At 35.2% G+C, this 57,671-nt stretch carries 55 protein-coding genes (2 of these 55 cut by a window edge); 22 read left to right on the top strand and 33 right to left on the bottom strand.

The window, feature by feature from the left end; all coding sequences use genetic code 11:
* The 6 genes from ACP7AQ_RS02030 to ACP7AQ_RS02005 all read right to left on the bottom strand — a co-directional run.
* On the bottom strand, window positions 1-134 hold the start of the coding sequence (locus tag ACP7AQ_RS02030; protein WP_426062512.1) for an RNA polymerase sigma factor. 409 nt of this gene lie to the left of the window's left edge; the window shows 134 of its 543 coding nt (coding positions 1-134); the start codon lies at window positions 132-134; its stop codon lies off the left edge, out of view.
* Between the two features lie 17 nt (window positions 135-151).
* Window positions 152-565: a lipoprotein gene (locus ACP7AQ_RS02025; protein ID WP_426094188.1), complete on the bottom strand. Its 414-nt coding sequence runs from the start codon at window positions 563-565 to the stop codon at window positions 152-154.
* Window positions 566-694: 129 nt separating this feature from the next.
* Window positions 695-1,702, bottom strand: a complete 1,008-nt coding sequence (recA, locus tag ACP7AQ_RS02020; RefSeq protein ID WP_091203513.1) for a recombinase RecA — start codon at window positions 1,700-1,702, stop codon at window positions 695-697.
* Between the two features lie 203 nt (window positions 1,703-1,905).
* Window positions 1,906-2,415: an acyl-CoA thioesterase gene (locus ACP7AQ_RS02015; RefSeq protein ID WP_091203303.1), complete on the bottom strand. Its 510-nt coding sequence runs from the start codon at window positions 2,413-2,415 to the stop codon at window positions 1,906-1,908.
* A gap of 48 nt (window positions 2,416-2,463) precedes the next feature.
* Window positions 2,464-2,847, bottom strand: a complete 384-nt coding sequence (locus tag ACP7AQ_RS02010; protein ID WP_091203302.1) for a DoxX family membrane protein — start codon at window positions 2,845-2,847, stop codon at window positions 2,464-2,466.
* A 4-nt stretch (window positions 2,848-2,851) separates the two neighbouring features.
* Complete coding sequence (locus tag ACP7AQ_RS02005; protein ID WP_426094187.1) at window positions 2,852-4,000, bottom strand: ATP-binding protein; 1,149 nt, start codon at window positions 3,998-4,000, stop codon at window positions 2,852-2,854.
* Between the two features lie 284 nt (window positions 4,001-4,284).
* Between ACP7AQ_RS02005 and ACP7AQ_RS02000 the strand changes: the two genes are divergently transcribed.
* From ACP7AQ_RS02000 to ACP7AQ_RS01985, 4 genes are all read left to right on the top strand, one after another.
* Window positions 4,285-5,472, top strand: coding sequence for a phosphoglycerate kinase (locus ACP7AQ_RS02000; protein ID WP_426094186.1), 1,188 nt, complete (start codon window positions 4,285-4,287; stop codon window positions 5,470-5,472).
* 297 nt (window positions 5,473-5,769) lie between these two features.
* On the top strand, window positions 5,770-7,809 hold the full coding sequence (locus ACP7AQ_RS01995; protein ID WP_426094185.1) for a LysM peptidoglycan-binding domain-containing protein: 2,040 nt from the start codon (window positions 5,770-5,772) through the stop codon (window positions 7,807-7,809).
* 48 nt (window positions 7,810-7,857) lie between these two features.
* Window positions 7,858-8,841 (top strand): DUF4837 family protein, encoded by a 984-nt coding sequence (locus ACP7AQ_RS01990; protein ID WP_426090534.1) that lies wholly within the window; start codon window positions 7,858-7,860, stop codon window positions 8,839-8,841.
* A gap of 37 nt (window positions 8,842-8,878) precedes the next feature.
* The gene (locus ACP7AQ_RS01985; RefSeq protein ID WP_426094184.1) at window positions 8,879-9,364 is read left to right on the top strand and encodes a GNAT family N-acetyltransferase; all 486 of its coding nucleotides are present in this window, start codon (window positions 8,879-8,881) and stop codon (window positions 9,362-9,364) included.
* Here ACP7AQ_RS01985 and ACP7AQ_RS01980 read toward each other — a convergent pair.
* The 3 genes from ACP7AQ_RS01980 to rnpA all read right to left on the bottom strand — a co-directional run bounded on the left by ACP7AQ_RS01980 (window position 9,326) and on the right by rnpA (window position 12,285).
* On the bottom strand, window positions 9,326-10,132 hold the full coding sequence (locus tag ACP7AQ_RS01980; RefSeq protein ID WP_426094183.1) for an OmpA family protein: 807 nt from the start codon (window positions 10,130-10,132) through the stop codon (window positions 9,326-9,328). The genes ACP7AQ_RS01985 and ACP7AQ_RS01980 overlap by 39 nt on opposite strands.
* Window positions 10,132-11,766, bottom strand: a complete 1,635-nt coding sequence (locus ACP7AQ_RS01975; RefSeq protein WP_426094182.1) for a S41 family peptidase — start codon at window positions 11,764-11,766, stop codon at window positions 10,132-10,134. Before ACP7AQ_RS01975 ends, ACP7AQ_RS01980 begins: the two co-directional genes overlap by 1 nt.
* 108 nt (window positions 11,767-11,874) lie before the next feature.
* Entirely contained in the window at window positions 11,875-12,285 is a 411-nt protein-coding gene (rnpA, locus tag ACP7AQ_RS01970; protein ID WP_426094181.1) for a ribonuclease P protein component, read from the bottom strand.
* A 125-nt stretch (window positions 12,286-12,410) separates the two neighbouring features.
* On the opposite strand from rnpA, the gene ACP7AQ_RS01965 reads away from it, so the two are divergent.
* The 3 genes from ACP7AQ_RS01965 to ACP7AQ_RS01955 all read left to right on the top strand — a co-directional run bounded on the left by ACP7AQ_RS01965 (window position 12,411) and on the right by ACP7AQ_RS01955 (window position 14,888).
* A complete protein-coding gene (locus tag ACP7AQ_RS01965) occupies window positions 12,411-13,145 on the top strand; it encodes a lysophospholipid acyltransferase family protein (RefSeq protein ID WP_426094180.1) in 735 nt (244 codons plus the stop codon).
* 10 nt (window positions 13,146-13,155) lie between these two features.
* Window positions 13,156-14,145, top strand: a complete 990-nt coding sequence (locus tag ACP7AQ_RS01960; protein ID WP_426062523.1) for an acyl-ACP desaturase — start codon at window positions 13,156-13,158, stop codon at window positions 14,143-14,145.
* Between the two features lie 89 nt (window positions 14,146-14,234).
* Entirely contained in the window at window positions 14,235-14,888 is a 654-nt protein-coding gene (locus ACP7AQ_RS01955; protein WP_426094179.1) for an HD domain-containing protein, read from the top strand.
* 204 nt (window positions 14,889-15,092) lie between these two features.
* On the opposite strand, the gene ACP7AQ_RS01950 is transcribed toward ACP7AQ_RS01955, so the two are convergent.
* From ACP7AQ_RS01950 to ACP7AQ_RS01915, 8 genes are all read right to left on the bottom strand, one after another.
* Window positions 15,093-15,497 (bottom strand): hypothetical protein, encoded by a 405-nt coding sequence (locus ACP7AQ_RS01950; protein ID WP_426094178.1) that lies wholly within the window; start codon window positions 15,495-15,497, stop codon window positions 15,093-15,095.
* 84 nt (window positions 15,498-15,581) lie between these two features.
* Entirely contained in the window at window positions 15,582-17,240 is a 1,659-nt protein-coding gene (locus ACP7AQ_RS01945; protein WP_426094177.1) for a hypothetical protein, read from the bottom strand.
* A 9-nt stretch (window positions 17,241-17,249) separates the two neighbouring features.
* Window positions 17,250-18,032: an enoyl-CoA hydratase/isomerase family protein gene (locus ACP7AQ_RS01940; protein ID WP_426094176.1), complete on the bottom strand. Its 783-nt coding sequence runs from the start codon at window positions 18,030-18,032 to the stop codon at window positions 17,250-17,252.
* Window positions 18,033-18,042: 10 nt separating this feature from the next.
* Window positions 18,043-19,458: a sensor histidine kinase gene (locus tag ACP7AQ_RS01935; protein WP_426094298.1), complete on the bottom strand. Its 1,416-nt coding sequence runs from the start codon at window positions 19,456-19,458 to the stop codon at window positions 18,043-18,045.
* A gap of 59 nt (window positions 19,459-19,517) precedes the next feature.
* Window positions 19,518-20,072, bottom strand: coding sequence for a CopD family protein (locus ACP7AQ_RS01930; RefSeq protein ID WP_426094175.1), 555 nt, complete (start codon window positions 20,070-20,072; stop codon window positions 19,518-19,520).
* The gene (locus ACP7AQ_RS01925; protein WP_426094174.1) at window positions 20,059-21,414 is read right to left on the bottom strand and encodes an MATE family efflux transporter; all 1,356 of its coding nucleotides are present in this window, start codon (window positions 21,412-21,414) and stop codon (window positions 20,059-20,061) included. The genes ACP7AQ_RS01930 and ACP7AQ_RS01925 overlap by 14 nt, the downstream gene beginning before the upstream one ends.
* On the bottom strand, window positions 21,415-22,470 hold the full coding sequence (gene hemH, locus ACP7AQ_RS01920; protein WP_426090524.1) for a ferrochelatase: 1,056 nt from the start codon (window positions 22,468-22,470) through the stop codon (window positions 21,415-21,417).
* Between the two features lie 102 nt (window positions 22,471-22,572).
* Window positions 22,573-23,445 carry a helix-turn-helix domain-containing protein gene (locus ACP7AQ_RS01915; RefSeq protein ID WP_426062531.1) on the bottom strand — a complete coding sequence of 291 codons (873 nt, stop codon included), beginning with the start codon at window positions 23,443-23,445 and terminating at the stop codon, window positions 22,573-22,575.
* A 228-nt stretch (window positions 23,446-23,673) separates the two neighbouring features.
* Between ACP7AQ_RS01915 and hemA the strand changes: the two genes are divergently transcribed.
* From hemA to ACP7AQ_RS01860, 11 genes are all read left to right on the top strand, one after another.
* Window positions 23,674-24,930, top strand: a complete 1,257-nt coding sequence (gene hemA / locus ACP7AQ_RS01910) for a glutamyl-tRNA reductase (protein WP_426094173.1) — start codon at window positions 23,674-23,676, stop codon at window positions 24,928-24,930.
* On the top strand, window positions 24,927-25,847 hold the full coding sequence (hemC, locus tag ACP7AQ_RS01905) for a hydroxymethylbilane synthase (protein WP_426094297.1): 921 nt from the start codon (window positions 24,927-24,929) through the stop codon (window positions 25,845-25,847). Before hemA ends, hemC begins: the two co-directional genes overlap by 4 nt.
* Window positions 25,847-26,530 carry a uroporphyrinogen-III synthase gene (locus ACP7AQ_RS01900; RefSeq protein ID WP_426090521.1) on the top strand — a complete coding sequence of 228 codons (684 nt, stop codon included), beginning with the start codon at window positions 25,847-25,849 and terminating at the stop codon, window positions 26,528-26,530. Before hemC ends, ACP7AQ_RS01900 begins: the two co-directional genes overlap by 1 nt.
* A gap of 22 nt (window positions 26,531-26,552) precedes the next feature.
* A complete protein-coding gene (gene hemE, locus ACP7AQ_RS01895) occupies window positions 26,553-27,578 on the top strand; it encodes a uroporphyrinogen decarboxylase (protein ID WP_426094172.1) in 1,026 nt (341 codons plus the stop codon).
* A 53-nt stretch (window positions 27,579-27,631) separates the two neighbouring features.
* The gene (locus ACP7AQ_RS01890) at window positions 27,632-29,293 is read left to right on the top strand and encodes an ATP-binding protein (protein ID WP_426090519.1); all 1,662 of its coding nucleotides are present in this window, start codon (window positions 27,632-27,634) and stop codon (window positions 29,291-29,293) included.
* Between the two features lie 82 nt (window positions 29,294-29,375).
* On the top strand, window positions 29,376-30,278 hold the full coding sequence (gene hemF / locus ACP7AQ_RS01885) for an oxygen-dependent coproporphyrinogen oxidase (RefSeq protein ID WP_426094171.1): 903 nt from the start codon (window positions 29,376-29,378) through the stop codon (window positions 30,276-30,278).
* Between the two features lie 110 nt (window positions 30,279-30,388).
* Complete coding sequence (hemB, locus tag ACP7AQ_RS01880) at window positions 30,389-31,381, top strand: porphobilinogen synthase (protein WP_426094170.1); 993 nt, start codon at window positions 30,389-30,391, stop codon at window positions 31,379-31,381.
* 2 nt (window positions 31,382-31,383) lie between these two features.
* Window positions 31,384-31,818, top strand: a complete 435-nt coding sequence (locus ACP7AQ_RS01875) for a c-type cytochrome (protein WP_426094169.1) — start codon at window positions 31,384-31,386, stop codon at window positions 31,816-31,818.
* A gap of 215 nt (window positions 31,819-32,033) precedes the next feature.
* A complete protein-coding gene (locus ACP7AQ_RS01870) occupies window positions 32,034-32,504 on the top strand; it encodes a methylated-DNA--[protein]-cysteine S-methyltransferase (RefSeq protein WP_426094168.1) in 471 nt (156 codons plus the stop codon).
* 81 nt (window positions 32,505-32,585) lie between these two features.
* On the top strand, window positions 32,586-33,299 hold the full coding sequence (locus ACP7AQ_RS01865) for a 3'-5' exonuclease (protein ID WP_426090513.1): 714 nt from the start codon (window positions 32,586-32,588) through the stop codon (window positions 33,297-33,299).
* A gap of 131 nt (window positions 33,300-33,430) precedes the next feature.
* Entirely contained in the window at window positions 33,431-34,870 is a 1,440-nt protein-coding gene (locus ACP7AQ_RS01860) for a nucleoside recognition domain-containing protein (protein WP_426094167.1), read from the top strand.
* A 117-nt stretch (window positions 34,871-34,987) separates the two neighbouring features.
* Here the strand turns inward: ACP7AQ_RS01860 and ACP7AQ_RS01855 are convergent, their stop codons facing one another.
* The 11 genes from ACP7AQ_RS01855 to ACP7AQ_RS01805 form a co-directional block, all read right to left on the bottom strand.
* A complete protein-coding gene (locus tag ACP7AQ_RS01855) occupies window positions 34,988-35,647 on the bottom strand; it encodes a CoA transferase subunit B (RefSeq protein ID WP_426090511.1) in 660 nt (219 codons plus the stop codon).
* A 2-nt stretch (window positions 35,648-35,649) separates the two neighbouring features.
* Window positions 35,650-36,351, bottom strand: coding sequence for a CoA transferase subunit A (locus ACP7AQ_RS01850; protein ID WP_426094166.1), 702 nt, complete (start codon window positions 36,349-36,351; stop codon window positions 35,650-35,652).
* Window positions 36,352-36,572: 221 nt separating this feature from the next.
* Complete coding sequence (locus ACP7AQ_RS01845; protein WP_426062545.1) at window positions 36,573-38,882, bottom strand: penicillin-binding protein 1A; 2,310 nt, start codon at window positions 38,880-38,882, stop codon at window positions 36,573-36,575.
* Between the two features lie 9 nt (window positions 38,883-38,891).
* Window positions 38,892-39,371: a gliding motility lipoprotein GldH gene (locus tag ACP7AQ_RS01840; protein WP_426062546.1), complete on the bottom strand. Its 480-nt coding sequence runs from the start codon at window positions 39,369-39,371 to the stop codon at window positions 38,892-38,894.
* Window positions 39,355-40,629 carry a PSP1 domain-containing protein gene (locus ACP7AQ_RS01835; RefSeq protein WP_426062547.1) on the bottom strand — a complete coding sequence of 425 codons (1,275 nt, stop codon included), beginning with the start codon at window positions 40,627-40,629 and terminating at the stop codon, window positions 39,355-39,357. The genes ACP7AQ_RS01840 and ACP7AQ_RS01835 overlap by 17 nt, the downstream gene beginning before the upstream one ends.
* Before the next feature lie 186 nt (window positions 40,630-40,815).
* Window positions 40,816-42,183 (bottom strand): rhodanese-related sulfurtransferase, encoded by a 1,368-nt coding sequence (locus ACP7AQ_RS01830; RefSeq protein ID WP_426094165.1) that lies wholly within the window; start codon window positions 42,181-42,183, stop codon window positions 40,816-40,818.
* Between the two features lie 330 nt (window positions 42,184-42,513).
* Entirely contained in the window at window positions 42,514-43,452 is a 939-nt protein-coding gene (locus ACP7AQ_RS01825; RefSeq protein ID WP_426094164.1) for a serine hydrolase domain-containing protein, read from the bottom strand.
* Between the two features lie 379 nt (window positions 43,453-43,831).
* The gene (locus ACP7AQ_RS01820; protein ID WP_426094163.1) at window positions 43,832-44,242 is read right to left on the bottom strand and encodes a BrxA/BrxB family bacilliredoxin; all 411 of its coding nucleotides are present in this window, start codon (window positions 44,240-44,242) and stop codon (window positions 43,832-43,834) included.
* A 101-nt stretch (window positions 44,243-44,343) separates the two neighbouring features.
* The gene (locus ACP7AQ_RS01815; RefSeq protein ID WP_426094162.1) at window positions 44,344-45,495 is read right to left on the bottom strand and encodes a lycopene cyclase family protein; all 1,152 of its coding nucleotides are present in this window, start codon (window positions 45,493-45,495) and stop codon (window positions 44,344-44,346) included.
* A 35-nt stretch (window positions 45,496-45,530) separates the two neighbouring features.
* Window positions 45,531-45,998, bottom strand: coding sequence for a thioredoxin family protein (locus tag ACP7AQ_RS01810; protein WP_426094161.1), 468 nt, complete (start codon window positions 45,996-45,998; stop codon window positions 45,531-45,533).
* On the bottom strand, window positions 45,998-48,241 hold the full coding sequence (locus tag ACP7AQ_RS01805; protein ID WP_426094296.1) for a TonB-dependent receptor: 2,244 nt from the start codon (window positions 48,239-48,241) through the stop codon (window positions 45,998-46,000). The genes ACP7AQ_RS01810 and ACP7AQ_RS01805 overlap by 1 nt, the downstream gene beginning before the upstream one ends.
* Window positions 48,242-48,361: 120 nt before the next feature.
* On the opposite strand from ACP7AQ_RS01805, the gene ACP7AQ_RS01800 reads away from it, so the two are divergent.
* The 4 genes from ACP7AQ_RS01800 (at window position 48,362) to ACP7AQ_RS01785 (ending at window position 52,345) form a co-directional block, all read left to right on the top strand.
* Window positions 48,362-50,233, top strand: a complete 1,872-nt coding sequence (locus ACP7AQ_RS01800) for an Nramp family divalent metal transporter (RefSeq protein ID WP_426094160.1) — start codon at window positions 48,362-48,364, stop codon at window positions 50,231-50,233.
* A gap of 178 nt (window positions 50,234-50,411) precedes the next feature.
* Window positions 50,412-51,059, top strand: coding sequence for a metal-dependent transcriptional regulator (locus tag ACP7AQ_RS01795; RefSeq protein ID WP_426094159.1), 648 nt, complete (start codon window positions 50,412-50,414; stop codon window positions 51,057-51,059).
* A gap of 2 nt (window positions 51,060-51,061) precedes the next feature.
* Entirely contained in the window at window positions 51,062-51,880 is an 819-nt protein-coding gene (locus ACP7AQ_RS01790; protein WP_426094158.1) for a ZIP family metal transporter, read from the top strand.
* A gap of 48 nt (window positions 51,881-51,928) precedes the next feature.
* Complete coding sequence (locus ACP7AQ_RS01785; protein ID WP_426094157.1) at window positions 51,929-52,345, top strand: hypothetical protein; 417 nt, start codon at window positions 51,929-51,931, stop codon at window positions 52,343-52,345.
* A gap of 2 nt (window positions 52,346-52,347) precedes the next feature.
* Here the strand turns inward: ACP7AQ_RS01785 and ACP7AQ_RS01780 are convergent, their stop codons facing one another.
* From ACP7AQ_RS01780 to ACP7AQ_RS01760, 5 genes are all read right to left on the bottom strand, one after another.
* Window positions 52,348-52,476, bottom strand: a complete 129-nt coding sequence (locus ACP7AQ_RS01780) for a FeoB-associated Cys-rich membrane protein (protein WP_121363983.1) — start codon at window positions 52,474-52,476, stop codon at window positions 52,348-52,350.
* 143 nt (window positions 52,477-52,619) lie between these two features.
* Complete coding sequence (locus tag ACP7AQ_RS01775; protein ID WP_426094156.1) at window positions 52,620-54,851, bottom strand: TonB-dependent receptor family protein; 2,232 nt, start codon at window positions 54,849-54,851, stop codon at window positions 52,620-52,622.
* Between the two features lie 313 nt (window positions 54,852-55,164).
* The gene (feoB, locus tag ACP7AQ_RS01770; protein WP_426094155.1) at window positions 55,165-57,267 is read right to left on the bottom strand and encodes a ferrous iron transport protein B; all 2,103 of its coding nucleotides are present in this window, start codon (window positions 57,265-57,267) and stop codon (window positions 55,165-55,167) included.
* The gene (locus ACP7AQ_RS01765) at window positions 57,261-57,503 is read right to left on the bottom strand and encodes a FeoA family protein (RefSeq protein ID WP_426062558.1); all 243 of its coding nucleotides are present in this window, start codon (window positions 57,501-57,503) and stop codon (window positions 57,261-57,263) included. The genes feoB and ACP7AQ_RS01765 overlap by 7 nt, the downstream gene beginning before the upstream one ends.
* A gap of 157 nt (window positions 57,504-57,660) precedes the next feature.
* On the bottom strand, window positions 57,661-57,671 hold the final stretch of the coding sequence (locus tag ACP7AQ_RS01760; RefSeq protein WP_426094154.1) for an SCO family protein. The gene runs 655 nt beyond the window's last position; the window shows 11 of its 666 coding nt (coding positions 656-666); its start codon lies beyond the right edge, outside the window — the gene reads right to left on this strand; its stop codon occupies window positions 57,661-57,663.

Here is a 57,671-nt window from a genome sequence, read left to right as displayed (position 1 = left end):
TCTTGGGCGTCCGCATAATTACTGGAATATTTTAAGCACACGCCAAAAAACTTTTTAGAAAACAATTGATACAATTGTTCCTGAGCTTTGGGGTAATTTTTTTTACAGTCCGCAATTATTTGGTCTAATCCCACAGAAATTATTCTATTTGTTAGTTGACTACAAGAACTTCTACTTCCTCAAAAAGGTTTTTGCCTGACGCATCTTTTCCTTTGTAAAATTTAAAAATATAGGAACCGTTGTGAGTTACATAAAAATTAAAAGAAATCTCTGATAGTGCCGGGATTTGTTGCGTACAAACTTGGTTTGTGTTCACTGCCGTTTGAATGCCGATGGTTCTTACATTCAAATTTTTGTCATAATAAATCCCTTGAAATAAATGACATTCTGAAGGTCTGCGATATTTTAATTTTATCTCGTAGGTATTTCCTAATATAAATTTTTCGGGTAAGGTATAGCTGTCTACAGGCAGCACTTCAAAGCTGTAAGAATCTTGATTGTCATTATCAATGGAGCATCCGGTCAAGGTTGTAATGAACAAAATAAAAAGGACGAATTTTTTCATTTCTTATTTTTTTAAATTTATACCAGTCAGCTTCTCTATTGGATTGTAAGCAGTTTTTTAAAAGATAAAAATTGTAACAAAAGGTTGCGTTTAAAAATGAAAAAACCCGAAATTTTCGGGTTTTACTTTTTATGCTTCTGCTAGTTCTTTTATTCTAGCTTTAATTTTTTCTTCTAATTCATCAGCTAATTCTGGATTGTCTTTTATTAAAGACTTAACAGCGTCACGACCTTGTCCAAGTTTGGTTTCACCGTAACTGAACCAAGATCCTGCTTTTTTGATGATTTCAAACTCAACAGCAAGATCAAGAATCTCTCCTGTTTTTGAAATTCCTTCACCGTACATGATATCAAATTCAGCGATTTTAAATGGCGGAGCGACTTTGTTTTTCACCACTTTTACTTTGGTTCTGTTCCCAAGGACGTTATCACCATCTTTAATTTGTGTAGAACGACGGATATCTAAACGAATGGAAGCATAAAACTTCAATGCATTTCCTCCCGTTGTAGTTTCTGGATTTCCAAACATTACTCCAATTTTCTCTCTTAATTGATTAATAAAGAAAACTGTACAGTTTGTTTTACTGATGGTTCCTGTTAATTTACGCAGCGCTTGAGACATTAAACGAGCATGTAATCCCATTTTAGAATCTCCCATTTCGCCTTCAATTTCACTTTTTGGAGTCAAAGCAGCAACCGAGTCAATTACAACAATGTCAATTGCTCCGGAACGAATCAAGTTCTCTGCAATTTCTAATGCTTGTTCCCCGTTGTCCGGTTGTGATATGATTAAGTTTTCGATGTCAACGCCTAATTTCTCCGCATAATTTCTGTCGAAAGCGTGTTCTGCATCAATAAAAGCTGCAATTCCACCTGCTTTTTGAGCTTCAGCAATGGCATGAAGTGTCAACGTGGTTTTTCCAGAAGATTCCGGACCGTATATTTCAATAATTCTTCCTCTTGGATAACCGCCAACTCCTAATGCTAAATCGATTCCTAAAGACCCGGAAGAAATAGTTTCTACTTCCTCAATGGCTTTGTCGCCCATTTTCATTACCGTCCCTTTTCCATAGGTTTTATCTAATTTGTCAAGCGTAAGTTGTAGCGCTTTTAATTTAGATTCTTTCTCTGTACTCATCTTCTCTTTTACCTTTTCTTTCATCTATTTGTATTGTTTTATAACGGTAAGAAACTGACAGAATGACTTATTATCCTGAAATTTCATTTGTATACTGAACATTTATTTTCGTAAAAATACTTCTTTTTTTAATTAAAATTTTCTCTTTCAAGAATATTTTAAATCTATTTTTTAATAAAAAAAATCCGGTTGAATTATGCTCATTACGTGAACAGCGCTTTTAATTCGGTTGCATCATGTGGGTTCATTTTACCGGCTAAAACTAAACTTAACTGTTTGCGTCGCAATGCAGCTTCAAAACGTTGTTTTTCTATTTCGGTTTCCGGAACAATTTGAGGTACTTCAACGGGTCTTCCCGTATCGTCTACTGCTACAAAGGTATAAATCGCTTCATTTGCTTTGGTTTTATTACCGGATTCTCTGTCTTCAACCCAAATGTCAATGAATATTTCCATTGAACTTTTGAAAGCTCTGGAAACTTTGGCTTCAACAGTAACAACACTCCCCAGCGGAATGGCTCTGTTGAATGCAACATGATTTACGGATGCCGTAACTACAATTCTTCGGGAATGTCTGCGTGCCGCTATACTTGCTGCGCGATCCATACGGGCTAGTAATTCGCCACCAAAAAGATTGTTCAAAGGATTGGTCTCACTTGGTAAAACCAAATCGGTTAATATCGTCAGGGATTCTGAAGGGTGTTTTGGTGTCATTTTTTTATTTAAAAAGGAATTGTTGTTCAAAATAATAAGTTGTAAAGTCTAGTTTAACCAATAAACGGCCAATATTGCAGGGATAAAATAGATGACAATCGTTCTGGCTCCATCATAATCTTTGGCTAATCGTTGTCCGAAAAGCAACATCAACAACGTGATACAAGAGAAAACGGCTCCATAGAAACCAAATATTCTTCCGTTGTTTACGAATAATTCGATGCAGCCCACCACACATAAAATGCCGGAAATTAATTCTAAAATTAAAATATTCAGTAATGCTAAAGGGACGCTGTTTTTTAATGGTGTTTTAGCGAAATGACCTTTTAACCATTCGACATTATCTTTCCAATAAAACAGTTTGTCGTATCCAGACTGCAGGAAAGTGATGGCCAGGAAAATTAAAATCAAAATAGAAGTAATGTTGTTCATGTTTTTATTTTTTGTGAATTAAACGGGTTAATTTTATGGATAAATCGGTGAGGATAATTTTAGCGTTTCCGTTGCGCTCAATGTGATACATAGCCTCCGAAAGTTCTTTAAAAATATCATTTATATTGTTGCCATTTACAAAAGGCGCAAAATTCTCCAGTTTGAATTTTTCTACTTGCGGCTCCATGTAAACTAAACTTGGCGTTTGATAATTCAACAACAATGCCTGACGAAACATATCGATACAGAAATGTAAAAACTTCTTCTGGGTTTCTCTTCCCAAACCGGCAATTTGATCGCTCCACTGGATCAAATCCTGGATGGCGGCAGCGTTTCCTTTGGCTCTAAAAGCAGCACGAACCCAATCAACAAACCATTTTTCAAAAAAAACAGATTCGCTGTCCGGTTGTAATAATTGCAATGCTTTATTATAATTTCCTTGTGCCTGATGCGCTATTTTTACGGCCGTTTTAAATTCAATATTTTCCCTTGAGATTAAAGCTTCTGAGATGACCTTTTCGTTTAAACCATTAAAATGTAATACTTGGCAACGGGAACGAATCGTTTGAATAATATCTTCTTCATTTTCTGAAATCAGGATAAAAACCGTCCGGTCTGTAGGTTCTTCCAGCAATTTCAGTAATTTATTGGAAGCTGCGATATTCAATTTATCAGCCATCCAAATAATCATTATTTTGTATCCGCCTTCATAAGATTTCAAAGCCAGCGATTTCAGGATTTCCTGTGCATCATCAACCCTGATTTCACCTTGTTTGTTTTTAACGCCCAGCATTTGGTACCAATCAAACAAACTTCCGTACGGATTATGTTCTAAAAACTGGCGCCATTCGGTTATAAAATCGATGCTTTTAGGTTTGGTTTTTACGTCTTCAGTGCTAACCGTCGGGTAAATAAAATGCAAGTCCGGATGTGAGGTTTTCTGAAATTTCAGGTTGCATGCTTCATTTGAACCGGAATTCTCCCCGTTTTGATTGCTGCAAATGATGTATTGTGCATACGCAATCGCCATGGGTAAAGTTCCACTGCCTTCAGGACCTACAAACAGTTGCGCATGGGGAGTTCTACCCAAATCAGCACTTTTTGTCAAATGACTTTTGATGTGTTCTTGTCCTAAAATTTCTGAAAATTGCATGAAGCAAAGATAGCAGAAAATGGTTTAGTCTAAAATTTTAGCAGGCAAAGTTTCAGCAGAAGCACGTTTAGAGAGGCGTTGATTGTGGTGATTAATTTTAAAATTTAATTTGGCTATACTAAGAGCAATTGCCGCATAAATTATTAAAAAAACAGAAGTATTTATTAATTTACATCGATTTCGTTGCTAAAAATTGATTTTATATGATTTTCTCTAATTTAGTACTGCTTTAAAAGTTCTATATTTGTTACTCTTTCAAAAAAAACAAACTAAAAAATATTCTGATGAAAACGTTAAGTGATTTCAATTTTGCAAATAAAAAAGCCATAATTCGTGTTGATTTCAATGTGCCTTTGGACGAAAATTTAAATGTAACGGATGCCACTCGTATCGAAGCTGCGAAACCTACCATTGATGCGATTCTTGCTCAAGGCGGAAGTGTGATTTTGATGTCACATTTAGGCAGACCAAAAGGTGTGGAGGAGAAATATTCTTTGAAACACATTTTGAAAACAGCAACAGATATTCTTGGAGTTCCGGTTCAGTTCGCCGCTGACTGCATTGGTTCAGTAGCGAAAGATGCAGCTGAGAAATTGAAGGCTGGAGAAGTTTTATTGTTGGAAAATTTACGTTTTCATAGTGAAGAAGAAGCAGGTGATATTGCTTTCGCAAAAGAATTGGCGTCACTTGGTGATATTTATGTAAACGACGCTTTTGGAACAGCACACAGAGCGCACGCGTCGACTACAATTATCGCTCAGTTTTTTCCAACAGAGAAATGTTTCGGATTATTATTGGCAAAAGAAATTGAAAGCTTGAACAAAGTTTTGAAAAATAGTAAAAAACCGGTAACAGCAGTTCTTGGTGGATCTAAAGTGTCTTCTAAAATTACGGTTATCGAGAATATTTTGGACAAAGTAGATCACATGATTATTGGTGGAGGAATGACTTTTACTTTTGTAAAAGCATTAGGCGGTAAAATTGGCGATTCTATTTGTGAAGGTGATAAACAAGAATTGGCATTAGAAATATTGCGATTAGCTAAAGAAAAAGGAGTACAAATTCATATTCCGGTTGATGTTGTGGCGGCAAACGCTTTCGCTAATGATGCCGAAACGCAAATTGTGGATGTAAAAGAAATTCCTGACGGCTGGCAAGGTTTGGACGCAGGTCCAAAATCATTAGAAAACTTTAAAAAAGTAATCATGGAATCAAAAACGATTCTCTGGAACGGACCATTGGGCGTTTTTGAAATGGAAAATTTTGCTAATGGAACTATTGCTTTGGGTAATTTCATCGCTGAATCTACGGCAAACGGAGCATTTTCTCTAGTAGGTGGAGGTGATTCCGTTGCTGCTGTAAAACAATTTGGTCTGGAAGACAAAGTAAGCTATGTTTCAACCGGTGGAGGAGCAATGCTGGAAATGCTGGAAGGAAAAGTATTGCCAGGAATTGCAGCGATTTTGGATTAATGCAGCTGTTGCAAAACAAATAGTAACGGTTAGATTTTAATTATTTTAAATTAAAAAAATACTGTTATAGTAAAATGAAAACCTTGGCGATAAACTATTTATTGCTGAGGTTTTTTATTTTAAAGTATTCATTTTTTATCGTTATTTTAATTATCGAATCAGGAGAAAATTCTTTGTGAATGATGCAGATAATGCTTTTTTAACAATATTTAAATAAAATTTTAGTTTTAACCCACTATGTTTGTAAAAAAAAAAGCTTTGTAATCATTTGTAGTATAGGTCTTTGATCGTAAAAATATGAATATAAAAAATACCACCCTGTCGTTTTTTCTATTAGCATCCGTACATTTATTTTCGCAAGAAGCAGTTGTAAATAGAGGCTTTAAGAAAGTAGAAACAAAATCATCCTATTTAGATTCCATAAAGAAAACCTTCGTAAAAGACGATTTAGCCGCTTGCGTGGATAGTTTGTGGATGAAGGAATTAACCAATTTAGATTTATACAACACCATTTCGGATGATATTAAGAATGTTAATATCGACGAAAAAATTGAGTATGAATTGTCAACTGAACTTCTTAAAGAAAGATTGGCTGCAATGGATGCTAAATCTCCTTTCAATATTGAATACAATCAAGGATTAGAAAACATCATCAAATCATTTTTGAAGAACAGAAAAAAATCTTTTGAGCGATTGATGGCTGTTTCAGAGTATTATTTTCCCATGTTTGAAGAGGCTTTGGCCAAACAAAATGTCCCTCTAGAAATTAAATATTTAGCTGTGGTCGAATCGGCTTTAAATCCAAAAGCAGTTTCTAAAATGGGCGCTGCCGGATTGTGGCAATTTATGTATCAAACCGGAAAACAATATGGGTTGAAAATTGATTCTTATGTAGATGAACGCAGCGATCCAATGAAAGCCAGCGAAGCGGCAGCCCAATACATGACTAATATGTACAGAATTTTTGGTGACTGGGATTTGGTTTTGGCTTCTTATAACTCTGGTCCAGGAAATGTTTCAAAAGCGATCAGACGTTCCGGCGGTCAACAAAATTATTGGAATATCAGAAAAAATCTTCCTAAAGAAACACAAGGATATGTCCCGGCGTTCTTAGCGACAATGTATATTTATGAATACCATAAGGAGCACGGAATCGTTCCCAACAGAACAGCAGTAAAGCATTTTGCCACGGATACCATCATGATTAAAAAGCAAATGTCATTTAAACACATATCTGATTTGCTTGATGTTCCCGTAGTTCAATTACAGCTTCTTAATCCATCCTATAAACTGAATATAGTTCCTTTTTATCATGATGAAAATCATTTTTTGAGATTACCACAAGAGAAAGTTGGTCTTTTTGCCTCCAATGAACCTCAAATTTACGCGTACGTTCAGTATGAAGTAGACAAACGTGAAAGACCATTTCAGATAACAAAAGCAATGGTGGTAAGAGATACTGCTAATTACACTGTTCAGCGCGTTACTTTGCCCAAAACGTCTTACTATAAAGTTAAACGAGGAGACAATCTAACTGCTATAGCGAATAAATATGACGTTTCGATTTCCGAAATAAAAAAATGGAATAACCTGAAAAGCAATACGCTTACTTATGGCAAAAGCCTGAAAATTATTTCGAGCCAAAGTGTGGTTAAATCCTTAAAGAAAGAATCGGATTCTGATAATGTTGCTTCTCAAGTTGTCTCGAAAAATCAAAATGTAGTTGCCTCTGAATCCAAAATAAACACTAATTCAGGACCATTGTCAAATAGTTCTTCAACAGTTTATGTGGTTCAAAAGGGAGATAATTTGGGAAGCATTGCCCAAAAATATAATGTTTCCGTTGCGGATATTCAAACTTGGAACGGACTTTTAGATGACATTGTTCAGTTTGGAACATTACTTCAAGTTGCCAAGAAAGAGTTGATTTCAAAACAAGAATTAGTCAGAAATTCGGAACGTAAAAATCTTGAATATACAGTTTTAAAAGGAGATAATTTAGGAAATATTGCCAATAAATTCGGCACTTCCGTGGTTAATTTAAAACAATGGAATGATTTACCGGACAACACTATTGCTATTGGAAAAACATTAATTGTTGCCAAAGATGAAATTGCAATTGTTACGGATCAAGCGACAATTAATTCTTTCAAAAACCAATCAAGCGTTACTTCAGCATCCAAAAAAGTAAGTACCGATTATTACGTTATAAAAGGAGATTCTTTATTTAGTATTGCCAAAAAATACCCTGGCGTTACCATTTCCGACCTAAAAAAATGGAACGGTATTCGCAATGAAGATATTAAACCTGGAATGAAGTTAAAAATAAACGGATAATAGCATAAACTTCTATAAATTTGGTTTTTACTTTATAATAGAATAGTAATGAATAAAGCCCATATTTTATTTCTTTTTGTTTCTCTGCTGTTGTTTTCCTGTAAAAAAGAAAATAATCATCTTACTCGTAAAACAACTGGTAAAATCAACACGATTTCGGTTATTATTGATGATCAGTTATGGAACGGTGATATAGGAGACAGCATACGAAACAAGTTTGCATCGCCGGTAATAGGTTTGCCTCAAGAAGAGCCATTATTCAACATCAATCAATATCCAGTCAAGCTTTTAGAAGGTTTTATGACGGATACCCGAGCAATTATTGTGGTCAAAAAAGCGGAAGAAAATAAGTTTGAAATCCGAAAAGACCAATACGCATCTCCTCAAAATGTATTTCATATTTCTGGCAAAACAGCCACTGATATTATTGCTTGCATTGAAAAAAATGCTCCGCAAATGATTCAAATAATCAAACAGGCTGAAATTGCAGAGAATCAGCGAATAAACAGTCAGTCATTGATAGATCCCAAAATCATAGAAAACAAGTTTCACATTACTTTACAGATTCCTTCCGGATATGCTTATGTGCTTCAAAAGAGTAATTTTATGTGGCTAAAAAAAGAAATTATTGGCGGGAATACGAGTCTTTTATTATATCAAGTTCCTTTGAATACCTTAAATAAAGACAAGGATTTAATCGCAAGTATCATTAAAATGCGCGATTCTATAGGCAATTTATATATTAGCGGAAAGGAACCAGATACGAACATGATTACTGAAGAGGGGTATGCGCCTTATCTTTCTAAAATCAATCTCGATGGAAAGGACACTTACGAGACAAAAGGAACATGGCAGCTAAACAATGATTTCATGTCGGGACCTTTTATCAATTATGCTATTATTGATAAGGATTATAATCGCGTTTTGGTATTAGAAGGATTTTGTTACGCACCATCAAAAGACAAACGGGATTTAATGCATGAACTGGAAGCTATCATGAAATCCGTGGTTATTGCTAAAAGAGAGCTTTAAATTTCTTTTATTTGCATTTTATAAAAAGAAACGAAGCATGACAATACAATGGGAAATTAAGGCATTTGATGCCCTGACAGTTCACGAACTTTACGATTTACTGCGTCTAAGAAGCGAGATTTTCGTGGTGGAACAAAACTGTGTTTATTTAGATCTTGATGGAAAAGACAAAGTGGCTTTGCATCTTATTGGCGTATTTGAAGGGAAAATTGTATCTCATTCCAGACTTTTTAAACCCGGAATCAGTTTTGATAATTCATCGATTGGCCGCGTTACTGTTGATGCAAACTACCGCGACAGAAAGTGGGGACATGACCTAATGCGAGAATCAATTGCAGGAATTTCGCATCATTTTGGTGAAAGTAAAATCACTATCGGAGCGCAATTATATTTGAAAAAATTTTATGAAAGTCATGGATTTGTGCAAACCAGTGAAATGTATCTTGAAGACGATATTCCGCATATTGAGATGAAAAGAGGGGAATTAGATTTTCAAAATTATAAATTCAACTCTACGGTCTAGTGCTTCTCCCTGATCTAAAGGGAATTTATTTCCACTGCCAACATAGTGCATCCTAAGACTGTTTACGCCTTTATTTATAAGGTATTTGTAAACATTTTTGGCTCGATTCAAAGAAAGTTTACGCTCCCGAGTTTCATTATCTATGGCATCCGAGTAATTACTTGGAGTACAACAAACGTGTCCTCTGATTTGGAATTCCAATGTTTTTTGTTTTTGAAAAAGAACCGCAATTCTATCTAATTCTTTCTTGGATTGTTCCGTTAATGCGCTGCTTCCAAGAGGGAAAAGGATGTTTTCCAGATAAATACGATCTCCCACTTTATGATTATCTTGAAACGAATTGTATAACCCATTTGCAAAACTGTTTTTCTTGACAATAAACAAGTCGACGCGTCTGTTTTTTGAACGGGTTTCGGACAGGTTTTCCACCATTTCTTTTTGCAGAATTACACGGCCTTTGCCTTCAATAATTACAATTTTGTTATTGTTAAAACCATTTGCCGTGAGAATGTTTTGTACCGTAGTTACCCTGTTTTTTGACAGTGCAAAATTATAATCATTGGCTCCTCTGTCGTCACAATATCCATAAATTTGTATTGATTCAATTTTTGTGGTATCCGCATTTTTCATGAAATCAATTATAATTTGTATTTGATCTTCATAAAGTGTGAATTTATCAAATTCAAAATACACCGTTTCTATAGGTTTTCCCTGAGCAGTTAGATAGCTCGAAAAAAGAAGCAGAAATATTGCAAACGATTTTTTCATTATATTTTGAGAATAGACTTGTATTCCGAGTTATTGTTTAAAATGCTTACCGCTTTTTTAATTTCCGAATTGTTTTTGATGTAATATTGATATAGTCCTTCTTGATACTGGTAGCGTTTAATGATTTCATCGACCATTAAATTTTTGATTTCCTTTTGGTTTTTATCCATTAAAACATTCTCACTTTTCTGAAGGGCCGTTAGCAATTGTTGATATTCGGCGAGAATAGATTGGTCTAATTTTTCTTTTTTAGCAACAGCCAAAGTATTTTTTAAAGCCAATTCTGTTTCCGTATCAAAGGAGAATTTCTGTACTTTCAGAAACTGTTTAAAATCTAAATAATCCGCATCAGAAATGACTGGAATCTGATTTCCTAAATTCGGATTTTTATAATAATAGGTCGTGGCGTAGTTGAAAATCCCATCATTTTTTAACAAAGCAGCCGTTATTGGACTTGATTTAGTTTCTTCTAGTTCAACGTCAGGCTGGATTCCTCCGCCGTCATAAACGGTTCTGCCTTTTCGGGTTTTAAAAGCATTGAAGTTTGCTTCTTCTGTTTTTATGGCCATTCCATTTTTGTCTTTTCGAGAATAATCCAAAGCTTGAATGCATCTTCCGGATGGCGTGTAATAGCGGGAAATAGTTACTTTTAGTTGCGTTCCATAAGTCAAATCTACTGGTCTTTGCACCAGTCCTTTTCCAAAACTGCGGCTTCCCACCACCACAGCCCGATCTAAATCCTGAAGCGCGCCAGCCACGATTTCAGATGCCGAAGCACTTCGGCCGTTAACAAGAATAATCAAAGGGATTTCAGTATCTACAGGATCTTTGGTCGTTTTGTACGTGCTGTTTTGTTTCTCTATTTTTGATTTTGTAGTAACAATAATTTCGTTTTTTGGAACAAATAAATTACAGATATTTACGGCTTCATTCAAGAGTCCACCCGGATTGTCTCTTACATCCAAAATAATGCGTTCAGCACCTTCTTTTTTGAGTTGTTCCAAAGCTTCTTTGGTTTCCAAAGATGCTTTTTTGTTAAAATGTGATAATACAATATAACCGGTTTTGTCATCTATTTTTCCGAAAAAGGGAACCGATTTGATTTCGACTTCGTCCAGAATAATCTGGGTAGTGTTCACTTTTCCCTGACGGATGTATTTGATGTCAATCTTCGTGTTTTTGGTACCTTTGAAAAGTTGAGAAGCCTCGTCTTTAAAATCAGATAAAAGTACATCCCCCACCTGGATAATTTCGTCTCCGGCTTTTAAACCCGCTTTGTCGGCAGGGAAATCTTTATAGGGTTCTTTCACAATTAATTTGTCTTCTTTCCGAGTCAATAAAGCGCCTATTCCGGTATATTCTCCGGTGTTGTTTATTTTGAATCGCACCACATCCTGCTCATTGAAATAAACGGTGTACGGATCTAAATTAGCCAGCATTCCTTTGATGGCCTTGTCCATTAGTTCTCCAGGATTTGTTTCATCGACATAATTCCGGTTCAATTCTTTGAAAAGAGTGGTGAATATCTCGATTTGCTTGGCGATTTCGAAAAAATCGTCTTTGAAACTGGTTCCAACAAACAGAAATGCCGAAGCGACAACTGGAATTATGAATTTTTTTTTGAAGAAGTTCATGGGTTTCATTAACTAAATTTGAGGTCACTAAAATAACTATAATTCGCCAAATAATTATGCATAAAGGAATCAAAGATTACTTAGTTCAAATTAGAATGGGTTAAGTATTTAAATTTCAGAAACAGAATCGATTGCTGATTCTGGTTTTTTAATGTTTTGAGCAATAAACTTCTCAAACAACTGAATGGTTTTGGTATTAATTTCCTCGTATGTCAGTCGGTCCTTCGTTTGGTAAAAAAACATAAAGGAATACGGTTGGTCCAAATTGTCAATCAAAAGGTGTTTGTTCAGACGGTAAGTTTCGCGCAGTACCCTTTTGAAATAATTGCGGTCTACGGCTTTCTTAAAATTTTTTTTTGAAACCGAAACGCCCATTTTTATTTTTTCGCCTTCGCTAAAAGAACCGGCTTTATAGACCAATCGCAACGGATATTTAGATACTGATTTCCCTTCGGTAAATAGTAATCCAATGGTGATTTTACTTTTTAGCTTTTCGTTTTTTGGGTAAGTGAAGTTCATTTTAATAGAAAAAAGACATAGATTTTGACTTGCAAAGTTACGATTAAACGTCGAGCCGGTATATTGTTTCTGATTTAAATACCGCTAAAAATATATTTCTTACTTTTGCGACAAATTTTTAAAGCATGCAAAAACTGATTTCGTATCCCATTTCCGTAATTTATTATTTATTTTTCTTTCTTACTTTGGTTATTTTTCATCCAATTCAGTGGGTTTGCTTCCATGTTTTTGGCTATCAAGCTCATAAAGTAAGTGTCGATTACTTGAATTTTTTCTTATTGAGATGCACAAATCTCTTGGGAACAACATACAAATTTGAAAACATAGAAAGCATTCCTGAAAACGTGCCTTTAATTTTCGTGTCCAATCATCAAAGTATGTACGATATTATTGCGATGATTTGGTTTTTTCGTCGTTTTCATTGTAAATTTGTAAGTAAGAAAGAATTAGGAAGCGGTATCCCAAGCGTTTCATTTAATTTACGTCATGGAGGTTCTGTTCTTATCGATCGTAAAGATCCAAAACAAGCGATTCCGGCCATCAAAGGATTAGCAGAATATATTGAGAAATACAACCGTTCAGCAGTTATTTTTCCGGAAGGAACGCGAAGTAAAACGGGAAAACCAAAAGAGTTCGCGCAAAGCGGTTTAAAAATTTTATGTAAGCACGCGCCGTCGGCATACGTGGTTCCAGTGAGCATAAACAATTCTTGGGAAATAGTTAAATACGGGTTTTTTCCTTTAGGTTTAGGAAATCGCCTTACCTTTGTAGTACATAAACCGTTAGCGGTTAAAGACTATGATTTTGCTGAATTAATGGAAAAAACAGAAACAGCAGTTGTTAAAGGAATAAAAATTTAATTTATATATAATGTCAATAAAAAACATTCGATTAGAAGTAATGCAGTTTTTGGAAAAAAACGTAGACAGCTTTGTCGATCAGTATTTAATTCCAGTGGAGAAAATATGGCAACCAACTGATTTTTTGCCCAATTCCCAAAGTGATACTTTTTTTGATGAGGTCAAAGAATTACGTGAAATTGCAAAAGAATTACCTTATGATTTCTGGGTAACTTTAGTAGGGGATACCATTACTGAAGAAGCTTTACCAACCTACGAATCCTGGTTAATGGACGTAGAAGGAATTGATAATGTAGAGCGAAACGGTTGGTCTAAATGGATCAGACAGTGGACTGGTGAGGAAAATCGTCATGGCGATTTGCTCAACAAATATTTGTATTTATCAGGTCGTGTAAACATGCGTGAAGTAGAAATGACAACGCAACACCTGATCAACGACGGTTTTGATATAGGTACCGGAAGAGATCCATACAAAAACTTTGTGTATACTAGTTTTCAGGAATTAGCAACTTATGTTTCCCATAACAGAGTAGCGCAAATGGCCAAGAAATATGGCGATAACAAATTGTCTAAAATGTGCAAAATGATTGCTGGTGACGAGATGCGTCATCATCATGCATACAGTGAATTTGTTACCCGTATTTTTCAAATAGATCCAAGTGAAATGATGCTTGCCTTTCAATACATGATGAAAGCAAAAATCGTTATGCCTGCACATTTCTTAAGAGAATCAGGTCAAAAAATCAGTACCGCTTTTGAGCAGTTTTCTGATTCTGCGCAAAGAATCGGTGTTTACACAGCAGCGGATTATGTAGACATTATGCAAAAATTAATTGAGAAATGGGAAATTGATAAAATCTCCGGTTTGACAGATGAAGCAGAGAAAGCACGTGATTATTTGATGAAATTACCGGGTAGAATGGCAAAAATTTCAGAGAGAATGGTAATTCCACAAGAATCGCATATTTTTAAATGGGTAGAGCCAGCATTAGTAAGATAGATTTTTTAGTTCGAAATAAAGGTTAAAATGTTGGATTTTGAAGTTGGTAAACTTTGAAATTCAACATTTTTTTTAAAAGTATAAAAATAATGATAAATCCTGATTTAATAAGTAAAACGATTCTTTTTGTAAAAGAAAAACTAGAAAATGCCGAAGGCGGACACGACTGGTTTCATATTGAAAGAGTGTTTAAGAATTCCGTTCTGATTTCGAAAAGTGAAGTTTGTGATACCACCGTTGTCAAACTTGGCGCTTTGCTTCATGATATTGCCGACAGTAAGTTTCATGATGGTGATGAAACCGTCGGACCAAGAATTGCCCGCGAATTTTTAGAATCAGAAAACGTTGACGAAGAAACCATCAAGCATGTGGTTGATATCATTGAAAACATCTCGTACAAAGGCGGTAATTTCGAAAAGAAATTTTCTTCAATAGAATTGGATGTGGTGCAGGACGCGGATCGTTTAGACGCGATTGGAGCCATTGGAATCGCCAGAACGTTCAATTATGGCGGATTTAAAAACAGAGCAATCTACGACCCAAAAATTGCTCCAAATTCCAGTATGACAAAGGAAGAATACAAGAAGAATGATTCTCCAACGTTAAATCATTTTTACGAAAAGTTACTGCTGTTGAAAGATAAGATGAATACCGAGACCGGAAAACAAATCGCACAAGAAAGGCACCGTTATATGGAAGGATTTCTGGCGCAGTTTTATGCGGAATGGGGAGGAGAGAAGTAAGAAAACAGTATTCAGTTTTTAGTATTCAGTTTATTGACGTTAAAAAACTACTGCTTTAGTAGAAAAAAAAATGAATATAGTTTTGTTTTACACGCAAACCAAAAATTGATTACTGAATACTAATTTTAAATTTCAGATATTTTTTCGATTGCTGATTTTAAATCAAAAATCAGTCCCGATAGCTATCGGGATTAATCAAAAATCTTAAATCGAACTTCCTTTGACTTTCATTTCCAAAATCACATCTGAAGCGTTTTTAAAAGTTGGTGCTTGCTCAATAATGGTTCCCACTCTTTTTTTATTGAGTTTAAAAGTAATGTCATTTTCTGTTGTAAACAGTAAAGCGGTTAAAAACGGATTATTCATATACGGAGCCAATATAATAAAAGCTTCATCAAGCGTATGGAAACTTTCTATTTCTTCGGTTTTGTAACGCGCCGTAACCGAAAGACTAAACACGTCATTTTCCAGTAGAACAGGACGCACATAAATATTTTTCAGTTCCGTATCACCAATGGTTTTGGCAAGTGTTAGTTTAGCATAAGTATGGTTTTCAATACTTTGTTTTACCTTTTCCCAGAAAAGTACAAATACAGGTTGGAAGGACATAAGTTTAAAATTTTTATATATTATTTTCAGAAATGAATTTTCAAAAGTAAAGTAATTTGATGTTTGTTTTTTACAAATTAATTTTTACAAATTAATTTTTAGTAATTGCTTTTTTGTTCCTTTTCTACCTAAAAAAATAGCAGAATTATTAATAATCCCCCCTTTTGAAACCATGTAAGTAACTGAGCTATTTTCATCATCAAGAATTTCTTTATAATCAAAATCTCCGTCCATACTGATTCTTATTACATTCAAATTCGATTTGTTTTTTCTAATTTGACCGAATTCAATTCTATCGTTTTTAATTTTTTTAATTTTTTCACCAGTGTTAATAAAGAAATAACTGAAATTTTCATTTACCAATGAAGTGTAAGAAATAAATGATTCGTCCTCGTAAGATGGAATTGCTTGTCTTTTATTAATATTTCTTGCCCACAAAAGATTTCCCTCAGAATCTAATTTTGCAGCTACAATGTCATCATAATTAAAATAAGTTCTATTATTCGTATCACTGGTTAAATATTCCTCTTGTGCATTAAAAAATAAATCATTGTTTACAGAGAAAAATATTTTTTTGAACGTTAAAAACTTAAGTGCTTTGTCTTTGTCTTCCCCATATTTGTCAACCATAAATTGTTCTGTAAACAAATTATATTTTGATTGCAAAATGGTTAAAGAATTGGAATCTAACTTATAATAACAAATTCCTTTAAATCTATAATCTTTAATGTCAGAATAAAAACCCAAACAAATAATTTCATTATTGTGAAAAATAGATTTTAAAGAGCCAACAAAATTTTCATGAGTATCTATGAATTGCGATTTTTGTGATTCAGCTGTTATTTTTGTGATTTCAAATAGGTATTTTCCGCCTTCTTTCTTTTCTTTTTGGATTTCTAAATAACTTTTTGCCAATAAGCTTATGGCTCTCCCATCAGGTGAAACTTGAATGTTCTCTAGATTATAATTTTTATCTTTAATTTCTCTATTAAAATCGGTGTCGATTTTTTTGTTCAACTGATTGTCAAATAAATATAATTTCACAAATTCTTTATTCTCACTATTGTAATCTATTGCGATGGCAAAGGCACTTTTGTTACCATTCACAGTCATTACAATATCAGAGCCTTTTTGATTTTTTGATATTTCTGATTTACCCTCCCATGAAAATTCAAAAAAACTGGAATTTTTTGAAATATCATTTTCTGATTTTATTTCTCCTGAATTATCATTTGTCCAGTTTCCTTTTGTACGATTAAAAAACTCCTTTTCTAAAGAAATTGTCCCTGTTTCTTTCATTTTTTCCTTCGAGATTCTAAACAATTCTTTTTTAGAGATTAAAAAATCATCTGTTATGATATTTGCTTGACAAACATATGATTTATCATTCAAATCATAATAAAACTCAATAATCTTGACTTCATTTTTAACAGAATAAATACCCAAAACGATATTGTTTTTTTGATAATTTGGATGTTTCATTTCGAAATCTAACGTCTTTTGGATTTTTAAATTAGAATCTATATGCTCTATATAAAAGCCACTGTAATTTGATAATCCATTATCATTATAGGATCGAACGATTAAGGTATTTCCACTCTCATTAGTTTCAGTCAAAACAATGTTTGATTTTTTGACATCATCCTTAAACTCTTCACTCTTTTCAAGTTTGAAAGGAATGTTTTGACAAAATAATTGACTTGATAATAAAGCAAAAATTAAATAAACATATAATTTTCTCATTTAATTTTATTATTTACCAGTAAATACCGCTTTTCTTTTCTCCAAGAAAGCCGTCGTTCCTTCTTTAAAATCTTCGGTTCCAAAACATTTTCCAAAAGCTTTTATTTCGGCTTCATACCCATTTTTTCCTTCTTTGAAATTAGCATTGACCGCTTTTATAGCTTTACCAATAGCGTAAGGAGAGTTCTTTATTATTTTATTGGCCACACTCACACAGTAGTCTAAAAGTTCAGCTTCAGGCACTACGTGATTTACCAGTCCAGTTCTGTAGGCATCTTGCGCCGTTACCATTCCTGCGGTCATAATCATCTCCATTGCGCGTCCTTTTCCTATCAATTGTGGCAAACGTTGCGTTCCGCCATAACCCGGAATTACGCCCAGCGAAACTTCAGGTAATCCCATCTTTGCATTTTCAGAAGCAACTCTGAAATGACACGCCATCGCTAATTCTAATCCGCCACCCAGTGCGAAACCATTGACTGCTGCAATTACCGGGGTTTTTAAATTTTCTATAAAATCAAATAATTTTTCTTGTCCTTCTGCCGCGAGTAGCGTTCCTTCTTCAATCGAGAAATGAGCAAATTCAGAGATATCAGCTCCGGCTACAAACGCTTTTTCACCGCTTCCCGTTAAAATAATAACACGAATTTCATCATTTTTCCCTAAGGTTTTAAATGCTTTATTCAAATCTGAAATGGTAGCAACATTCAACGCATTTAATTTTGTAGGACGGTTTATGATAATTGTTGCAATATTATTTTCGGTGGTAATTAAAAGATTTTCGTAGTTCATGTTTGTATTTTTAGGTGTTAATTATTGGGAGCGAAACAATAAAAGTAGTTCCTTTTCCAAATTCAGATTCAAAGGTAATCGTTCCTTTATAATTTTCTATAATGTTTTTTATAATTCCAAGACCAAGACCCATACCGCTGCTTTTGGTGGTGAATTTTGGTTCAAATATACGGCTGATGTCTTTAGGTTGAATGCCGATTCCGTTGTCAGAAACCGTAATTAACACGTTGTTTGCTTCTTTTCTGATGCGTACCACAACCGATTTAATTTCCTGTTGTTCCGGTATCGATTGAATGGCATTTTTCGCTAAATTCGTGATAATTCGGATGAGTTGCGTTCGGTCAATTTTGGAAATAATTTCAGGAGAATAACTTTGGAATTCAATATATTCTTCGTTGAAAATATCCATCGCAAGCTCTACTACCTCCACCACGTTTAGAGTTTCGTTTTGCTGTGCCGGCATCGATGCAAAATTCGAAAAAGCCGAAGCTACCGCACTCATGGTGTCAATTTGTTGAATCAAAGTTTCTGAGTAGTCGTTCATTCTCTGCTTTACATTGGGGTCAGTCGGGTCAAATTTCCGCTGAAAACTCTGAACAGTTAATCGCATTGGCGTAAGCGGATTCTTGATTTCATGCGCCACTTGTTTCGCCATTTCGCGCCACGCTTCTTCACGCTCGCTTTGCGCGAGTTTTATGGCGCTTTTCTCTAGTTCATCCACCATCCCGTTGTACGCTTTTATCAGTAAGTTAATTTCCTTGCTGTTGGCTTCCAAGACAATTTTTTCGTTTTTTTGATTCAAACTCGTTTCGCTTAGCTTATCCGAAATTGTTTTTAATGATTTTGTGATATATGACGATAGAAAATAAGCAAAGGCGAAAGCGATAATAAGCAAGAAAGCATAAACCTGTCCCAGACGAATTAGAAAACTTTTCAATTCATTTTCATAGTAGCCGTCATCTTCTACATAAGGTAAATTTAAGATCCCCAGTGGTTTGAATTTGTCGTCTTTAATTTGGCTGAAAGCAGAACGATTTTTTTTGCCATCAATAGTTTTAATGTCCACGTATCTTTTTTCAATCGAAGAACGAACCAGTTTTAAAATGTATTTGGGAATTGGCGGAGCCACCTTATCAACAGAAAATGATTCTTTTGAGGATTTTAGTAATTTTCCTTCCAGACTGTAAATGTTGATTTCGATGTTGTGAATGTGCGCTAATTCGTGAATTTTATCTTTGAAAATTAAGTCTAAATTCCCGGAAGTCATTGGATAAGTGGTTGTGGAAAGTATGAAATTGATGTGCTGCTTTACTGCGTTTTCATTGCGTTCCAGTCGCTCTTGGTGGTATTCTTTGGCTTCGTTTTTAAATTGGATAATAGATATGGAAGCCAATATCACAGAAGCCATTAATATCAATACAATCATCGAAAGGAAAATCCTGATTCGTAATGAAAGCATTGCTATTTTAAAACTTTTGAACATAATTAAGATTGATTTCTTTCTCTAATTTTTTTGTAAAATTTAAAGCCCAGCATTATTAAAATGGAAAATAAGAAAATCCCAATCACACCATAAATCCAGTTGACGGCATTTTTTAAAACCACTAAAAAAACCACCGCAAAAAGGATTATCGTGGCTCCTTCATTCCACAATCGCATAAAAGTTGTGGTATATTTAACCTCGTCATTTTGCAATTGATTGAATATTTGTTGGCATTTTGCATGGTACAAATACAGCGCAAATACGAAACCAAGTTTTACGTGCATCCAAGGCATTTTTAACCACGCTTGACCTAAATCCGTAAAAAACAGCATCCAAAAAGCAAAAACACTAGCCAAAACTGCTGACGGCCAAGTGATAATATACCACAAACGGTAGGTCATTATTTTGTACTGTTTTTGTAAAATTTCTTTCTCTGGGGAAGGTTTTTGTGCGGCTTCAATTTGGTAAACGAACAAGCGGACGATGTAAAATAATCCTGCAAACCATGTAATTACAAAGATAAGGTGTAAGGATTTAAGGTAATTATAGTATTCCATCGTTAGTTTGAATCAGTTTTGTATTTATTTCTTTATTTAAAAAATATCCAGTCAGTATTGTTGATAATATATCTGCAATTGGGAATGCAATCCACACGCCAAAAATACCTAAAAAATTTGGTAGAATCAGCACTAACGGAATCAGGAAAAATCCTTGCTTACTTAAGGTCAAAAGCAATGCTTTTTTTGCCTTTCCCGCCGCTTGAAAGTAAGCCGCACCAATAAGTTGAACAGCAATAATTGGCGAAGCCGCAAAAACCCAGCGCAACGCTTCCGGAGTTTGGTCAATTACGAGTGGATCTGTAGTAAAAACAGCAACGATAGGTTTGGCAAAAATTAGAATAACCACGAAAATCAATGTGGCTAAAAAAGCGGCGTATTTAATCGAAAGCTGTACACTTTCTTTTACTCTTTCATAATTTCCGGCACCGTAATTAAAACCTGCAATTGGCAGAAATCCTTGCGTAATTCCCAGAATTGGAAATAAAGCAAACATCAACATTCGGCTTATAATTCCATAAATGGCAACGGAATGTTCGCCGCCATACGTGTATAAAGTATGATTTAGGATTATCGCCAAAATACTAACCACTCCTTGTCTTGAAAATGTCACAAAACTCAATTCTGTTATTTCCTTTACAATAGGAATATTGAATTTGAAATGTTTGGCTTTTAGGTTTAGTTCACTTTTAAAATAAAAAAACCAAAATACAAATAAGAAGCACGTGAAATAGGATATGGCTGTCGCCAAAGCAGCGCCAAACATTCCTAAATGAAGGTATTTTATAAAAATAATATCTAATATAATATTTATGAAAGCGGGAATAATCATCGCCACCATCGCAAATTTAGCCTTACCTTCGGCTCGAATCACGTTGTTCCCCATCATGCAAAGTGCCAAAAACGGAACGCTTATTATTATGGGAATAAAAAATTCTTTTGCGGGTTCCATTATGGCGCCTTTTGCGCCAAAAAGCATCAGCATTTCGGCGCTGAAAAAAAGACCGAACAGCACAAATACAGACGCCAATAAAAAAGTCATCATGATTTGATTGCCAAAGGTATGCAATGCTTTTTCTTTGTGATTTGCTCCCAATGCTCTCGAGAGTACAGAACCTCCGCCCACACCAATCGCCATTCCTAAAGAAGAAATCAAAAAGGTGATAGGCAAAACTACGGTTACCGCCGCAATGGCCAAAGAACCAATCCATTGTCCGACAAATATGGTGTCAATTAAAATATTAACCGACATGAATAAAATCCCAATAGAAGACGGAACTGCTTGTTTTATTAAGAGTTTTTTGATGTCTTGAGTTCCTAACTCATCGGCGGTAACAGCCATTTAAGCGTTTATTTTTTCGGAGTCAACTTTAATGGATGAAGAAGCGTTCGACCAATTCGTAATCCAATTACTTACTGTTTTACACCAAGCGTCACTGTCGTTTAAACACGGAATTGCTAAAAATTCTTCACCCCCATGAACTTTAAATTCATGCTTGGCTTCCATGGCAATTTCTTCCAAAGTCTCTAAACAATCAGATACAAAAGCAGGCGTTACAACAGCAAGTTTTTTAATTCCTTTTTCAGGCATTTTGTTGACTTCAACATCCGTGTAAGGTGTCAACCATTTGTCTCCCGCTAAGCGCGATTGAAAAGTCTGGCTGTATTTTCCTTCTGGAATTCCCAATAATTTCACCACTTGTTTAGTCGTTTCGTAACATTGGTGACGGTAACAAAATTCATGTGCCGGTGAAGGCGTGTTGCAACAAGAGCCATCAATTTTACAATGTGATTTGGTTATATCCGTTTTACGAATGTGACGCTCTGGGATTCCGTGATAGGAGAATAATAAATGATCGTAATCGTAACCGGCTAAATGTCCTTTAATCGAATCAGCCAGATTTTGTAAATAATCGGGTTTGTTGTAAAACGCAGGAACAATAGTGAATTTCATTTCTGGGAAATACTTTTTACGGTGTTCTTCAGCCAATTCTAAAATGGTTGTTGTAGACGCCATTGCATGTTGTGGATACAAAGGAAAAAGCAGTACTTCATTTACGCCTTTGTCGTGTAGTTCTTGTAAACCAGATAATAAAGACGGATTTCCATAACGCATCGCTAAGGAAACCGGAACATCAACTAATTTTTGGACTTTCGCGTGCATTCTTTTGGAAATCACCACAAGTGGAGAACCTTCGTCCCACCATATTTTTGCGTAAGCGGCAGCCGATTTTTTAGGTCTTGTTTGTAAAATTATTCCACGAACTAATAATGCTCGTAACAAAAACGGAACGTCAATTACGTATTTGTCCATTAAAAATTCATCCAAATATGGTTTTACATCTTTAGGAGTTGGACTTTCCGGCGAACCTAAATTAACTAATAATACACCTTTCATGTTGTCTTTTTTTGTTGGTACAAAAGTAATTAAACTTACTTTTTTATAAATTGCGATTAACTATTTTTTATTTATTGTTTAATATAAGAAATCAATGCCAAATTACATATTTGGGTTGATTGACATCAAATATTTCTTTGGTGTGGTGGCAAATTTCTTTTTGAAGGCCGCTATAAAATGACTTCCGGTGCTGTAGCCAATTTTTAATCCTACTTCATTTACATTATAGGAACCGCTGTCGAGTAGTTTTCGAGCAAAATCCATTTTGTAGTCAAATAGAAAACCATAAACGGTATCGCCATAAATTTGTTTGAAACCCATTTTTAGTTTCTTTAAATTCAAACCTATTTCATCGGCTAATTCTTGTAATCCAGGCGGTTCGGCCATATTGGCAATTATGATTTCTTTGGCTTTTTTGATTTTTATTACATTGTCTTCGTCTATCAAAAACGGACATTGTTCTGCGTTTGGATCTTCGGTTCTATTGAAATACAAACTCAATAATTCATATCCTTTTCCTTTGTAATACAAGTTTTTAATGGACGGGTGCAAATTATAATGAAACAATTGCGAAAGTACAATTGCCATCGAAGGACTTACATTTCCTTCATCGTAATATTTTTTGTCTTTGTTATCAGCACTTAGAAAGGTAATATAATCCGCTTCGGTTGAAAATAAAGCATGAAATTTTTTGATCGAAATAATTACTGATATCACCCACGAATTTGGTGCTAGTTCCAGGTTTAAAGGCAATTCTTTTTGTGGATTGTACAATAACAATGATTTTTCTTCCTTTAACTCTAACGCATAGTTTCCTTGATTAAAAATGAATTTTGCATTTCCTTTTAATCCAAAATGAAACTGAATCAATCCGCTGCTTACTTCGCGTTGTGCTTGAAATACATCGGTTCCGTCGTTCTGAAAGCGAATTAAGGTAAAATCATCTTCAATTTTTATTATTTCTTGAGAACTCATAGCGATGTTTTTTTAATACAAAAATGATAATTATCAGGTTGGTTTATTTAGAAACACTCTAAATAATGCGCTAAAAAAGACCTGTTTGTTGTACAAAAATAAGGGTTTTTATAATTAAATAACGATTTAAATTTAAAAAATCATGCAGCGATACAAAAAGTACTTCTAGCGTTACTTTTATAAATACTATAGTTATAATTTTGTTCCACTTTCTGGAAAAGTGCACATATGGAAAATAATAACAAATTAAAGCATCATTATTTTTACTCCGTTGGATTGAGTTATAAAAAGGCAGATGCTGAGATCAGAGGTAAATTCAGTTTAGATGCTACTGCAAAAAACCGTTTACTCGAACAAGCTAAGACTGATGGAATAGAAAGTTTAATCGTAACTTCTACCTGCAACCGAACGGAAATTTATGGTTTTGCAGAGCATCCTTTTCAATTAATAAAACTGATTTGTGAAAACAGTCAGGGCTCTGTTGAAGAATTTCAAAAAGTAGGTTTTGTCTATAAAAATCAAGAAGCCATAAGCCACATGTTTCGTGTGGGAACGGGTTTAGATAGTCAGATACTTGGTGATTTTGAAATTATTGCCCAAATAAGGAATTCGTTTTCACAGTCAAAATCGTTGGGGTTAGCCAATGCTTTTATGGAACGACTAGTGAATGCCGTGATTCAGGCAAGTAAAAAGATAAAAACAGACACTGAAATTAGTTCTGGAGCGACATCGGTTTCTTTTGCTGCGGTTCGTTACATAATCAACAATGTGCAAGACATTAGAAACAAAAATATTCTATTGTTTGGTACTGGGAAAATTGGTAGAAATACGTGTGAAAATTTGGTAAAACATACTAAAAACGAACACATCACGCTTATCAACAGAACCAAAGAAAAAGCAGAGAAACTAGCCGGAAAATTGAATTTAATTGTAAAAGATTATTCGGAACTGCATTTAGAACTACAAAAAGCAGATGTTGTTGTCGTAGCAACCGGCGCACAAAATCCAACGATTGACAAAGCGATTCTGAATTTGAAAAAACCATTGCTGATTTTGGATTTATCCATTCCGAAAAATGTAAATGAGGATGTAGAAGAGATCGAGGGTGTTACGCTGATTCACATGGATTATCTGTCACAACTGACGGATGAGACTTTAGAAAACAGGAAAAAACACATTCCCGCAGCAGAAGCAATTATTGAAGAAATAAAAGAAGAATTTATTATGTGGACCAAAGGCAGAAAATTTGCGCCCACAATCAATGCTTTAAAAGCAAAATTGAATGCGATCAAAACATCTGAATTGGATTTTCAAAGCAGGAAAATTTCAAATTTTAATGAAGAGCAAGCGGAAATAATCAGTAACAGAATTATCCAGAAAATAACGACACACTTTGCTAATCATTTGAAAGACGACGATACCATGGTGGACGAAAGTATAGAATGGATTGAAAAAGTTTTTAAAATTGGAGCCACCGCAAGATAATGAATAAAACAATACGCATAGGAACCCGCGATAGTGAACTCGCGCTTTGGCAAGCACATAACGTCGAAAAAAGACTGAACGATTTAGGCTATAAAACCGAAATTATAGCAGTAAAATCACAAGGAGATATCATTCTTGACAAACCACTTTACGAATTAGGAATTGTAGGAATTTTTACAAAAACGCTCGATATCGCAATGATACATGGCGATGTCGATATTGCGGTGCATTCTATGAAAGATGTCCCTACGGCTTTACCAATAGGGATTGTTCAGGCAGCAGTTTTGGAAAGAGCTAGCACGTTGGATATTTTGGTATATAAGGGAAGCCTTGATTTTCTCAATGAACAAGGAACAATTGCCACCGGAAGTTTGCGTCGTCAGGCACAATGGCTGAGTAAATACCCGACTCATAAAGTAGTTGATTTACGCGGAAACGTCAATACTAGAATGCGGAAATTGCAGCAAAGTGATTGGAACGGAGCCGTTTTTGCAGCAGCAGGATTAGAAAGAATCAACTTAAAACCTTCCAATTATATTGATTTGGATTGGATGATTCCGGCGCCGGCTCAAGGCGCAATGCTAGTTGTTGCAATGGCAAATGACGATTTTTGCCGAGAAGCAGTTTCGGAATTGAATGACATAGATACCGAAGTGTGTACACACATTGAAAGACAGTTCTTAAAAACACTCGAAGGAGGTTGTACGGCACCAATTGGCGCTTTAGCAGTTTTTGTAGAAGATGATATTTTGTTTAAAGGCGTTTTGTTTTCTATTGATGGAAAACAAAAAATCGAAATCGAAAAAATTGTTCCGATGCAAGAATGGAAGAAATTAGGGTTTTATGCTGCTCAGGAAATTCTGAACAATGGCGGAACAAAATTGATGTCAGAAATTAAAAATAATTTGAATAAATAATGAGCCAAACAAGCATTTTATCCACTAAAACATTGTCGGCAGAACAAAGGCAAGTATTTCTTGATGCGAATTTTGACCTTTTAGAACAAGATTTTATCGAAATAAAAAACAACCTTTTTGAACTGAGTACAATCAACAACAATTTAATTTTTAGTAGCCAAAATGCTGTTTTAAGTTTGATTGAACAAAACGGTTGGGAAGTCTTAAAGACCAAACCTGTTTTTTGTGTCGGTATTAAAACCAAGGAATTACTTGAATTGCATGGCTTTACAGTTGATGTTTATTTGGATTACGCCTCTGAATTAGCCGAAATAATCACTTTAATTTACAATAAGGAAAGCTATACTTTCTTAAGTGGAAATTTGCGTAAAGAAACGTTGCCTGAAGCATTAAAAAGTGCCGGAATAACTTTTAATGAAATCGAAGTGTATCAAACAACACTTTCGCCTTTTAAAATATCAGACCAAGAAAATTTTGACGGAATTCTATTTTTTAGCCCTTCTGCCGTTGAAAGTTATTTGACAAATAATAAAATCAAGAATGAAGTTTGTTTCTGCGTAGGCACCACTACAGCATCAGCATTAGAAACAAAGAAAATTAAAAACATAGTAATTGCTGAAACGCCGACTATTGAAGAGGTGATTTTGGAAGTTATTGAATATTATACAACGGAAAGCATCTAGCAATCCGCTAAAATTTAAATACATGATTAAGAACGACCTATTTTTAAGAGCATTAAAAGGAGAAACAGTACAACGTCCGCCAGTTTGGATGATGCGTCAAGCGGGAAGATATTTACCGGAATTCATCGCTTTGCGCGACAAATATGATTTTTTCACCCGTTGTCAAACGCCAGAATTAGCTGCCGAAATTACGGTTCAGCCAATACGTAGAATTGCTCCGGATGCGGCCATTTTGTTTTCGGATATTTTGGTAATTCCACAAGCTATGGGAATTGAAGTGTTGATGAAAGAAAACTTCGGTCCGTTTTTACCAAATCCAATTCGTACGATACAGGATGTGGAGAAAGTAATCGTACCGGATGTTAATGAAACATTAGGGTACGTTTTTGATGCTATCAAATTGACCAAAGAAATGTTGAATGATGAGGTGCCGTTAATTGGTTTTGCAGGTTCTCCTTGGACAATTATGTGTTACGCCGTGGAAGGAAAAGGTTCTAAAAGTTTTGATATGGCCAAAGGATTTTGTTTCCAACATCCAGAAGCAGCGCATGTTTTATTGCAAAAAATTACCGATACCACGATTTTATATTTAAAAGAAAAAGTAAAAGCAGGAGTAAACGCTGTACAAATTTTTGACTCTTGGGGTGGAATGTTATCTCCAGTGGATTATCAGGAATTCTCCTGGAAATACATCAACCAAATTATTGAAGCCTTGGCAGATGATGCGCCAGTAATTGTTTTCGGAAAAGGATGTTGGTTTGCATTGGGTGAAATGGGGAAAAGTAGAGCATCAGCACTTGGTGTAGACTGGACGTGTTCTCCACGAAATGCAAGATACCTTTCCGGAGGGAAAATTACGTTGCAAGGAAATTTTGATCCATCCAGATTGTTGTCACCAATTCCTGTCATCAAGAAAATGGTACATGAAATGATTGACGAATTCGGAAAAGACAAATACATCGTAAATTTAGGTCACGGAATTTTACCAAATATTCCTGTGGATCATGCCAAAGCTTTTATTGATGCGGTGAAGGAGTATAAATCATAATTACTAAGAAATGTATTAATATCCTATATTTGTAATTAATACAAATACTAAAAATGACTGAAAAAGAATTAGAAGATTACTTAAAAACAAACTATCCAACCGAAAATGAAAAATGCGAGTGGAAAGAATTTAAGTCGTTAAAGAATTCTATTTCAGGAGATGGTGGTGGTGATGTCATCTCTTATATTTCTGCGATTGCAAATATGCAAGGAGGGAGTTTAGTAATTGGGATTCAAGATCAATTACATGCTATAATAGGTATTCAAGAATTTGCAGGTTATACAATAGAGAATATTAGATTTAGAATTAACGGAAACATCACGAATTTAAACGTTGATAAATTTAGTGTTCAAGAGTTTACTACATCTGACACTAACAAAGTAGTTTGGATTTTCCATATTCCGAAACATCAATTTAGATTGCCGGTTTACGCTCATAAAAAAACTTGGCAACGTATTGATGATAATTTGGTCGAAATGACCAAAGCAAGATTGGATGCAATTCTCGAACAAGTTCAGGTTAACGAAGATTGGTCTAAAGGCATTATTCCAGAAGCATCTTTAGAAGATTTAGATTTAGAGGCTATGAAAAAAGCTAGAATTGAATTTAAAAAAAGAAATCCTAAATATTCTGATGAAATTGACAATTGGAATGATTTGGATTTTTTAAATAAAGCAAAACTTACGATTAAAGGAAAGATAACTAGAACAGCTCTAATTCTTTTAGGAAAAGATGAATCAGAACATTATTTAGGTTCTTCTGTAAAAATCAGATGGAATCTAAAAACGATTGATAATCAAGATAAAGATTTTGAAATATTTTCTATTCCATTCATATTATCAGTGGATGAAGTTTATAAAAAGATTAGAAATTTAAAATACCGTTACTTACGTGATGGGACATTATTTCCAGACGAAGTGCTGCGATACGAGCCATTTATTATAAGAGAATCTTTAAATAATGCTATTGCCCATCAGGATTATTCTAAAGGTGCAAGAATTAATGTTGTTGAATTTGAAGATGATCATTTAGTGTTTTCTAATTATGGTTCATTTTTACCAAAATCAGTTGAGGATGTGGTTTTGAATGATACGCCCGAAGAAGTGTATAGAAATCCCTTTTTAGTTGAAGCAATGAAAAATTTAGATATGATTGAAACTCAAGGTGGAGGTATTCGAAAAATATTTAACTTCCAAAAACAACGATTTTTTCCTTTGCCAAATTATAATTTTGAAGATAATAAAGTTAAGGTAACGATAACGGGTAAAATTTTAGATGAAAACTTTGCTAAAATTATTTTAAAAAATTCAAACTTAGGTTTAGATGAAATCATTTTGTTGGATAAAGTTCAAAAACACAAAGAAATTTCAGAAAATGAATTTAAACATCTAAAAAAATTAAAGTATATTGAAGGGAGCAGACTTAATTTTTACTTATCCTATCAAATTATCGAGTCTACAAATGATGAAAATTTACAAGCCGAATATTTAGCTAATCGTAGTTTTGATGATTCTCATTTTAAAGATATGATACTTGAATGTCTTAAAAAATGGGGAAAGACGAAACGTAATAAAATTGATAACTTAATTATTCCTAAATTATCAACTGTCCTCTCTGAAGAAAAGAAAAAAAATAAGGTTACTAATTATCTTTCTGCATTAAGAATGGAAGGTAAGATTATCAATACGGCAGGGTATTTTTGGGAAATTGTTTAAACACTTTTAAACACTTTTAAACACTTTTAAACACTTTTAAACACTTTTAAACACTTTTAAACACTTTTATATTGTTTTCAAAATGAAAGAACAATTTTACACCTACATACAAAACCTTCAAGATCAAATCTGTAAAGGATTGGAAGCAGTTGAAGGTCAAGCCAAATTCCGTGAAGACCTTTGGGACCGCGCCGAAGGCGGTGGCGGGAGAACCCGTGTAATCGAAAACGGCAAAGTTTTCGAAAAAGGCGGTGTTAATATTTCGGCAGTTCACGGGAAGTTACCCGAAGCCATGCAAAAAATGTTTAATGTGGGTGAAGCTGATTTTTTTGCCTGCGGATTAAGTTTGGTAATGCATCCAAAAAATCCAATGGTTCCTACGGTTCATGCAAACTGGCGTTATTTCGAAATGTACGATGATAACGCAAACGTGATTCAGCAATGGTTTGGTGGCGGACAGGATTTAACACCTTATTATTTGTTTGAAGAAGATGCAATCCATTTTCATCAAACCTGTAAAACTGCTTGCGACAAACACAACCCGGAATTTTATCTAAAATACAAAAAACAATGCGACGCTTATTTCTGGAATGCACATCGCCATGAAGCCCGAGGGATTGGCGGGTTGTTTTTCGATTATTGTAAAGAAACTCCAGAGATGAGTATGCAAGATTGGTTTAATTTCGTTTCAGAAGTGGGGAATAGTTTCCTTGACGCATACGTTCCAATTGTAGAAAAAAGAAAAAATTTACCTTTTACTCCACAACAAAGAACGTGGCAGGAAATTCGTCGCGGCCGTTATGTAGAGTTTAATTTGGTTCATGACAAAGGCACTTTATTTGGACTAAAGACCAATGGAAGAATCGAAAGTATTCTGATGAGTTTGCCACCCAATGTGCAATGGATCTATGACCATCATCCAGAAATTGGAAGTGCAGAAGAAAAATTAGTAAAAGTATTAGAAAATCCAAAAAATTGGATTTAAATAGTTGAACCATTAAGACATTAAGGAAAATTAAGTTTAAAACCTTAATGAATCTTAATTTCTTAATGGTTAAAAAAATAAATTAAAGTTTAACTTTAAACGGAAATAATATGTTCCCATTACACAGAGGCAGAAGATTAAGAACGAACGAATCAATCAGAAGTTTAGTTCGTGAAACCAGTTTAAGTCCATCAGATTTCATGTTTCCCATGTTTATCGCTGAAGGCGAAAATGTACAAGTAGAAATCGCATCCATGCCGGGTATATTTCGTCGTTCCATCGATTTGACAGTAAAAGAAATTCATGAATTATTCTCCTTAGGCATTCGTGCGGTCAATATTTATGTAAAAGTCAGTGAAAATTTAAAAGACAATACAGGACTGGAAGCTTGGAATCCAAACGGGTTGATGCAGAATGCCATTCGTGCCATCAAAGCCGCTTGTCCGGAAATGATTGTAATGCCAGATGTAGCTTTGGACCCGTATTCTATTTATGGACATGACGGAATTATTACAAACGGTGATGTAGAAAATGATGCAACAAATGATGCTTTAGTCAAAATGTCCGTTTCTCATGCGCAAGCCGGTGCCGATTTTGTAGCGCCATCGGATATGATGGACGGACGTGTATTGCGTTTGCGCGAAGGTCTGGACTCTGCCGGTTTTCACAATGTAGGAATCATGAGTTATTCGGCTAAATACGCTTCGGCATTTTACGGGCCGTTTCGTGATGCATTAGACAGTGCGCCTGTAGATGCAACTGAAATTCCAAAAGATAAGAAAACATACCAAATGGATTATGCCAATCGAATCGAAGCCATTAAAGAAGCATTGTGGGACGTGGAAGAAGGCGCTGATATGGTGATGGTAAAACCGGGAATTGCCTACTTAGATATCGTGCGCGAGGTCAAAAATGCGGTGAATGTTCCTGTGACAGTTTATCATGTTTCAGGGGAATACGCGATGATTAAAGCTGCTGCCGAAAGAGGTTGGCTAGATCACGATAAAATTATGATGGAACAATTAATGTGCATCAAACGTGCTGGAGCCAGTTTGATTTCGACTTACTTTGCCAAAGAAGCTGCTATACTTTTAAATAAATAATCATGAAATCGAAGATTCACGAATACCAGAAAATAAACATTAAAAATAGGAGTAAAAAAATTGTATTCTTATTAGCCGTTCTGAGTTTTGTTTCTTGTAAAAAAGAAGAAGTGAAAAAAGAACCTTTATACCCAACCACCACTGAAGAAGTTGTGCAAACGCCAGAGGAATTAGGACAGGAAATTTTCAAAGGAAAAGGAAATTGTGTGGCCTGTCATCAGGTTGACAAGAAAGTGATAGGGCCAAGTCTGCAGGATATTGCTAAAATTTATAAAGATAAAAACGCAAGTATCGTAACGTTTTTGAAAGGCGAAGGCGAACCTATTGTTGACCCAAGCCAATATGAAGTCATGAAAGCAAACTTCGTGATTACCAAAGCCATGTCTGATGACGAATTGAAAGCTTTAGAAGCGTATGTGTATTCAAGTTTGAAATAATACTGGCGTTTTTTAGGAGCTAATCCTGCTATCCGCTTTATCTTTATATTTTTAAAGAAAAAACATAAAGGATGCCGCTATTATCAGGGCTAAAACATAAGAACCATTCGTCTCTGCGAATGGTTTTTGTATGTTCAAAGCGTTTTAAATGCATTTATTTCTGAACTTTGTTACTTCTTTAGGAACAATGTGGGTAATTTTTTTATCTTTAAAATATGGAAACAGCATACATCAAAACCCCCTTAGGAATTGCCACAATCATAGGCGATGAAAATGGAATAGCCGTAATTTCAGTTGCTGATGAAGGCGAAATTTCAAATATAATTCCAACAATTTTGCAGGACGCCATTTCGCAACTTAATGATTATTTCGAAAGAAAAAGAAATGATTTCGATTTTAAATTAAATCCAAAAGGTACTGAATTTCAACAAAAAGTATGGAAATCGTTATTGGAAATTCCTTATGGAAAAACGAGAACATATCTTCAACAATCCAAAATTTTGGGTGATGTAAAAGCCATTCGAGCAGTGGCTTCCGCGAATGGAAAAAATCCATTATGGATTGTGGTTCCCTGTCATCGAGTAATTGGAACTGATGGTTCATTAACAGGATATGCAGGAGGTTTGTGGCGCAAAAAATGGTTATTGGAACACGAAAATCCTACTACACAACAAAGTCTTTTTTAGTTGTTTGTGAATAAATTTCTTATATTCGTTCAAGAAAATCCGTTCCAATCTGTAAAATCCGCGTCACCTGCGTGCCCTAAAATGATAGAAAAAATACACCTCAATAATATCCTATTTCTTGATATAGAAACCGTTCCGGAGGCGGAGGATTTCAATGCATTAGATTCTGAAATGAAAGATCTTTGGGAGCACAAAACTCAATACCAGCGCAAAGACGAATTCACGCCTGAGGATTTTTATGATCGAGCGGGAATTTGGGCCGAGTTTGGGAAAATCATTTGTATTTCCGTGGGTTATTTTACCATCAAAGGCGATATTCGAAATTTTAGGGTAACTTCTTTTTTTGGAGAAGAAAAGAAAATATTATTGGATTTCAATAATTTGCTGAACACTCATTTCAATCAGCCACAACACGTTTTGTGTGGTCACAATGCCAAGGAATTCGATATTCCTTTCCTTGCCAGACGGATGATTATTAACCAAATTGCTATTCCGAACAAGCTGAATTTATTTGGAAAAAAACCATGGGAAATTCCACATTTAGACACGTTAGAATTATGGAAATTTGGTGATTATAAACATTTTACTTCTTTAAAATTGTTGTGTAAAGTTCTCGGAATTCCTTCTCCAAAAGGCGATATCGATGGCAGTCAGGTTGGTCATGTTTTTTATGTGGATAAAGACATTGACCGCATTGTAACCTATTGTGAAAAAGACACTATTGCAGTAGCACAAATTTTCCTCCGATTGCGTAGAGAAGAATTGTTAATTGACGACGAGATCATTCATGTGTAAAAAATCAATGACAATTTTAATCTTAAAAATCAATAGTAGTGCATAACATCTACCTTTCTGTTTTATATTGACCTTGTCTTTTTGCTATCGTCATTGCAATTGATTGATTACATTTACAAAAAATATAGATTATGGTATTGAGTAGATTTTGGTTGGTCATTTTTATTTCAGCAATTGTATTTGTAGTGTTTAGTTTATTTTCTGGAGACAGTTATACAATTGACCACGTTTTGAACGGAAAGAAAGATGATCCAATTTTGGTGTCGGAGAAATTTGCCGAAGAACTTCCTGCTTTTATAAAAGACAGCATAAAGACAGCGCCAGAGCAAACCATGATTATCAACCGGGACACGCTAAATGCGGATACGACTTATGTTTTTAAGAATAAAACCGTAAAAATTTACAGCGGTGTTCAAAAATCAGATGGTTTATTGCCAACTTGTAAAAGTACTTTAATAGATTTAGTCCTTCCGCTGATGGCTTATTTGGCCTTTTTCTGCGGATTGATGGAACTTTTAATAATTTCTGGTGCTTCTGGAAAATTGGCGAAAGCATTGAGTCCTGTTTTTGTAAAAGTGTTTCCGAGTATTCCCAAAAACCATCCCTCGATTTCCTACATGACTTTAAATTTTGCCGCTAATTTTCTGGGGTTAGATTCTGCTGCAACTCCATTTGGTCTAAAAGCTATGGAAAGTTTACAAGAAATAAATCCAGAGAAAGACAAGGCCAGTGATGCGCAAATTATGTTTATGTGTTTGCATGCTTCGGGTCTAACTTTAATTGCTACGTCTATTATAGGATATCGTGCTGCGGCTAACGCAAGCAATCCTGCGGATGTGATGTTGCCTTGTATTATCACTTCGTTTATCGGTACTATCGCAGCCTTTTTAATTATAGGAATCAAACAAAGAATCAATTTCAAAAGTGCTTCTTTAGTGGTTGTATTGATGACATTAATAGCCGCAATTGTTGGTTTGTTGATGTATGTGAACCATTTGAATTTAATTGGAAAAAACTATTTCACTTCAAATCTTTCTGCTTTAATATTAATTGGAATTATTGCTTTTACGTTGATTTTTTCATTTATAAATGAAAAGAAATTTACAGAAGCATCTACTACCGTTTTTGAGACTTTTGTAGTAGGAGCCAACAATGGTGTAAAGACCGGAGTGACTATTTTTCCTTATGTTTTGGGAATGCTGGTTGCCATTTCTTTATTCAGAAACAGTGGTTTATTTGAAATTATCAGCAATTGGATTGCTTTCATTTTTTCAAATATGGGAGTTAGTAAGCAAATTACGGATGCTTTACCGGTCGCTTTACTTCGCCCCTTTAGTTCTGCCGGATCAAGAGGGTTTTTGATTGACTCGATGAACACTTTTGGTGCCGATTCCTTTACGGCTAGATTGAGTAGTATTTTTCAATGTAGCGCCGAAAGTACTTTTTATGTGATAGCCGTTTATTTTGGTTCCGTAAATATTAAAAACACGAGATATGCTTTAGGAACGATGCTTGTAGTCGATTTGATTTGTGTGATTACAGCAATTTTTGTGGCGACTTGGTTCTTTTAAAAACAAGAATTTTAAAATGATTTGATTTTTGGATGGAATCGCAAATCGGTGTATAAAAAAAACCACAATCTCTGTACTATTTGAGATTGTGGTTTTTTTGTGTTTTTAAAGTAAATGTTAATCTATTTCCATTTCTGGAACTTCTCCCTCGATTATTAAATTAGCTTCAGTGGAAGCGATGATATGATCTACGGTTACACCCGGCGCACGTTCCAAGAGTTTGAAACCTTGCGGGGTAACCTCTAAAACGGCTAATTCAGTAACTACTTTTTTAACGCAACCGACACCCGTTAATGGTAACGTACATTTTTCAAGTATTTTAGATTCTCCTGCTTTATTAACGTGCATCATGGCTACAATAATATTCTCGGCAGAAGCCACTAAATCCATAGCGCCTCCCATTCCTTTGACCATTTTACCAGGGATTTTCCAGTTGGCAATATCGCCGTTTTCGGCAACTTCCATTGCGCCAAGGATGGTTAGGTCAACATGTTGTCCACGAATCATTCCAAAACTAAATGCGGAGTCGAAGAAACTAGCTCCGGGCAAAGTGGTGATGGTTTGTTTTCCTGCGTTGATTAAATCAGCGTCTTCATCTCCTTCAAAAGGGAATGGACCCATACCGAGAATTCCGTTTTCACTTTGAAATTCAACGTCAATTCCTTCTGGAACATAATTTGCCACTAATGTTGGAATTCCGATTCCGAGATTCACGTAATAGTTGTGTTTTAATTCTTTTGCAATGCGTTTTGCAATTTGATTTTTATCTAAAGCCATAATTAGAAAATTTTTCTCACGGTTCTTTGTTCAATTCTTTTTTCATATTTCTCGCCTTGAAAAATTCTATTTACAAGTATTCCTGGAATATGAATTTCGTTTGGATCTAAACTTCCTGCAGGTAATAATTCTTCTACTTCGGCGATGGTGATTTTTGCTGCTCCGGCCATGCAAGGATTAAAATTTCTTGCTGTTCCTTTAAAAATCAGGTTTCCGGCTTCGTCACCTTTCCATGCTTTTACGATGGCAAAATCAGCGTTGAAAGCGTGCTCCATAACATGCATTTTTCCATTGAATTCACGGACTTCTTTCCCTTCGGCTACTTCAGTTCCATAACCTGCTGGTGTGAAAAAAGCTGGAATTCCAGCTTGTGCCGAACGACATCGTTCTGCTAAAGTTCCTTGAGGAATAAGATCTACTTCTAGTTCTCCAGAAAGCATTTGGCGTTCAAATTCGGCATTTTCACCTACGTAAGATGAAATCATTTTTTTGATTTGGCGCTTTTTCAAAAGCAATCCCAGACCAAAATCATCGACACCCGCATTGTTTGAAATACAGGTTAAATCCGCAGTTGCTTTTTTTACTATTTCGGCAATCGAATTTTCTGGAATACCACATAATCCAAAACCGCCAAGCATGATAGTCATCCCATTTTCAATTCCTTGAAGGGCATCCTGAACGTTATTTACTTTTTTGTTAATCATATAAATGAGTTGCTATTTTTTTAATTTTAGTCTATCGATGAATTAAGTTGTAATAATCTAGGATATAGTTCGGAGAACTAGTGCCTTAGCCCAGATAGCAGTGGAAATCCTTTTTTGAGGTTTTTACCGAAAAAAAGATTACTTCACTATATTTTTATTTTCATTGGAGTTCAGTGAACTTTGTTTGCAACGTATGGCTGGATTAGCTCCTAATTAAAATTTTACAATTCAAATTCTTCAGTATCTTGTTCTACTGCTGTCGTGTCTACTACTTTTCTGGGTACATAACAGTCTACTTTTATAGAGAGATTTGCAGGCCTTTCAAAGCTTTCCTTAGAAACTTTAAGTGCCGGATCAGCATAACACAGCTTCATAAAATAACCCCAAACCGGCAGTGCCGCTGTAGCTCCCTGACCATAAGTGATACTTTTGAAACGAGCCGAACGGTCCTCGCAACCTACCCAAACACCAGTTACAAGATTCGGAACCATTCCCATAAACCAACCATCGGATTGGTTTTGTGTAGTTCCTGTTTTTCCCGCAATAGGGTTTTTAAATTGATACGGATAACCAGTCCAACGGTTGTCTCCGCTTCCCCCGCCAGTGGTACGCAAACGATCTCCAGATCCACCTTCGGTTACACCTTCCAGTAATTTGACAACCGCGTAAGCGATATCTTTATTTAAAACATCATGAGACTCAGGAATTGGCTCGTAGATGATTACGCCACTTTTATCTTCAATTTTAGAAATAAATTGAGGTTTCATGTAAACACCTTGATTGGCAAAGGTACTGTAAGCTGCGACCATGTCTTCAACGGTTATTTCTACTGCTCCTAAAGCTATGGAAGGCTGCAAAGGAATCTCAGATTTTATTCCTAATTTATGGGCTAAATCAACTACTGCTTCCGGACCAACTTTGTCCATTAATTTTGCTGAAACGGTATTTATCGAATTGGCTAGACCTCTTTTTAAGGTAACCATTCCGCGGTATCGGTTGTCTGAGTTTTTTGGCTCCCAATCTTCAGTAACATTATGACGCCCTTTTCGAATCATAAAAGGTCCGTCAATAATCGAGTCACAAGGAGACATATTCAATTGTTCTATGGCAGTGGCGTAAACAAACGGTTTGAAAGTCGAACCTACTTGTCTGGCACCTTGTCCTACGTGATCGTATTGGAAATATTTGTAATTGATACCACCAACCCAAGCTTTTACATTACCGGTTTGAGGTTCCATAGCCATCAATCCGGATTGTAGAAAATGTTTGTAATATCGAATAGAATCCAATGGTGTCATAATCGTGTCTTTTTCTCCCTTCCAGGAAAAGACGGTCATTTCTGTTTTTTCGCTGAATGATTTTATAATTTCTTCATCGCTTTTATCTAATGATTTCATCACCGCCCATCGGTTGGATGATTTCATTGCCTGATTTAATATTTTTTGTGTTTCTGCACTCGAAATATTTACAAAAGGTGCATTTTTATTTCCTTTAGATTGTTTGAAAAACTCTTCCTGAAGGTTTGCCATGTGTGCCGTAACTGCTTCTTCAGCATGCAATTGCATTCTGGAATCAATTGTAGTGTAAATTTTTAGACCGTCTTTGTAAATATCGTAATCAGAACCATCCGGTTTTTTATTTTCTTCAGCCCATTTTTTCATGTAATCACGAAGGTATTCTCTGAAATACGTTGCCGTTCCTTCTTTATGGGTTTCTAATTTGAAATTCAACTTGATAGGTAAACTTTGTAATTTTTCCTTTTCAGCTTCTGTAATCATTTTTCCTTTTTCCATTTGCGAAAGCACCACATTTCTGCGGTTTTTCACTCCTTGTGGGTTTCTAATAGGATTGTATAAACCAGAGTTTTTAAACATTCCGACTAATATGGCCGATTCACTGATGGTTAAATCCTTTGGTTCTTTCGAAAAATAGGTTTTTGCCGCGGAACTTACTCCAACAGAATTGTTTCCAAAATCATAAACGTTACAATACATCGCAATAATTTCATTTTTAGTGTATTGTCTTTCCAATCGAATAGCAATAATCCATTCTTTTATTTTTTGTACAATTCTAAAAGGCAGAAATTTGGACCCTTCGCCGTGGAACAATTGTTTGGCTAGCTGCTGTGTCAATGTACTCGCTCCACCGCTAGTTCCAAAACTAGAAATCGCTCTCAAAGTTCCTCTTCCGTCGATACCGGAATGTTCGTAAAAACGAGCATCTTCCGTAGCAATCAATGCATCTATTAAGTTTTTTGGTAAGTCAGCGTATTTTAACTGGGACCTGTTTTTTTCAAAATATTTACCCAAAACCACTCCGTCAGCTGATATTATTTCTGTAGCTAAATTAGAATCAGGATTTTCTAAATCTTCAAAAGAAGGCATCGAACCGAAGATTCCCCAAGAAGCAAACAAGAAAAACAAACCGACACTTCCTAAGCCTATGAAGAATATTTTCCAAAATTTCCTTTGATAATGTGCAATGTCATTTACATTACCTCTTGTTGGATTGTTATTTTTTTTGATAGCCATAATACTATTTTATTCTTTTTTTTCTATTCTAAAACCTACCTCTGTAATTCCATCTAAAGCCGTTACACCGGGAACTTTGCCGGTTTCTCTAACTGCTTGTTTGATATACACTTTGTATTTTGATTTGAACCTTACATTTTCTTTATAAAAGAGTTTGCTTTCTTTTAAATCTGAGAAACCATTGCCTAACAATGTTCCATCCGGGTCTGCCATCTGGTATTCAAGTGTATCCACTTTTGTAAAACCATTTGGCAATTCCATCGCTACAATTAAAAACAAATTATTGTATAAATAATCGTTGTTAGCTCTTAAATTCACAAATAAATTATATCGTTTTGTTGAGTCTAATTCTGGTAAATTGAATGTTACAATGCTGTCTTTGTGCCAAGCACTGCCAACAGATTTATATTCATCAAAAACCCTTTTTTTATCACATGAAGAAAAGAGAATCACAACCAAAAGAAGTAAAGCGCTATTTTTTATCCACATTTTTAGTAATAATTATTGGTTTTCTTGGCTCTGCCGGTTTTTTTTCTGCTGGAGTTTGACGGGTATTATTTGCAGTTTTATTATTGTTTTCTGGTTTGTTAGTATTGGCAATAATCGCGTTTTCACCAGCCGGTTTGCGTTTTTTATTAGGTTTCTTCTTTGCTTTTGGTTGGTCAAAACGAGTTAGACTTTCTTGGCCCATTGCGTTATTAAAGTTTTTCTCTGGCTCAACAATAAGCTCGATAGCATAATCTTCTAACGATGTAACTTTGTTTTTTAGTTTGTTTTCAGCAACAATTTCTTTGACCTGATCAATTTTTAGAACATGCCAATTGGCGAAATTATTCGTATAAGCAAACCACATTAAACCTTTAAATATATCTTGTTTCTGACAAATGGCATCTCCTTTTTCGGTTACCAGTTTTGTTTCGAAATCTGGAAAATCTTTTAACGCATCCATGTAAGTGTCCAACTCATAATTCAAGCAGCATTTTAATTTTCCGCATTGTCCGGCCAGTTTTTGTGGATTTAAAGACAGTTGTTGGTACCGAGCCGCTGAGGTATTTACACTTCTAAAATCCGTCAACCAAGTAGAGCAGCACAATTCTCTTCCACAAGAACCTATTCCGCCTAAACGAGCTGCCTCCTGACGGAAACCTACTTGTTTCATTTCTATTCGGGTACTGAATTCTTTAGCAAAATCTTTAATCAACGCACGAAAGTCAATACGGTCATTTGCAGTGTAATAAAACGTAGCTTTTGATCCATCCCCTTGAAATTCAATATCCGAAATTTTCATTTCCAGTTTTTGAGCAATCGCCAGTTCTCGGGCACGAACCTTCATGGGCTCTTCTTTATCCCTTGCTGTAGACCAAATGTCAATGTCTTTTTGGGATGCTTTTCTGTAAATTTTTGGAATTTCAGTACCCAAGTAATTGGCTCCTTTTTTCTTCATTTGAATTTTAACTAATTCTCCTGTCAAAGTAACAATTCCTATATCATGACCTGGGGAAGCAACAGTAGCAACGATGTCGCCCATGCTTAGCGTTAATTTTTCGGTATTGCGGTAAAATTCTTTTCTTCCGTTTTTGAAACGAACTTCAACACAGTCAAAAGGAGCGTCACCATTAGGCAAACTCATATTAGAAAGCCAATCGAAAACCGTTAATTTATTGCAGCTATCCGTGCCGCAAGTCCCATTATTTTTACAACCCTTAGGTGCGCCACCATCAGAAGTTGAACAACTTGTACATGCCATAATTTTATATATAGTGTTGCGACGAGCACAACTTAAGTTCTTAAAACGTTTAAAGCGTAAAGATAGTATTTTTTAATTTTACGTCACAACGCATAAAAGCGTCAATAAATCATAAATTTTTAATAAAAAAACCCATTACAAATCCGATTGTAATGGGTTAATTTCATAGAGTTTTATCTTAAATGTTTAATCTATAATTTTATACAATTTATCTGACAATCGAATTCGGAATGGTAATTTAAACGTGCAAATGTCTCCGGAAACTGCTTTTTCTTGTGCCAAATCGTTAACAAGCATTTTTTCTATTACTAATTTTTGTTCGCCGGTTGTGGCGCCTTTTATCAAAATCGTATCGCCAATTTTGATTTCATTTTCTTCAATTAGAAACTGACCAATACTTGGTTTTGGAAAAAAATGTGTTCCTTTTCCAATATAAATTTTCTTAACCTTTGGGTCTTTTTTTGCAGCAGTCCCGACGGTTCGGGATGGTTTTTCGGCAACAAAAATACCATGCGTTTCTTCGTTGTTTTTAAAAGTCAAAACGTCTGATTTTCCTTTTTTGAAAATCTTATTTCCGTTTTTAATTCCTCTGCGAATGGCTTTTTGTTCTTCTTCCGGTAAATGAATCACAGTTATACATTCAGAAGAACAGCAACCTTCCATTTTTTCCTTGCAAGAGTCACATTGAATGAAAAGCAAATGACAACCTTCGTTCACGCAATTGGTATGTACGTCACAAGGTTCGCCACATTGATGGCATTGGGAGACAATATCGTCCGTTATTCTTTCGCCCAAGCGGTGATCAAATACGAAATTTTTACCTATGAATTTACTTTCTAAACCCTCGGCTTTTACCTGACGTGTGTATTCAATAATTCCACCTTCCAGTTGATACACGTTTTCAAAACCTTTGTGTTTGAAGTAAGCACTGGCTTTTTCGCAGCGAATACCTCCGGTGCAATACATCAATAGTTTTTTGTCTTGTTTGTGTTCCGTAAGTTGCTCTTCGATAATGGGCAATGATTCCCGAAAAGTATCCACATCTGGTTTGATAGCTTTGTTAAAATGTCCAATTTCACTTTCGTAATGATTTCGCATATCGACCACAATCGTGTTTGGATCTTCCAGAAGTTCATTAAATTCCGCCGCTTTTAAGTGGATTCCAATATTCGTCACATCAAAAGTTTCATCGACTAAACCGTCAGCTACAATTTTGTCACGGACTTTTACAGTCAGTTTTAAAAACGAATGATCGTCTTGTTCTACGGCAATATTCAATCGGATTCCTTTCATGAAATCATAGACCTCGATGGAATCTTTGAACGCGTAGAAATTATCAGCAGGCAATGATAATTGGGCGTTGATTCCCTCACGGGCTACATAAATTCGGCCCAAAACTTCAAGTGAATTCCACGCCAGAAATAATTCGTTACGAAATTGTGTTGGATTTGAGATTTGCGCATAAGCATAGAAAGACAGCGTAAGACGTTGTTTTCCGGCATCATCAATCATGATGGCTCTTTCCTCTGCGCTTAATGTGTTATACAGTTGCATGCTATAAACAGTTTAAGTTGAGAAATATATTTTTTGCAAAAGTATGGAAAAAGGTTCAGAGAGGCAAAGTTTTGAAGGGACTAAGGTTGACAATCAATAACAATGCATTCTTAATTTATCTTAATGTCTTAATGGTTTAATTTTTTAGAAGCTATTTCCAGCTTTTCGCTATATCTCTTGTTTTCGCTATCGCTACAACAAGAGGATGCCGCTGCAATCTGGGCTAGGTATTTGTGGTAAATTTAATTTTTAGTTTTTCAAAGTCGTATTTATTGCTTCGAACCGGATAAAAGGAGTGGTGCGGGAGAGGGGCGATCGATTGTTTTTTAATTAATTTTTTGGAAGGCTATATCTTTGGTCTTTCAATATTGCTATAATCGCATCTGATATTTCAGAAACTTTTCCGTTAAAATTGTTGTTTAATAGAATTATTGTAAATTTCTCATCAATATCAGAAACTAAAATTGCTTCATAATTTCCAGATCTTCCATCATGTAAATGCTCAATTAAATTTCCGCCTTTAAATTTTGCTTGTCCTAAAGCGGATTGAGTTTCTTGCAAATCAAATTGTTGACCTATTTCGTAAAGTGATTTTTTATTGATTATTTTTTTTGAATGAAGACAATTTGCCCATTTCAGTAAATCAAAGGTCGTTAGGTAAGTACCACCAGTTATTGGTAAGTCGGTTTTGTCCGAAACTAAATTATTATTAAATCCTTTAGCTATGTTTTCTACATTTTCAAAAGGTGTCATAACAGACGAATTCATTTTACAAGGTTTGAATATATATTTTTCTACATAAGTTTTATAAGACATTCCAGTTAATCGTTCAACAATAAAGTGTCTTAAAAAAATATTATTGTTGTTATAATCGTAATTTGTTCTTGGTTTAAAGTCAAGTGAGTTGATTAATTTTAAACCATCAAAAATATCTTTATCATTTTTAATCCCCGCCCATTTGACATTAGGTATCCCACTTGTATATTGCAATAAATCTATAATTGAAACTTCATTTGCCCATTTTTGTAATTCCGGAATGAATTTAGAAATCTTATCGGTCAATTTTAATTTGCCTTGTTCTTGTAACTGCAGTAAAGCAACTGCACTAAATTCTTTTGTGATAGAGCCAATATTGAATCTATAATTGGTAGTTAATTTATTGGTTTTTGTTGGATCAGTAAATCCGAATGAAGCGTTGTATAATATTTTATTATTTTTTGAAACAAGTACATTTCCATTAAAAACTCCAATTTGGTTTGACCATTTCATTAGAGAGTCAATTTTAACTATTTTTCTTGTTTGAGAAAATGCATTATTTGTCAAAAGTAAGAGAATAGTGAAAATTGAGAATAGCTGTTTGTAATATTTCATAATTTATTTTTTGTCGTTTTTTAATACTATTGATTAACATTCGCCTAACTATTTACCGTCATCAAATATACACCTCTTTTTCTATCTTGAATTTTTCTAGCCCAGATAGCAGTGAAAATCCTTTTTTATCCGCTTTTTAGCGGAAAAAAAGATTGTAACGAATAGCTGGAAAAAGCTCCAAATAAAAAAATTATACAAAGTTCATTTAATTTATAAATAAAAAACCCTTTCAAAGTTTAGAACTCTGAAAGGGTTAATACATTCTATAATAGAATTTTTAGCAATACTCGTTGAAAGCGTCTTTCAAGTTTTCAGCAATTAATTCCGCTGGGCGACCTTCAATGTGATGACGCTCTAACATGTGCACTAATTCTCCGTTTTTGAACAAAGCCATACTTGGCGATGATGGAGGAAAAGGGAACATGTGTTGTCTTGCGGCATCAACTGCATCTTTGTCAACTCCTGCAAAAACAGTGATTAAATGGTCTGGTTTCTTAGCGCCATCTAAACTCATTTTTGCCCCCGGACGTGCGTTTCTGGCAGCACAACCACAAACCGAATTTACAACTACAAGTGTTGTTCCTTCTAATTTTATTGCGTTTTCTACTGCTTCAGCACTATGTAAATCTTGAAAACCTGCAGCGGTTAATTCCTCTTGCATTGGTTTTACCATTTCTTCTGGATACATATTTTTTTATTTTAAATCAATACTAATTTTGAATTGCAAAGTTACAAAGTTTACAATCAAGTATAGAAGTTGAATTATAAAGTTTTGTTATAGTTTGATTTCTATTTCATTGCTTTGAAAGCCACATGAAAAATAGCTTTAATGAATAGCATTTTTGGGCATTTTAGAATAACGGTAATGTCCTCAATATAAGAAGTTTCCTCATCCAGAAATTTAAAAATCAAAGTTGGATTTCCTTTTTTGAACATTGAAGAAAAGATATGAGAACCCAATTCGTTTTTTCGGTCTAAAATGTCTAACAAAAGCAAATCGTAAAACCAGAATTTCGTTCTTTTATGAAATTTTGTGAAGTCGGTTTCCCTTTGCAGAAAGGCAACCAATTCTGTTGATTTTTTGTCCGAATTTTTGAAAGTATAGCCGGTGCTTGCTTTCGTCCAACCACCGGCAGTTCCTATGTTGATTGTGTTTTTAGTATTTGCTTGCCAAAAAGGATAACACGTCATGGGAATGCTGCCTTGTTCTTTTTCGACAATTTCATAGTTCGTAATCCCAAGTTTTTCGATGTATTGCCGGATTTCGTTTTCGTATTCCTCGGTCTTCAAATGTTGGTGCGAAAACAAGGTGTATTCCAGTAATGCTTCAGTTTTGGAAGTTGGTAACACATACATAAAACGGGTATTTCCTTTTTGTTCTACCGAAAAATCCATGAAAGTAGCTTGCTCCGGATTGAAAACAGGCTGTTCGCTTTTGATAAACCAACCAATAAAATGCTGCTGCAGCAAAGGATATTTGGTCTGACTCGCTGCTTTCTTGTTGTTGTAAATACTATTAAACAATTTCGAACATGAAAAGGATTCACTTTCGGTTTGTACCAGAATTATAGTTTCGGATTCTTCAATTTCCAATACTTTTTCATGGATGAAAGTGATATTTTCTTGTTTCGAAAGCAAATCAAATACTTGAGTGTAAAAATCCAATCCTTTCACCATATTGTAGCGGTACGGTTTCAAGTCTAAATCCCTGCGGAAGTCTGCATTGGCGAACAAAGCCGAATCCCATTTCTTTGAAATAGATTGTTCCCAAAGTGAATCGTTGGTTTTCCAAAAACACCATGTTCTATCGTTAGTTTTTTTGGTATTTTCATCCAATAACAAAATACTTTTATCTCGGAATTTAACAGATTGGACCATTTTATACACGGTCATCATAGCCGATAATCCTGCGCCGGTAAAAATATAATCGTAGTGTTTCATTTGGAAATTTGACATTTCCCCAAAAATAGACAATTTTATTCTTTTAGTTTCTCTAAAATCAGCTTTAATTCTTTTGGTTTTAAGTAGCCGCTGTGCTGAAAAATAATCTCGTTTTTACTATTCAAAACACTTAAAACAGGAAAGGTCAATTGTTTATTTATTGTTCCTAATGCGATGGCCAGTTCATGTGTTCCGGAAGTATTTCCCGTGGGTTTGAATTGAAAAGTGGTTTTGTTGAAAACTACCGTTCGTTTTTCTTCTGCGTTAAAATCAATAAAATAAAAAGCAGCGTTAAGCTCCTTGATGATTTCCTCGTTTTTAAAAGTGGTGTTTTTCATCGCATGGCAAAACGAGCACCAAGCGGTTTGAATGAAGACAATCGTTTTTCTTTTTTCAATCGTTTGCAAACTGTCTATTTGTTCGAATGAAACGGAGTGCAACTGCGCAAATCCAGCGGGAATCCCACAGCATAATACCAATAGTAAATAAAGAATATTTTTCATTATCTTAAGGTATATCGAAGTCCGAAAAAACTTCTGATTCCTTGATTGGGTCCGTATACATACGTCGTGTCAAATGTCAACCCATACGGGTTTTCAGGCGTTGCCAATACTTGTCCGTTCGAGTCGTACCTTACATTTTTATCAAATGGATCATTTGTCCTTGCAATTAAAAACGGGTTATTTTGTTTAGGCAAAAAGTTCAACAGGTTTTTAATTCCGGCATAAAATTCAAAGTTTTTCAAACCAGAATAGGTAAACTGAATGTTTTGTAAACTGTACCAAGGCGATTCTGGAGCACGAGGATCTAAAGTGCTTAAAAGAGGTAGTTGCATGGGGCTGTAGACATTTCCAGTGTAATCTACATTCAAATCAATAGCTTGAATTTTATAGGAAGCGCTCCAGGTTGCAGTAAATTTTTCGGTTAGAAAAGGTGTTTCTTTTCGGCCATTTTGAACGTTTTTATTGTCTAGCAAAGAAGCACCGGTAATAATTTTTAATCCATTTGGGAAATTAATATCGATATTCATGCTGATTCCTTGGCTTATCGCGTAACCATTAATGTTGTCGTAGATGATTTGGTTGGGATCAGTAACATAATCCGAAACAATTTTATTGCTGAATCGGGTATGGAAAAAGGAAGTTTCAATTCCAATAAAGGTTCCGCTGTCGAAATTTATTTTCTTGATATAATTCAAATTGGCATTTATCGATTGTTCCGGTTTCAAATTATTTGTGATTACAATTTCACGAGCACCGGTCAAAGCAGCGTGATCTTCGGTAAATAAATTCACCACTCTAAAACCTGTTCCGGCGTTCAGTCGAATAATATTATTATCGTCCAATTTCCATTTAAAGGCAATTCTTGGCGTCAAGATACTTCCGTGATACGAGTTGTAATCGTAACGCAGTCCCAAGAGTATCTTGTGTTTTTCAGTAAACGTAATTTCGTCTTGAATAAAAATCCCCGGTAACCAGGTTTTTTCTGGATTGTTATTTCCAAGTTTTGAAGTTGCAGCTGTATTGTCATCGTAATAATTGTAACGGGTTGCAATTCCGGTAAGCAAATCATTTCTCCCTATTTTTTTATCCCAAGTCAGCTGTAAAAAGCCAATTTTTTGGTTGGCAATATAGCTCGTTGTACCGTAGCGACTGTCTTGAAAATGTATGTTTCCTGAAAAGGAAAGCATTAGTTTTTCCGGAAAAGGCAATTGGTAACTTCCTATCAATTCGGCTCGTTTGGTATAAATGCTTTCGCCATAGATTTCGTCTCCACCTCGGTATTTTTTCTCCCAACGCACATCGCCACCAAAACGGTCTTCATAAACGCCACGTGCCGCGATGGTAAACAATCGATTTTCTTTTCTGTTGAAAATCCATTTTTGAAAAAGGGAAATCCGGTCAGAAAGCGTCACATCGGTAAAATTATCGTTATTGTTGTCTATTTTTTGATTGTATATGAAATAATTTAAACCTAAAAGTGCAGTCGATTTCTTGCCTAAATTGATTTTTACTCCTAAGTCAAGGTTGGTTTCCAACCAAGAAGTAGAAAACACATCTGCGGAGAATATGGGAGCGTTTGTTGGATTTTTGGTAATAATATTAATCAAACCTCCAACGGCCTCACTACCGTATAAAGACGAAGCGGGACCTTTTACGATTTCAATTCGTTCCACCAATGAATTCGGAATTCCAGATAATCCATACACCGTAGATAAACTGCTTACTATGGGCATTCCGTCTATTAAAACTAGGGTGTACGGACCTTCCAGCCCATTGATGTGAATGTCTCCCGTATTGCAAACGCCACAATTGAGTTGCGGTCGAACGCCATTTACATTTTGTAAGGCTTCATATATACTGGCTGTTGGATTTTTTTTGAAAAATATTGGGGAATAAACCTCGACAGGAACGGCGCTTTCTAATCTTTTTACCGCTTTTAATGTTCCCGAAACCACGACTTCGTTGAGCTGGTTTTCAGTATTTGAAAGTTCAAAATCCAAATTATTATTCTCATTTTTTTTGAGTGTAATGCTCTTTTTCAAAGTTTGAAAACCTGCGGCGACAATTTGAATTTTATAACTTCCTTCATCAATATTCTCAATGCTATACTTGCCTAAACTATCCGTTTGGGTGGCGTATTTTGTTCCAGTTAAAAAAACGCGGGCCTCCGAAATCCCTTTTTTTTCTGATGAAACAAATCCCGAAAGACTTGTTTTTTCTTGGGTATAGCCAAAGTGAAACATCAGAAACACAAACAATGGGTATATTTTTTTCACAATGCTTAAATTAAATTTAGACAAAGCTAAAAATTATATTTTGCAAAACAAATTTTTTAATTACATTTGTATCAATAACTTAATGTCATGACTGAATCTTTAGAAGAAGTAAACCAATCCGTTTCCACACTAAACAAGAAATCAGTATTTAGAAAAATCCTTGCTTTTTTTGGTCCCGCTTATTTAATCAGTGTTGGATATATGGATCCGGGAAATTGGGCGACGGACATTGCGGGCGGCAGTCAGTTTGGGTATGCCTTGCTTTGGGTTTTATTGATGAGTAACATTATGGCGTTATTGTTGCAAAGTTTAAGTGCCCGATTGGGGATTGTTACCCAACGTGATTTGGCGCAAGCCTCGCGAGAAACCTATTCGCCGTTTATCAATTATATATTGTATTTCCTTGCCGAGATTGCCATTGCAGCCTGTGATCTTGCCGAGGTGTTAGGAATGGCGATTGGTATTAATTTACTCTTTGATATTCCGTTGATTGAAGGTGTGTTGATCACAGTTTTAGACACCTTTTTGTTATTGTTCTTGATTAATAAAGGCATCCGTAAAATGGAAGCTTTTATCATTGTGTTGGTTGCTATTATTGGATTTTCCTTTATTTTTGAAATGATTTTTGCCCAGCCGGAACTGGATAAAGTGTTGTTTGGATTAATTCCTTCGATGCCCAGTGAAGCGGCTCTTTATATCGCTATTGGAATTATTGGCGCTACAGTTATGCCGCACAACTTATACTTGCATTCCTCTTTGGTGCAAACCAGAAAATTCGAGCGAACTACTGCGGGAATTAAACAGGCTATAAAATACAACTTCATCGATTCTACGATTGCATTAAACTTAGCTTTTTTAGTAAATGCCGCCATTTTAATATTGGCGGCAGCCACTTTTTATAAAAACGGAATGTTTGAAGTGGCCGAAATTCAGGATGCCCACCGTTTTTTAGAACCACTTTTAGGAAGTAAATTGGCACCTGTATTATTTGCAGTAGCCTTGATTGCTGCGGGGCAAAGTTCCACAATTACAGGGACGCTGGCGGGTCAAATCGTAATGGAGGGCTATCTTAATTTACGTATTCAGCCATGGGTTCGAAGAATCATTACACGTTTAATCGCCATTATTCCTGCAGTTATTGTAATTACTATATATGGAGAAAGTGTCACTGGAAAACTATTGATTTTGAGTCAGGTTATTCTGAGCTTACAATTGGGTTTTGCCATTATTCCGTTAATTCATTTTGTAAGTGATAAATCAAAAATGAAAGGATTTCATATTGGTAAAATCACTCAAATCGCTTCGTGGATTATTGCTACAATTATAGTTTCTTTAAACGCTAAATTGGTTTCTGATGAAATTACTGGTTGGCTGGCAACATCCAAAAACCCAATTTTGCTTTGGTTAACAGTGGTTCCTTTAGCGATAAGTTTCTTGATATTGTTACTTTACATTGTGTTTAAGCCTTTTATCACCAAAGCTAAAATAGATGTTCAAAATCATTCGCCTCATAATTTAAAATTGAAACTTTCTAAATCCGGAAATTACACTAAAAAGAACATTGCGGTCTCCGTAGATTTTTCTGATGCAGATGAAGTGGCATTAAATAACGCTTTTGAATTAGGCGGAATAGAAGCAAAATATACTTTGATTCACGTGGTAGAAACCGTTGGCGCAATGATTTATGGCGAAAAAATTGATGACCACGAAACTTTAATTGACGAAAAATTATTAGAGCAATATAAAGTTATGCTTACTGAAAAAGGATATAAAGTAGCAACACAACTAGGTTTTGGAAAACCTAATAAAGTGATTCCGGAAATTATTAATAAAGGAGAATTTGACATTTTGATTATGGGAACTCACGGTCACACCGGATTTAAGGATTTAATCTTTGGAACCACGGTGGATAAATTACGCCACAAAATTGATATCCCGCTACTAATCGTGAAAAATTAAATTCTTGTGTTAAATTTGTTTCGGTATCAGAAGCTATTAGCATTGTAAGCTGTCTTCGCTCGTGTCCCGCTGTCAGTTAAATATTTATTATTTTTAAAGCGAAAAAAACAACGGATTTATAATGCTATGTGGACTTGGTCATCTGAAACCAAAATACTAATCCTCAATCTAAAATCAAATGACATTTTCAGAAGAAAATTATCTCAAGACCATTTACCATCTTACGGCAGTTTCGGATGCTGATATCAGTACCAATGCCATTGCTGAAAAAATGGAAACTAAAGCATCATCCGTTACTGATATGCTAAAGAAACTCTCCGAGAAAGACTTAGTGAACTACGTAAAATACCAAGGCGTTTCGCTTACTGGAAAAGGTAAATTAGCGGCGAAGATGATCGTTAGAAAACACCGTCTTTGGGAATGTTTTTTAGTGGAAAAGTTAGATTTTTCTTGGGATGAGGTACACGAGATTGCCGAACAATTGGAACACATTAAATCTGAAAAACTGATCAATAAGTTAGATGATTTTCTGGGAAATCCCACTGAAGATCCGCATGGAGATCCTATTCCGGATGCTAACGGAAGAATTATAAAAGTAGAAAAACAATTGCTTTCTGAATTTGAAAAAAACCAAATCGGTATTTGTGTGGGTGTCAAAGACACTTCTTCTGATTTTTTAAAATATTTAGACAAACAAGAAATCGCTTTGGGTTCCCAAATTGAGATTGTCGAAAAGGAAAGTTTTGATTCCTCCTTTAGAATTCGGGTTGGAACCAAAGAAATAACGGTTTCAAATAAAATAGCCAGTAATATATACATCAAATAATTATGTTTCAATCTGTAGTAGATTATTTTACGAGCATCGACCCAATTTTAGCCGCTTTGTATGCTAGTTTGTTCACTTGGTTTCTAACGGCTTTGGGAGCTTCTTTCGTTTTTATGTTTAAAACTATGAATCGGACGGTTCTTGACGGAATGCTCGGATTTACCGGTGGCGTAATGGTTGCGGCCAGTTTTTGGAGTTTATTGGCTCCAGCCATAGAAATGACCGGTGGTGAAGGCTTTGCAAAAGTCATTCCCGCAGCTTTTGGTTTTTTCCTAGGCGCGCTTTTTATTTTCGGAATCGACAAAGTATTACCGCATCTTCACATCAATTTTAAAGTTACTGAAGGAATCAAGTCGCCTTGGCAACGCACCACTTTGCTGGTTTCGGCAATTACATTGCACAATATTCCGGAAGGATTGGCTGTTGGAGTTCTTTTTGGAGGAGTGGCCGCCGGGATTCCGGAAGCTTCCATCGCGGGTGCTGTTACGTTAGCCATTGGTATTGGAATTCAGAATTTTCCGGAAGGAATTGCCGTTGCAATGCCGCTTCGACGTATGGGAATGAGTAGATGGAAAAGTTTTATGTACGGACAATCTTCAGCTTTAGTGGAGCCGATTGCAGCTGTTTTAGGTGCTTTTGCAGTCACATTTTTCACTCCAATTTTACCGTATGCTTTGGCTTTTGCCGCAGGCGCGATGATTTTTGTAGTTGTGGAAGAAGTGATACCGGAAACGCAACAGGATAAAAATACGGATATTGCCACGCTCGGATTCGTTGGGGGATTTATTATAATGATGGTTTTGGACGTAGCTTTGAGTTAGGAATTTCGCAGTCTTTCAATAAAATTTTTAAACCTTCAAATACAATATATGAAAAAGTTAGTGCTATTCCTTTTTATGATTATCAGCAGTCTAGTTTTGGCGCAAAGCCAAAAATCACAAAAGGTTAAATACGTAACCATAAAGCAAAAAGTATGTCCCAATCAAAAAGGATTTCAGTTGGTTTTAAAAGCGATATCCAATGATTCCCGATGTCCGGAGGGCGTAACCTGCATTTGGGCAGGAGAAGTTACAGCCGTTGTTTCGGTATATAAAGATTCAAAATTAATTGAAGATTCGACTTTGGTTTTTTCAATGAAGAATGAAGAAGACAATAAAAAGTGGCTTGCAAGCTATCTGTCAGACAAACAAAAGAAGATAAAAAGCATTAGTGTATTGCCGTATCCAAAAGAAGGAAGCAAGATTAATCCAGAAGAGTATTACCTGAAAATTGGTTATTTAAAGTAGCATTAGCTACAGCCACAATCACCACTACCGCAATCTTTATCGGATTTTTTCTTTTTGAAGAAGAATTTTTTAATCAAAAAAGCCAGTGCTATTCCGAGCGCTAAAAAAGCTAAAATTTCTTGAATATCCATATCGTAAAAATAAGAAAAAGCAACCGAAAATGGTTGCTTTTTTGAGTTAAACTAATGACAAAGTTTTTACAACCGTGCCCTTGTTCCGAAGTTAATACCAAAGGTTTTTATTTCAGATTAGGAAACAGCAATTTCATATTTAATTACAATTTTGCACCAATGGAAATGTAAAATGTTCTTCCTTCTCCGGGTAAAATCCCCGGACCTGGATAACCTCCAGCTCTTCTAGTAGCATAAGATTTGTCGAATAGATTGTTGATTCCTGTTCGTATATTATAGTTTTTTAAAAACTTATACTCGCTAGAGAAATCAAACACATTGTAACTCCCTAATAATCCTGTTACACCATTTGCTGATGGTTCGGTAGTATTATTGGCATCAGTAAAAATTTTACCTGCCATTTTGTACTGCAAAGTACTTGAAATGCTATTCTTGCCCCAAGATAATCCAAAATTATGAATGTATCTTGGTGCATTTTCAACTCTGTTGCCTTTAAGATTACGCTCCGTTATAGTTGTATTAGGCGCCGTTCCGGATGCGGTTGAGATTTTAAAATCAGTGTAGCGGCTGTCAATAAAACTTATTGTGGCAAATAAATCTATATTACCCAATTCTTTTTCTTTACCAAGAAAACGCGTTACATTTATATTAACAAAACCTTCAATTCCTTTGTTCACTGTTTCTCCTAAGTTTGTTCTGAAAAGAAAAGTACCTTGACTAGGATCATTGTTAGTAAACTGTCTTACTCCACCAATACGATTATTATAGCTTAAATAGAACAAGCTAAAATCAAAATTCACATAGTTATTGTAGTTGCCTCTATAGCCTAAATCTGCATTATAACCACTTGCATCTTTTAGATTAGGATCAATTACGTCAGTTACTGCTGGGGGTGTTAAATCAGAAAACAGAACGGGTCTGTATGCTTGTGTAATATTGGCATATACATTTGTAGACGCAAATTTATACTCCAATCCTAAACCTAATAACGCCTTGTTTCTTACTAATTTTTTTTCTGAAAAAGGAACATTATTCCCTCCTTTTATGCCAAATAATCCTTTTCCTTCTGAACTTATGTGTTCGTATCTAATGCCGGGAGTGACGCTAAAATTTTCCGTAACTTTAAATTGATTCTCTGCAAAAAGTGCTATATTTTCAGTTATGAAATTTAAATCACGTGGATAGGTTCCACTGATAGATAAATCGAAATCACTGCCGGTGGTGCCTTTACCTTCCTGTTGTCTTGTAGTTTTAGCTTTGTATAATCTAGCACCAAATGCCAGGTTATGTTTTGTTTTTCCTAAAGTATACTTGAAGATATTTCTGTTTTCAACACCAAAGTTTTCATAAAAGTCACGATCTACACGTCGGTTTGCATAATTGTCTGTAGCAGGATTTATGGCATCTGCCACATTTGGAGTTGCTGTAAAACCAACACTGTTTCTTTCGCCAATTAATCCAAAAAATTTCGTGTTAGAAGTTAAATTAGTATTTATTTTAGTGTCGAACTGCAATGAAAATACGTTCCAGGGGGTTCCAAACCAGTTTCGTTCGCGTAAAGATTTTTGAGAATTTTGCTGAAATTGCGCATCAGTTAATCCGCCGGCTTGTTTCATTTCATAATCCATGTTCGTATATTCTGCAGAAATTTTTGTATCAGCGGTAAAACGATATTCCATGAATGCATGTGAATTTCTTACCGTATACTCACTGTTTTCTCTCCAGCCATCAGCACTGCGCGAGTGATTATATAAATAGTATGAGAATTTTTTTAAATTTCCACCTATGGCATTGTAACTGCTCATTAAGCCATAACTACCAATTGTATTTTGAGTTTCGAATGAAAACGTTTTTTTGTATTCTCTTTTCAGAACATAATTCAACATTCCACCAAATTGGGGGCCAAATTGAAGTGAAGCTCCACCGCGAATCAATTCTATTGTTTCAACCGCTTCCAAAGGCGGATTATAATAGGCTTCTGGATACCCAAAAACATCAGAGGAGATGTCGTATCCGTTCTGTCTGGTATTTAATTCCCAACTTCTATTTGGACTCAATCCTCTAACACCTATGTTGATTTGAATTCCGGAACCTTCATTTTCCCATATATTTACGCCAGGAACTCTAGAAAAAGTTTCTCTCGCATTATTTGTGGTAAAGTTTCCATTTATATTCGAAAGTTTTATTACTTCATTTTTTTTACCTGAAAAAAGTATGTTTTCTTTTATTTCAGGCATACGTTCAGGACTTTGAATTTTTGGAGTAACCAAAACTGGTAACAAATTTTTTATTGTATCGCTTTGTTGACGCTCAATTTCTTGCGCATAAAACGTTGTGATTAGTAAACACATACATAGCGAAATCGTGTATTTCATATTATTTTTATTTAGATTGATTCTGTGCTGCGAAGTTAAATCCTAAATCTTATTTAGACAAATTAAAAATAATAAATTTGTAATTTTTAACACTTGTTCAATAAATCAAGTGCGTTGTGGAAGAATTTTCAGGTTCAGTAAATTGTTAATATTGTAAACTTGAAGATTATAAGCATATTGGAACTTCGCTGGGAAATACGCAAATACTATTAAAAAATTTGTGTTATTTATATGTAGTGCGGTATCGTAATTTGATGACTAAAATAATTTTAGTCAAACGACATAAATTTTGGTAACGGAAAATGATAGTCTTTTATTTCAGGATTTGGTATGCAAGTAATGCTACGACATAAGCAAACCCAGACATAAAGATTAATTGTCCGGCCGGCCATTTCCATGAATTGGTTTCTTTTTTAGTAACCGCAAGTGTACTGGCACATTGCATGGCAAAAGCATAAAACAACAACAGCGATATCCCGGATGCAAAGTTGAAAATCTTTTCACCAGTAACCGGATTTACTTCGGCAGCCATTTTGTTTTTGATGGTAACTTCATTGTCGCTTCCGCCAACGCTGTATATCGTGGCTAATGTTCCCACAAAAACTTCTCTGGCCGCAAAGGAACTGATAATGGCAATGCCTATTTTCCAGTCATAACCCAAAGGCGAAATGGCGGGTTCAATTGCTTTTCCCATAATTCCAATGTAGGAGTTTTCCAGTTTTTGCGAAGCGACAGCGTTTTCAAATTCGGATTCTGTCAACGGATTTTGCAGGGTGTTTTCAGTAACAATTTTTTCCGCGTTATTAAATTTTTCTCCAGGGCCATAAGAGGCTAAAAACCACAACACAATAGAAATGGCCAAAATGATTTTTCCGGCTCCAAAAATAAACGCTTTTGTTTTTTCGATTACATTGATTCCCACGTTCTTGAAAAGCGGTAATTTATAATTGGGCATTTCTACGACAAAGTATGTTTTTCCTTTAATTTTCAAGATTTTATTTAAAATATAAGCTGAAAAAATTGCCATTCCAAAACCCAAAAGATACAACAGCATCAAGGTCATTCCTTGCATGTTCAGAAAACCAAAAACGCGATTATCCGGAATTACCAAAGCGATGATAATGGCATAAACCGGCAATCGGGCAGAACAGGTGGTGAATGGAGTTACGAGTATAGTAATCAATCTCTCTTTCCAGTTTTCAATATTTCGAGTTGCCATAATCGCGGGAATAGCACAAGCTGTTCCAGAAATAAGCGGTACCACACTTTTGCCCGATAATCCAAATTTTCGCATGATTTTGTCCATCAAGAAAACCACACGACTCATGTAACCGCTTTCTTCAAGTATCGAAATAAACATAAATAGAAAGGCGATTTGTGGAATAAAGATCAAAATTCCTCCAATTCCCGGGATGATTCCCTGCGAAATTAAGTTGGTTAAAACTCCGGCTGGCAATCCTTCGGCAGCAAGCGTACTCAAGGAAGCAAAAGAAGTATCGATGAAATCCATTGGAATTTTAGACCATTCGAAAATCGATTGGAAAATAACAAACAAAATAAGGAAGAAAATGACGTATCCCCAAACTTTGTGTGTCAGCACGCGATCCAATCTGCTGCGGTAATCTCTTGCAACGGAAGAATCGATTTTTAGTCCCACTTTCAAAACATCATTAATGAATTGATAACGTTTTATGGTTTCTTTTTGTTGCAGACGTTTTAAATCAGAGTGCGATTTGGTGAACGAGCTTCGAATTTCATTTCGTTCTAAATTCAGGAAATTTACGTCTTGTGTAATTACCAGCCACAATTTATAAAGCAATTGGTTGGGGAAAGCTTTACGTAAATTATTGAAATAGTCGGGATCAATACTCGAGGCATTTAAACATGGTTGGGTAGAAATGTTGCGGTAGCTTACAATCAACTTTTTCAATTCATCAATTCCATACCCTTTTCTGGAACTGATTAACGCAATCTTTGTTTTTAAGTGTTCTTCCAGATATGGAATGTCCAGTGTAATCCCTTTAAATTTCATTCTATCGGCCATGTTGATGACTAAAATAGTAGGAATTTCCAAGTCTTTTATTTGGGTAAAAAGGAGTAAGTTTCGTTTTAAATTTTCCACTTCAGTGACTACTAAAGCCACGTCAGGATATAATTTGTCGTTTTTGTTGAGTAATAATTCAATGACAACATTTTCATCAATCGAACTGGCATTCAAGCTGTAGGTTCCTGGTAAATCCAGAATATTCGCCTTTATATTATTAGGTAATTTGCAAAAACCTATTTTTTTTTCAACGGTAATTCCGGGATAATTACCCACTTGTTGATTCAAACCCGTCAACTGATTAAAAACGGAAGTTTTGCCTACATTCGGATTACCGATCAAAGCGACATTGATGTTTTGCTTGCTTACCATAAGTTGGTTTTTATAATCTCAACCTCAATTTCTTTTGCGGTTTCCACCCTAATTGCTACGTGCGAACCATTTATATTCAAATACAAAGGATCTCCAAATGGTGCAATTTGAAGTAATTCGACAAGATTTCCAGGTAAGCAACCCATCTCCAATAATTTTAATGGAACGGTATCGATGTCAAAGTCTTTTATAATGGCTTTTTCGCCTTTTTTGAGAGAATGTATCGTTGTTTGCAAAACTTATTTAGATTGAATTAAGATTGCAAAAATACACATTTTAATACAAACACAAATGATAATTAGCACATTTATACGGTAATTAAAACAAATCGAGACAGCGGTTGTCTTTTATAAAAACAGTTATTTGTAAAGTAGAAATCCGTCTTCATGCTCATTATTTGTTGC

Origin of the sequence: Flavobacterium sp. DSR2-3-3, assembly GCF_049896585.1 — a bacterium.
GTDB lineage: Bacteria > Bacteroidota > Bacteroidia > Flavobacteriales > Flavobacteriaceae > Flavobacterium.
Note: the sequence above shows the minus strand (reverse complement) of the source record. Positions and strands in the feature narration are given on the sequence as shown.

What these genes read in the sequence shown, in the direction of transcription:
- ACP7AQ_RS02025 (WP_426094188.1), bottom strand. Translation starts at nt 565, where the DNA reads ATGAAAAAATTCGTCCTTTTTATTTTGTTCATTACAACCTTGACCGGA.
- recA (WP_091203513.1), bottom strand. Translation starts at nt 1,702, where the DNA reads ATGAGTACAGAGAAAGAATCTAAATTAAAAGCGCTACAACTTACGCTT.
- ACP7AQ_RS02015 (WP_091203303.1), bottom strand. Translation starts at nt 2,415, where the DNA reads ATGACACCAAAACACCCTTCAGAATCCCTGACGATATTAACCGATTTG.
- ACP7AQ_RS02010 (WP_091203302.1), bottom strand. Translation starts at nt 2,847, where the DNA reads ATGAACAACATTACTTCTATTTTGATTTTAATTTTCCTGGCCATCACT.
- ACP7AQ_RS02005 (WP_426094187.1), bottom strand. Translation starts at nt 4,000, where the DNA reads ATGCAATTTTCAGAAATTTTAGGACAAGAACACATCAAAAGTCATTTG.
- ACP7AQ_RS02000 (WP_426094186.1), top strand. Translation starts at nt 4,285, where the DNA reads ATGAAAACGTTAAGTGATTTCAATTTTGCAAATAAAAAAGCCATAATT.
- ACP7AQ_RS01995 (WP_426094185.1), top strand. Translation starts at nt 5,770, where the DNA reads ATGAATATAAAAAATACCACCCTGTCGTTTTTTCTATTAGCATCCGTA.
- ACP7AQ_RS01990 (WP_426090534.1), top strand. Translation starts at nt 7,858, where the DNA reads ATGAATAAAGCCCATATTTTATTTCTTTTTGTTTCTCTGCTGTTGTTT.
- ACP7AQ_RS01985 (WP_426094184.1), top strand. Translation starts at nt 8,879, where the DNA reads ATGACAATACAATGGGAAATTAAGGCATTTGATGCCCTGACAGTTCAC.
- ACP7AQ_RS01980 (WP_426094183.1), bottom strand. Translation starts at nt 10,132, where the DNA reads ATGAAAAAATCGTTTGCAATATTTCTGCTTCTTTTTTCGAGCTATCTA.
- ACP7AQ_RS01975 (WP_426094182.1), bottom strand. Translation starts at nt 11,766, where the DNA reads ATGAACTTCTTCAAAAAAAAATTCATAATTCCAGTTGTCGCTTCGGCA.
- rnpA (WP_426094181.1), bottom strand. Translation starts at nt 12,285, where the DNA reads ATGAACTTCACTTACCCAAAAAACGAAAAGCTAAAAAGTAAAATCACC.
- ACP7AQ_RS01965 (WP_426094180.1), top strand. Translation starts at nt 12,411, where the DNA reads ATGCAAAAACTGATTTCGTATCCCATTTCCGTAATTTATTATTTATTT.
- ACP7AQ_RS01960 (WP_426062523.1), top strand. Translation starts at nt 13,156, where the DNA reads ATGTCAATAAAAAACATTCGATTAGAAGTAATGCAGTTTTTGGAAAAA.
- ACP7AQ_RS01955 (WP_426094179.1), top strand. Translation starts at nt 14,235, where the DNA reads ATGATAAATCCTGATTTAATAAGTAAAACGATTCTTTTTGTAAAAGAA.
- ACP7AQ_RS01950 (WP_426094178.1), bottom strand. Translation starts at nt 15,497, where the DNA reads ATGTCCTTCCAACCTGTATTTGTACTTTTCTGGGAAAAGGTAAAACAA.
- ACP7AQ_RS01945 (WP_426094177.1), bottom strand. Translation starts at nt 17,240, where the DNA reads ATGAGAAAATTATATGTTTATTTAATTTTTGCTTTATTATCAAGTCAA.
- ACP7AQ_RS01940 (WP_426094176.1), bottom strand. Translation starts at nt 18,032, where the DNA reads ATGAACTACGAAAATCTTTTAATTACCACCGAAAATAATATTGCAACA.
- ACP7AQ_RS01935 (WP_426094298.1), bottom strand. Translation starts at nt 19,458, where the DNA reads ATGATTGTATTGATATTAATGGCTTCTGTGATATTGGCTTCCATATCT.
- ACP7AQ_RS01930 (WP_426094175.1), bottom strand. Translation starts at nt 20,072, where the DNA reads ATGGAATACTATAATTACCTTAAATCCTTACACCTTATCTTTGTAATT.
- ACP7AQ_RS01925 (WP_426094174.1), bottom strand. Translation starts at nt 21,414, where the DNA reads ATGGCTGTTACCGCCGATGAGTTAGGAACTCAAGACATCAAAAAACTC.
- hemH (WP_426090524.1), bottom strand. Translation starts at nt 22,470, where the DNA reads ATGAAAGGTGTATTATTAGTTAATTTAGGTTCGCCGGAAAGTCCAACT.
- ACP7AQ_RS01915 (WP_426062531.1), bottom strand. Translation starts at nt 23,445, where the DNA reads ATGAGTTCTCAAGAAATAATAAAAATTGAAGATGATTTTACCTTAATT.
- hemA (WP_426094173.1), top strand. Translation starts at nt 23,674, where the DNA reads ATGGAAAATAATAACAAATTAAAGCATCATTATTTTTACTCCGTTGGA.
- ACP7AQ_RS01900 (WP_426090521.1), top strand. Translation starts at nt 25,847, where the DNA reads ATGAGCCAAACAAGCATTTTATCCACTAAAACATTGTCGGCAGAACAA.
- hemE (WP_426094172.1), top strand. Translation starts at nt 26,553, where the DNA reads ATGATTAAGAACGACCTATTTTTAAGAGCATTAAAAGGAGAAACAGTA.
- ACP7AQ_RS01890 (WP_426090519.1), top strand. Translation starts at nt 27,632, where the DNA reads ATGACTGAAAAAGAATTAGAAGATTACTTAAAAACAAACTATCCAACC.
- hemF (WP_426094171.1), top strand. Translation starts at nt 29,376, where the DNA reads ATGAAAGAACAATTTTACACCTACATACAAAACCTTCAAGATCAAATC.
- hemB (WP_426094170.1), top strand. Translation starts at nt 30,389, where the DNA reads ATGTTCCCATTACACAGAGGCAGAAGATTAAGAACGAACGAATCAATC.
- ACP7AQ_RS01875 (WP_426094169.1), top strand. Translation starts at nt 31,384, where the DNA reads ATGAAATCGAAGATTCACGAATACCAGAAAATAAACATTAAAAATAGG.
- ACP7AQ_RS01870 (WP_426094168.1), top strand. Translation starts at nt 32,034, where the DNA reads ATGGAAACAGCATACATCAAAACCCCCTTAGGAATTGCCACAATCATA.
- ACP7AQ_RS01865 (WP_426090513.1), top strand. Translation starts at nt 32,586, where the DNA reads ATGATAGAAAAAATACACCTCAATAATATCCTATTTCTTGATATAGAA.
- ACP7AQ_RS01860 (WP_426094167.1), top strand. Translation starts at nt 33,431, where the DNA reads ATGGTATTGAGTAGATTTTGGTTGGTCATTTTTATTTCAGCAATTGTA.
- ACP7AQ_RS01855 (WP_426090511.1), bottom strand. Translation starts at nt 35,647, where the DNA reads ATGGCTTTAGATAAAAATCAAATTGCAAAACGCATTGCAAAAGAATTA.
- ACP7AQ_RS01850 (WP_426094166.1), bottom strand. Translation starts at nt 36,351, where the DNA reads ATGATTAACAAAAAAGTAAATAACGTTCAGGATGCCCTTCAAGGAATT.
- ACP7AQ_RS01845 (WP_426062545.1), bottom strand. Translation starts at nt 38,882, where the DNA reads ATGGCTATCAAAAAAAATAACAATCCAACAAGAGGTAATGTAAATGAC.
- ACP7AQ_RS01840 (WP_426062546.1), bottom strand. Translation starts at nt 39,371, where the DNA reads ATGTGGATAAAAAATAGCGCTTTACTTCTTTTGGTTGTGATTCTCTTT.
- ACP7AQ_RS01835 (WP_426062547.1), bottom strand. Translation starts at nt 40,629, where the DNA reads ATGGCATGTACAAGTTGTTCAACTTCTGATGGTGGCGCACCTAAGGGT.
- ACP7AQ_RS01830 (WP_426094165.1), bottom strand. Translation starts at nt 42,183, where the DNA reads ATGCAACTGTATAACACATTAAGCGCAGAGGAAAGAGCCATCATGATT.
- ACP7AQ_RS01825 (WP_426094164.1), bottom strand. Translation starts at nt 43,452, where the DNA reads ATGAAATGGTCAAACCAAATTGGAGTTTTTAATGGAAATGTACTTGTT.
- ACP7AQ_RS01820 (WP_426094163.1), bottom strand. Translation starts at nt 44,242, where the DNA reads ATGTATCCAGAAGAAATGGTAAAACCAATGCAAGAGGAATTAACCGCT.
- ACP7AQ_RS01815 (WP_426094162.1), bottom strand. Translation starts at nt 45,495, where the DNA reads ATGAAACACTACGATTATATTTTTACCGGCGCAGGATTATCGGCTATG.
- ACP7AQ_RS01810 (WP_426094161.1), bottom strand. Translation starts at nt 45,998, where the DNA reads ATGAAAAATATTCTTTATTTACTATTGGTATTATGCTGTGGGATTCCC.
- ACP7AQ_RS01805 (WP_426094296.1), bottom strand. Translation starts at nt 48,241, where the DNA reads ATGTTTCACTTTGGCTATACCCAAGAAAAAACAAGTCTTTCGGGATTT.
- ACP7AQ_RS01800 (WP_426094160.1), top strand. Translation starts at nt 48,362, where the DNA reads ATGACTGAATCTTTAGAAGAAGTAAACCAATCCGTTTCCACACTAAAC.
- ACP7AQ_RS01795 (WP_426094159.1), top strand. Translation starts at nt 50,412, where the DNA reads ATGACATTTTCAGAAGAAAATTATCTCAAGACCATTTACCATCTTACG.
- ACP7AQ_RS01790 (WP_426094158.1), top strand. Translation starts at nt 51,062, where the DNA reads ATGTTTCAATCTGTAGTAGATTATTTTACGAGCATCGACCCAATTTTA.
- ACP7AQ_RS01785 (WP_426094157.1), top strand. Translation starts at nt 51,929, where the DNA reads ATGAAAAAGTTAGTGCTATTCCTTTTTATGATTATCAGCAGTCTAGTT.
- ACP7AQ_RS01780 (WP_121363983.1), bottom strand. Translation starts at nt 52,476, where the DNA reads ATGGATATTCAAGAAATTTTAGCTTTTTTAGCGCTCGGAATAGCACTG.
- ACP7AQ_RS01775 (WP_426094156.1), bottom strand. Translation starts at nt 54,851, where the DNA reads ATGAAATACACGATTTCGCTATGTATGTGTTTACTAATCACAACGTTT.
- feoB (WP_426094155.1), bottom strand. Translation starts at nt 57,267, where the DNA reads ATGGTAAGCAAGCAAAACATCAATGTCGCTTTGATCGGTAATCCGAAT.